The organism is Spirillospora sp. NPDC052269 (genome assembly GCF_040679435.1).
Taxonomy (GTDB): domain Bacteria; phylum Actinomycetota; class Actinomycetes; order Streptosporangiales; family Streptosporangiaceae; genus Spirillospora.
This window is the reverse complement of sequence record NZ_JBFAUU010000001.1, coordinates 55,726-113,396: the sequence shown is the minus strand read 5'-3', so window position 1 is coordinate 113,396 and position 57,671 is coordinate 55,726. Positions and strand designations below refer to the sequence as shown.

The following is a 57,671-nucleotide window of genomic DNA, read 5'->3' as shown; positions in this document are numbered from 1 at the left end:
TGCCCTCGGCGACGACCGCGCCGTGCTCGACGAACGCGACGTGGTCGGCGTGGTCGAGGACGAGCGGGCTGGTGGTGGCGATCACGGTGGTCCGCCCGGCCCGGACGCGGCCGAGGCGTTCGGCGATCGCGGCCTCGGTGTGCGCGTCCACGGCGCTGGTCGGCTCGACCAGGACGAGCACGTCGGGATCGGCGGCGAGCGCCCGGACGAGCCGCAGCCGCTGCCGCTGCCCGCCGGAGAACTCCCGTCCGGCCTCGGCGACGTGGCCGTCGAGGCCGGTCGCGTCCACCACGTCCTCGGCCGCGGCCGCCTCGACCGCCGCTTCGAGGTCGGACGAACCATCCGGCTGGGCGAGGGTCTCGCGGAGAGGGCCGGAGAAGAGGCGGTCCTCGTTGACGGCGACCAGGACGCGTGACCGGACGTCCGCGATCTCGGCGAGCGGAACACCGCCATAGGTGACGTCGCCCTCGGCGTAGCGGCCGAGGCGGCCCGCCATGGCGGCGGCGTCGCGCGGGTCGGCGGCGGCGACGGCGGTCACCCGGCCCGGGCGGACGACCAGCCCGGACGCGGCGTCCACCAGCTCCGCCGGACCGTCCACGCTCCGGGTGCCGGTGTGCGTGATCTCCGGCTCGACGTCCAGCAGGCGGCAGACGCGTCCGGCGGCGACCCGTCCCTTGGTGAACTTCTGGGCCATCTCGCCGAGCGTCCGCAGCGGCACGATCAGGAAGACCGCGTACCCGTAGAACGCGACGAGCTGGCCGACCGTGATCCTCCCGTCGGCGGCGAAGTGCGCGCCGAGCCAGGTGACCAGCGCCACGAGCAGGCCGGGCAGCAGCACCTCGGCGCCGCTGATCCGCGACTCGGCCCAGGCGACCCGGACCCCGGCCCGCCGGACGTCCTGGGACCGGCCCGCGTACCGGCCCGCGAACAGCCCCTCGCCGCCGACGCCGCGCAGCACCCGCAGGCCAGCGACCAGGTCCGTCGCCGTCGAGTTCAGCTCGCTGACCAGCTCGCGGTGCGCGTCCTCGCGGCGCTCGTAGGGGCGCAGCAGGGGCGCGGCGAGCGCCAGGATCACCGGGACGCCGATCAGGACGACCAGCCCGAGCGGCCAGGACGTCACCAGCAGCAGCACCGCGACCACGACGATCGCGACGACCGAGCCGGTGCCGCGGCCGATGATGTCCAGCACGTCGCCGATCCGGGCGACGTCGGAGATGCCGACACTGACCACCTCGCCCGCGGTGAGCCGCTTCGGCAGCGTCGCGCCGAGCCGGGTCGTCTGCCGGGTGACCAGCTGGATCGTCCGGTAGGCGGCCGACAGCCAGTTGAACACGGCCATCCGGTGCCGGGTGACGCTCGACACCGTCTGCACGACGCCGAGCGCCAGCAGCACGCCCGCCCAGCGCAGCAGCGCGCCGGTGTCCCCGCCGGCCACACCGGCGTCGATGGCGCGTCCGATCGCGGCGGGCATGAACGCCTGGGACAGGAAGAACACCGTCCCCAGAGCCGCCACGCTGAGCACGCTGCGGCGCTGGACGCGCACCAGCCAGAGCAGGTAGCGCGTCGGGGATCGGTGGTCGGGAATGCCCGGATCGGGTACGGGTAGGTCCTTCACTCTGCGAAGGTATGCGGCGACACGGCGGCCCCTCGACTCATTTTTTCGCCGTCGACCGCCCCGCCGGACACTTTTCCCACCCGCCGCCCCACAGCCCTCCAGGGCTCGTTCGGGCCCGTTCGAGGGATGTCCGAAAGGAGCGTCAGGGGCGCGTCCGAGGTGCGCCGGAGTCCGCCGACCGGCTAGCCTCCCTCGGGTCGTGAGCCCTTCCCGCAGTCCCGTCCCGTCCCCGTCAGGCCAGCCCGAGACCGTCGAGCTGCTGGCCGTCCTCGGCGACCCCGCGGACGTGCAGATGGTCGAGAAGATGCTGACCGAGGCCGGGCTGGACGTGGCGCTGACCGTCGCCGCCTCGCTGGACGAGGCCGCGCGCCGGGTGACCCGCCGCACCCAGTGCGTCCTGGTCGACCTGTCCGGCCCCGAGAGCGACCGCCTGACCGGCCTGCGCCGGATGCTGGCGGTGTCCGGGACGGCCGCGGTGATCGTGCTGACCGGCGTGGACGACGTGGCCCTGGGCATCCGGGCGGTCGCCGCCGGAGCCGAGGACTACCTGGTCAAACGGGAGATCGACGGCCCGCTGCTGGCCCGCGCCGTCCGGTACGGGATCGAGCGGCGGCGCGCGGACGAGAGCGAGCGGCGCCTCGTCGAGGCCCGGCTGATGGCCGCCGAGAACGCCCGGCTGGAGCGCGGCCTGCTGCCCGTCCCGCTGATCGACGACCCGTCCCTGACGCACCACACCCGCTACCGGCCCGGACGGTCCCGGGCGCTGCTCGGCGGGGACTTCTACGACACCGTGCAGACCGAGGGCGGCGCCGTCCACCTCATGATCGCGGATGTTTCCGGGCACGGCCCGGACGAGGCGGCGCTCGGCGTCCAGCTGCGGATGGCGTGGCGGACGCTCGTCCTGTCCGGGCACACCGGCGAGCAGCTGCTCGGCACGCTGGACACCGTCCTCGGGCACGAGCGGCGCAGCGACGAGACGTTCACGACGCTGGCCATGGTCACGGTCGCCCCGTCCCGCCGGACGGCCCGCATGTACCTGGCCGGGCACCCGGCGCCGCTGCTGTTCACCGGCGCCGGCCGGGACACCCGGGTCGCCGCGCTGCCCGATTACGCGCACGGCCCCGCGCTCGGCCTGGTACCCGACGCGGACTGGCCGATGACCGAGGTCGAGCTCGGCGAGGCGTGGAGCCTGATGCTCTACACCGACGGCCTGATCGAGGGCTACACCGGGGACGGCTCGTCCGACCGGCTCGGCACCGACGGCCTGGTGGAGCTGGCGGGCAGGGCGTCCGGGCGCGGGCTGGTCGGCCGCGCGCTGCTGGACGACCTCGTCTCGGGCGTCGAACGCCTCAACGGCGACGCCCTCACCGACGACCTCGCCGTCCTCCTCCTCTCCCACCGCTGACGCCCACTCTCGGCGTGTGACCCACGTCACCTGCGGTTTTATCTACTACAGCACGTAGAGCATGATGTACTACGACTCGTAGTTCCCTTTCGTGGTGTGAAGTCCGACACTCCGCGTTGTCACCGAACGGTCACGAACCCCAGGTGGGACGCGCCCCATAGCCACCGGCTATCGAAACGAGTGCCACCATGACTTGGCCCTCTTTCCCCAGGCAGCCGTACGGTTCTGAGCTGTGGCTATAGCGAGTACTGCGATCTACAGATCGACCGTCGGCAAAAAGGCCGTCATGGCGGTGACGGGAGCGATCCTGGTCGGCTTCCTGATCGCGCACATGATCGGGAACCTCAAGATCTTCCTTGGGGCGGGCGATTTCAACCACTACGCGGAGTGGCTCCGCACGATGGGCGAGCCCGCCGTCCCCCGGCGCACCGTGCTGACGATCCTGGAGATCGTGCTGGGCGTGTCCATCCTGCTGCACATGTGGTCGGCCGTCTCCCTGGCGCGGCGCGCCAGCGCGGCCCGCCCGGTGAAGTACCAGGGCAAGAAGAAGTCCCACGCGCAGGGCTATGCCACGCACACCATGCGGTACGGCGGCATCATCATCCTGCTGTACGTCATCTGGCACCTGCTGGACCTGACGTTCTACGCCGTCAACCCCAAGGGCTCGGACGCCACCCCGTACGAGCGGATCGTCGCCGACTTCGACGCGTCCCGCTGGTACATCACCGTCTGGTACGTCGTCGCCGTGCTGCTCGTCGGCCTGCACCTGCGCCACGGCATCTGGAGCGCCTTCCAGACCCTCGGCCTGCGCTCGCCGCGGAACAACACCGCCCTGCGCGGCCTCGCCGGCGGCATCGCCGCCGTCGTCACGCTCGGCTTCATCGCCGTGCCGATCTCCGTCACCTTCGGATGGGTGAGCTGACCATGACCGACACCTTCTACGAGGCCGGCGACCCGGTCGTCGACACCCAGGCCCCCCAGGGCCCGGTCGAGAACCGCTGGACCACCCGCAAGTTCGAGGCCAAGCTGGTCAACCCGGCCAACAAGCGCAAGAAGAAGGTCATCGTCATCGGGACGGGCCTGGCGGGCGGCTCCGCCGGCGCGACCCTCGGCGAGGCCGGCTACCACGTCATCCAGTTCTGCTTCCAGGACTCGCCCCGCCGCGCCCACTCCATCGCCGCGCAGGGCGGCATCAACGCCGCCAAGAACTACCGCAACGACGGCGACTCGGTGCACCGCCTCTTCTACGACACCGTGAAGGGCGGCGACTTCCGCTCCCGCGAGTCGAACGTGCACCGCCTCGCCGAGATCTCCACCCAGATCATCGACCAGTGCGTCGCGCAGGGCGTCCCGTTCGCCCGCGAGTACGGCGGCCTGCTCGACAACCGCTCCTTCGGCGGCACCCAGGTCTCCCGCACCTTCTACGCCCGCGGCCAGACGGGCCAGCAGCTCCTGCTCGGCGCCTACCAGGCCCTCATGCGCCAGGTCGACGCCGGCAACGTCGAGCTGCACGCGCGGCACGAGATGCTCGACCTGATCATGCAGGACGGCCGCGCCCGCGGCGTCGTCGTCCGCGACCTGATCAACGGCGAGATCAAGCACTACACCGCCGACGCGGTCGTGCTGGCGTCCGGCGGCTACGGGAACGTCTTCTTCCTGTCCACCAACGCCATGGGCTCCAACGTCACCGCGTCCTGGCGCGCGCACAAGCACGGGGCCTACTTCGCCAACCCCTGCTACACGCAGATCCACCCGACCTGCATCCCCTACTCCGGCGAGCACCAGTCCAAGCTGACGCTGATGTCGGAGTCGCTGCGCAACGACGGCCGCGTCTGGGTGCCGAAGAGGGGCGGCGACGACCGCGCCCCCGGCGCCATCCCCGAGGACGAGCGCGACTACTACCTCGAGCGCATCTACCCGTCCTTCGGCAACCTGGTGCCGCGCGACATCGCCTCCCGCGCCGCCAAGAACGTCTGCGACGAGGGACGCGGCGTCGGCCCCGGCGGCCAGGGCGTCTACCTGGACTTCGCCGACGCGATCGAGCGGCTCGGCCGCAAGACCGTCGAGGCCAAGTACGGCAACCTCTTCGAGATGTACGAGCGCATCACGGGCGAGAACCCCTACGACGTCCCGATGCGCATCTACCCCGCCGTGCACTACACGATGGGCGGCCTGTGGGTCGACTACGACCTGCAGTCCAACATCCCCGGCCTGTTCGTCGTCGGCGAGGCCAACTTCTCCGACCACGGCGCCAACCGCCTCGGCGCGTCCGCCCTCATGCAGGGCCTCGCCGACGGCTACTTCGTCCTCCCGACCGGCCTCGGCGACTACCTCGCCCGCAACACCGGCCTGGACGAGGTCTCCGAGGCGTCCGTCTCCGAGGCCGAGGAGCGGGTCTCCTCGCAGGTCGAGAAGCTGCTCTCGATCAACGGCACCCGCACCGTCGACTCCTTCCACCGCGAGCTCGGCCACATCATGTGGGAGCACTGCGGCATGGAGCGCTCCGACGAGGGCCTGCGCAAGGCCCTGGAGCTGATCCCGGCGCTCCGCAAGGAGTTCTGGGAGAACGTCAAGGTCACCGGCAAGGGCGAGGAGCTCAACAAGGAGCTGGAGAAGGCCGGCCGGGTGGCCGACTTCCTCGAGCTCGGCGAGCTCATGGTGATCGACGCGCTGCACCGCACCGAGTCCTGCGGCGGCCACTTCCGCGCCGAGTCCCAGGACGAGGACGGCGAGGCCAAGCGCGACGACGAGAAGTTCTCCTACGTGGCGGCCTGGGAGTGGGGCGGGAGCGAGACCAAGCCCGTCCTGCACAAGGAAGCCCTCGAGTTCGAATACGTTCACCCGACGCAGAGGTCGTACAAGTAATGAAGCTCACGCTGCGCATCTGGCGCCAGAAGGGCCCCCAGGACCAGGGCCGGATGGTCGAGTACGCGCTCGACGACATCTCCCCGGACGCCTCGTTCCTGGAGATGCTCGACGTCCTCAACGAGCGGCTGATCACCGAGGGCGAGGAGCCCGTCGCGTTCGACCACGACTGCCGCGAGGGCATCTGCGGCATGTGCTCGCTGGTGATCAACGGCACCCCGCACGGTCCCGAGCGGATGACCACCACCTGCCAGCTCCACATGCGCAAGTTCAAGGACGGCGAGGTCATCGACGTCGAGCCGTGGCGGGCGCGCGCCTTCCCGGTCGTCAAGGACCTGGTGGTGGACCGGTCGTCGTTCGACCGCATGATCCAGTCCGGCGGCTACATCTCCGCCCCGACCGGCACCGCGCCCGAGGCCCACTCCGTCCCCGTCCCCAAGGCGGACGCCGACCACGCGTTCGAGGCCGCCGAGTGCATCGGCTGCGGCGCCTGCGTCGCGGCCTGCCCGAACGGCTCGGCCGCGCTGTTCCTCGGCGCCAAGGTCACGCACCTGGGCCTCATGCCCCAGGGCCAGCCCGAGCGCTGGGACCGCGTGGTCTCCATGCTCGACACCCACGACGACGAGGGCTTCGGCGGCTGCACCAACACCGGTGAGTGCACCGTCGCCTGCCCCAAGGGCATCTCCCTCGACGTGATCTCGCAGCTGAACCGCGACTACCTCAAGGCCACGGTGGGCGGCCGGAAGAAGTAGTCACGTAACGCAAGGTTTCCACTACGATGCGATAGCTCGACATACCCGCCGGTTCACCCCGGCCGGGCTCCATTGCGGCAGGTTGCCTATCACGTCGAGCGGAACGCCTTTCGGCGATCAGCGCCTCGGACTTCGGTCCGAGGCGCTCTTCGTTTTTTTCAGGGGCCTTAGCGCAGGGTCAGACCGAAATGATCATGCCTCTCGGCACTCGTCTCGATTCCCTTTAGCCATAGATGCTGGTTATGGGTCGGGGGTGGGTCGATCTTGGTAGCGGGGTCGGTGGGCATGTGTGCAGGGTCACACGCTGCGGTGATTGTTATGTGTGTCACAGTCGCGCGACCGTGGCGTAGGGTCACAGCCCCCGAAGGCGCGAGATCGGGGGAACCCACCCAGCGGGGAACGACCAGACCCCCGACCCGAGCTCAGGAGAGCGATCGATGAGCACAGTGGAGGCGCCGGGCAAGACGCGCGCCCAGATCAAGGAGCGCACGCTCCGCACGGACGACTGGCGCGTCTATCCGATCACCACACTGGTGATCTTCACGGCCTGGGTGGTGTACGCGACCGTCCGCGCGTTCTGGGGGGCCGCGTTCTACGTCCCCCAGTACCACTACCTGACGCCGTTCTACTCGCCCTGCCTCAACGACATCTGCAGCAACGTCACCGTGAACGGGCACACCGGGGACGCCGCGGAGTTCGGCACGTTCCTGCCGGCCTCGACGCGCGGCTGGATCCCGTTCGCCGCGCTCTCGCTGCCGTTCCTGCTGCTGTTCCGGCTGACCTGCTACTACTACCGCAAGGCGTACTACCGGTCGTTCTGGGCGTCCCCGCCCGCGTGCGGGGTCAGCGAGCCGCACGGCAAGTACAGCGGCGAGCGGCGCTTCCCGCTGATCGGCCAGAACCTGCACCGCTACTTCTGGATGGCCGCGTTCCTGATCTCCCTGATCAACACCTGGGACGCGATCCGCGCCTTCCACGGCAAGGACGGCGGGTTCGGCATCGGGCTCGGCACGCTGATCCTGGTCGCCAACGTCGTCCTGCTCTGGATCTACACCCTGTCGTGCCACTCCTGCCGGCACATCGTCGGCGGACGGTTGAAGCACTTCTCCAAGCACCCCGTCCGGTACTGGATGTGGGGGCAGGTCTCGAAGATCAACAAGAGCCACGGCACGTACGCCCTGATCACGCTCGGATCGCTGGTCGTGGCGGATCTCTATGTGGCGCTGGTCTCCAGCGGAACCATCTCCGACCTGCGAATCTTCAACTGAGGTAACCCCTGATGACCGAAATCGAGAGGCACGCCTGCGACGTCGTCGTGATCGGCGCGGGCGGGGCGGGGCTGCGCGCGGCGATCGAGGCGCGGCTCCAGGGCAAGAAGGTCGCCGTCATCTCCAAGTCGCTGTTCGGCAAGGCGCACACGGTGATGGCCGAGGGCGGCGCGGCGGCCGCGATGGGCAACGCGAACCCGAACGACAACTGGCAGGTGCACTACCGCGACACCATGCGCGGCGGGAAGTTCCTGAACAACTGGCGGATGGCCGAGCTGCACGCCAAGGAGGCCCCCGACCGGGTGTGGGAGCTCGAGGCGTGGGGCGCGCTGTTCGACCGCACCAAGGACGGCAAGATCTCGCAGCGCAACTTCGGCGGGCACGAGTACCCCCGGCTCGCGCACGTCGGCGACCGCACCGGCCTGGAGATGATCCGGACGCTGCAGCAGAAGGTCGTCGCGATGCAGCAGGACGACCACCGCGAGCACGGCGACTACGAGGCGCGGATCAAGGTCTGGGCCGAGACCACCGTGACCCGCCTGCTGAAGGACGGCGACGGACGGATCTGCGGCGTGTTCGCCTACGTCCGCGAGACCGGGACGTTCGTGGTGTTCGAGACCCCGGCGGTCGTGATGGCCACCGGCGGCATCGGCAAGGCGTTCAAGGTGACGTCCAACTCATGGGAGTACACCGGCGACGGGCACGCGCTCGCGCTGCTCGCCGGGGCGTCGCTGCTGAACATGGAGTTCGTCCAGTTCCACCCGACCGGGATGGTCTGGCCGCCGTCGGTCAAGGGCCTGCTGGTCACCGAGTCGGTGCGCGGTGACCGGGGCGTGCTGCGCAACTCCGACGGCAAGCGGTTCATGTTCGACTACATCCCCGAGGTCTTCCGCGACAAGTACGCGACGACCGAGGAGGAGGGCGACCGCTGGTACGACGACCCGGACAACAACCGCCGTCCGCCGGAGCTGCTGCCGCGTGACGAGGTCGCGCGGGCGATCAACTCCGAGGTGAAGGCGGGACGCGGGTCGCCGCACGGCGGCGTGTTCCTCACCGTCGTCGACCGGATGCCCGGCGGCGCGGAGGAGATCCGGCGGCGGCTGCCGTCGATGTACCACCAGTTCAAGGAGCTGGCGGACGTCGACATCACGGCCGAGCCGATGGAGGTCGGGCCGACCTGCCACTACGTCATGGGCGGCATCGAGGTCGACCCGGACACGGGCGCGGCGCTGGTTCCCGGCCTGTTCGCGGCGGGCGAGTGCTCGGGCGGCATGCACGGATCGAACCGGCTCGGCGGCAACTCGCTGTCGGACCTGCTGGTCTTCGGACGGCGCGCCGGGCTCGGGGCCGTCGAGTACGTGGACGGGCTGGCGGCCCGTCCGGAGGTCCCGGACGCGGAGGTCGCGGCGGCGTCGGCGGAGGCGCTCGCCCCGTTCGGCCGTCCGGACGGCGAGAACCCGTACGCGGTCCACGCCGAGCTGCAGATGACGATGAACGACCTGGTCGGCATCATCCGCACCGAGTCGGAGCTGGCGGAGGCGCTGGAGACGCTCGACAAGCTGCGCGCGCGTGTCGCGAAGGTCGGCGTCGCGCCGGTCGGGGTCGGCGCGGGCGACGGACGCGGCTACCACCCGGGCTGGCACCTGGCCCTGGACCTGCGGAACATGCTGCTGGTCTCGGAGGCGGTCGCGCGGGCGGCGCTCGAACGGCAGGAGAGCCGCGGCGGCCACACCCGGGACGACTACCCGGTCATGTCGGCGGACTGGCGCAAGGTCAACCTGGTGTGCCGGCTGTCCGGCGACGCGTCCGACCCGGTGAGCGGCGCGCACGTGGACCTGCGCCGCCAGCCGATGGAGCCGATGCGGGCCGACCTGATCGGCCTGTTCGAGACCGACGAGCTGAAGAAGTACCTCACCGCGGCCGAGCTGCCGGGCGGCGGCTCGGAGGCGGCCGCGGCCGAGGGCTCGAAGGCGGGCTCGGAGGCGGCGGGCGAGGCGGACGAGGAGGGCGAGCAGTGAGCTACCAGGCCAAGTTCCGGGTGTGGCGCGGCGACGAGGGCCGCGGCGAGCTGACCGACTACACGGTGGAGGTGAACGAGGGCGAGGTCGTCCTCGACATCATCCACCGGCTGCAGGCGACGCAGGCCCCCGACCTCGCCGTCCGGTGGAACTGCAAGGCGGGCAAGTGCGGCTCGTGCTCGGCGGAGGTCAACGGCATGCCGCGGCTGCTGTGCATGACCCGGATGTCCACCTTCGAGCCGGACGAGGTCATCACGGTCACGCCCGTCCGCACCTTCCCGGTCATCCGGGACCTGGTGACGGACGTGTCGTTCAACTACGAGAAGGCGCGGCAGATCCCGGCGTTCGACCCCGGCGACACCAAGCCGGGCGAGTTCCGGATGCAGCAGGTGGACGTCGAGCGCTCGCAGGAGTTCCGCAAGTGCATCGAGTGCTTCCTGTGCAACAACGTCTGCCACGTGATCCGTGACCACGAGGAGAACAAGCCGGAGTTCGCCGGCCCGCGGTTCCTGATGCGGATCGCCGAGCTGGAGATGCACCCGGCGGACGAGGCGGACCGCCGGAACATCGCCCAGGACGACCACGGCCTCGGCTTCTGCAACATCACCAAGTGCTGCACCGAGGTCTGCCCCGAGGGCATCAAGATCACCGACAACGCGCTGATCCCGATGAAGGAGCGCGTCGTCGGCCGCCGCTACGACCCGGTCGTCTGGCTCGGCTCGAAGCTCGGCATCGTGAAGAAGGGCCAGGACACGCCGTCCGCGTGACCTCGTCATGAAACGGCCGCCGGTGAACCCACCGGCGGCCGTTCTCTGTCGTCGTCCCGTGGGCGATCGATGCGCCCCTTTAGCGATCGGTGCGCCCCTTGGGCGATCGGTGGGCTCTTGGGAGAGCAACGCGTCCTTGGGAGGACGTCGCGTCCTTGGGAGAGCGTCGCGTTCGGCGGACGGTGCGCTGCCCAGGGGGCCGTCACGCGATTGTCACCGTTCGGCTAGGGGCGTCCGGCGGACGGGGGCGGCGATGCCGGCGGGCGGCGTGCCCCCGTCACCGCCGCCCGTCGCCACCGCCGTTCCCCGTGAACGCCGTCGGCCACCGTGACAACTGGGCCACCGTGCCGCGCTCCACCCTCGCTCGAACAAAGCGCGGATAATAGGTAGAAGTACACAGAACGGGCTCTTGATTTGTTCTACCGTCGCGGGTCCCCGGTGGACGTCGCGCGACTTAGCGTGGAGGCATGAGCGTCTTGGAACCGGGCTCCTTCCTCGCCGAACTCACCCCCGCCGAACGGACCGACCTCGAGTCCCGCGGGGGTGTGCGGATCTTCGAGCGCGGGGAGATGCTCTTCCACGAGGGCGAGGCCGGCACGTGGGTCGCGGTGCTGCTGGCCGGACGGGTCAAGGCGTTCTCCACGCATGAGCAGGGCGGCGAGGCGGTGCTCGGCGTCCGGGGGCCGGGCGCACTGCTCGGCGAGGTCGCGGCGATCGACGACCTGCCGCGGTCGGCGTCGGTGAAGACGCTCGAGCCCGCGCGGGCGCTGGCGCTCACCACCGCGGACTTCCGCGCCCACCTGGCCGCGAACCCGCGCGTCTCGTTCATCATCATGAAGATGCTGTGCCAGCGGTGGCGCGAGGCGGACCGCGGCCGGGTCGAGTTCGGCATGTTCGACGCCACCGGACGCGTCGCGCAGCGGCTGGTCGAGCTGGCCGAACGCTTCGGCGTCCCGTACACGGGCGTGAACGGCGCGAGCGTCCAGATCACGCTGAGCCTGACGCAGGAGGAGCTGGCCGGGTGGGTCGGCGCGTCCCGCGAGGCGGTCAGCAAGGCGCTGCGCACCCTGCGGCGCCACGGATGGATCGAGACGGGACGGCGCAGCGTCATCGTCCACGACATCCAGGCCCTCCGCCGCCACGCCCGCTGACCACCGCCTCCAGGGACGAGGGCCGACGGGTTTCGGGGCGAACTCGGGTTCGGACGTGGCCGGAAATGCAGGACGCCGCGTCCGGGGGAGCGAACGCGGCGGCCTGGTCCGGGGGGCTTGGGTCAGGAGGCGATGGGGTTGCCCGGGACCTTGGCCGACTTGAGCGACGGCAGGACCTTGGTGGTCGTGATGCCGCGGTCCTTGGCGAACGCGTCGGTGACCTGGCCGAACATGTAGTTCTTGACCCGGATCACGACGTCGAGGTTCGCGTGGTTGGCGCCGCTCGGGCTCGGCAGTCCGACCAGCATGTTCATCGCGCCGGTGAGGAGGCCGCAGTCGGTGGCGGCGGGCACCGAGAACGCGGCGTCGGTGATCTTCGCGGGGATCACCCAGGCGCCGTTCACGTTCTTCAGCGACAGGTTCGACAGGTTCGGGGTGAGCGAGATCGGGGCGGCGTCGGTGCCGATGTAGCAGTTGTCACCGAACAGGGCGCCCTTGGTGTACTCGGTCTTCACCTTCAGCGGGATGCTGTCCGGCAGGACGTACTTGCCGAGCGTGATCTGCCCGGCCTGCTGGACGCGAACCTGCAGACCGTCCAGTCCGAGCGGCGCGGACTCCTTGGGCACCGCGATCGGGTCGCTCTTGAACCCGCCGGTGGGGGTGCGGAGTTGCAGCTTCCACTCGTGCAGGCCGACCGCGACCGGGATGGTGATCGGCGCGGTGATCTTCTGGGTGAGGCCGCCGAGCTTCATCTCGCCGCCGGTCATGACGATCGCGACGCAGTTCCACAGCCAGGACTGCGCGCCCTGCGGGATCGCGGGGCAGTCCTTGAAGTCCGCGCTGCTGGGCGTGTAGGCGGGGGCCGTGTCGGCGTGGGCCGCGACGGCCGGTCCGGCCGCGAGCGCGGCGCCGAGCGCGGCCGCCGTGGCGGTCCGGGAGAACAGACGCTTCATACATGCTCCGTGCGGGTGGTGCGACAAGCCTGGGGTGGTGTGTCCATGCGGCCGCGCCGCACGGACAGCGGCAGCATAAGTGGCCCCTTACCTGCGGCGATACGCCAGGCACGAAAGTTTCTCGGGTTGCGCCTGTGACGGAAGTGACAAGAAATGCCCGCCGACTCCATGCCGACCACTCACCCCACTCCCCAACGTGATCAAGCACCGGACAACCGTCCCGATGGGTCGGACGGCGGGTCGCGGGCGGGCTGGCCCTACCCTGTGAGCGTGCAGTTGCAGCAGCTCGCCTACTTCGTCGCGGTCGCGGAGGTCAGGCACTTCACGCAGGCGGCCGAGCTGCTGCGCGTCGCCCAGCCGTCGCTGTCCAAGCAGATCCGCGCGCTGGAGACCGAGCTCGGCGCGTCCCTGTTCAGCCGGGCGCGGGGCAACATCACCCTGACGCCGGCGGGCGAGGCGCTGCTGCCGCTGGCCAAGCGGATCCTCGCCGACGTGGACACCGCCCGGCTCGAGGTGCAGGAGCTCGCCGGGCTGCGCCGCGGGCGGGTCCGGCTCGGCGCGACGCCGTCGCTGTGCGCGGGCCTGCTCGGGGACGTGCTGCGCCGCTTCCACGACGCCTATCCCGGCATCGAGCTGCTGGTCGAGGAGGGCGGCTCGCGCGACCTCGTGCGGGACCTGACGCGGGGCTCGCTCGACCTCGCGCTGGTCATCCTGCCGTTGCACGGAGACCCGCCGCTGTCCACGACACCGATCCTGCGCGAGGACCTCGTGGTCGCCTCCCCCGAGGCCGCGGGCCGTCCGGCCGAGGCTGGCGGCCGTCCGGCCGAGGCGGGCGTGGGCCGTGCGGCCGAGGCGGGGGTGGGCGGACGGCTCACCGACCGCGGCTGCCAGCTGCCGCGCCGCCCCTACCTGCACATCTCCGACCTGCGGGACCGTCCGCTGGTGATGTTCCGGTCGGGCTACGACCTGCGCGAGGCCACGATCGGCGCGTGCCGCGCGGCGGGGTTCGAGCCGCGCTTCGCCGTCGAGGGCGGCGAGATGGACGCGGTGCTCCGGTTCGTCGAGGCCGGGCTGGGCATCGCCGTCGTGCCGAGCATGGTCCTGGCCGGACGGCCGGGACTGCGCGGCACTCCTCTGATCATCACCGACGAGGACGACCCGTCCCGCGGCGGACGCCGGATCCACCCCGGCCACGGCCTGCGCCGCACGATCGCGCTGGCGCACCGCAAGGACGTCGACCTCACGCACGCGGCCCGCGCCTTCCAGGAGACCCTGGAGAACTTCCTGGTCGAGGCGGGGCTCGCCGGCAGCCTCCCACCCGGCGTCGAAACACTGCTCACCCCCTGATTGACGCCCGGCCGCCCGGCTCGTCCCAGGACACGTCCATGTCGCCCGCGTCGGCACCGGCGGACGCGGTAGTGCGCCGTGGACGCGGTAATGCGCCGTGGGCGCGGTGGACGCGGTAGTGCGCGGTGGAGGCGGGGCGGGGAGGGTGGGGCGGGGGCTTGGTGGGGTGGTTGGGGTTGGTTGAGGGGGAGTGAGTGGTTTCGGGGAGTTGGCGTGAACCGGGGAGGTTGGTTGGAAGTCATTAAGAGGTAGGCGTTCGCTTGCGGTCAGGAGCGTGTGATGTCCTTTGGGCCTCCCCCTTATCCGGGGCCTCGCTATGCGGGGGCTCCGGTTCGTCCGCCGCGTCCGCAGACGGTTCAGATCGCGTTCTCTCTGATGCTGGCCGGGGCCGGCATGCAGGTGCTGGGGTTCGTCATCACGGTGGTGCACGTCAGGGCTCTGCGGGCCGGGTTCCGAACGCGACTCGCGGAGGACGGCTCGGCTCCGGGCAATTCGACCCTGGACGGGTTGATCGCAGGGGGGATCGTTCTCGCGGGGGTGTTCACGCTGTTCGGGGTCGGATTGTGGATCTGGATGGCGTTCATGAACCGGGCGGGCCGCAACTGGGCGCGCACCACGGGGACGGTGTTCTTCGGCATCTACACGCTGAGCGCACCGTCCGACCTCACCATGCTGACGTCCGATTCCGGGCGGACCAGCGAGTACAGCGTCGGAAGCAGTTCGCCGGCGGACTTCGCGGTCAGCATCGTGACCTGGGCGGTCGGGCTGGCCGTCATCCTGCTCTTGTGGAACAAGGCTTCCGACCCGTATTTCCGGCCGGCCTACGGGCCGCCGCCGATGCCCTACGGTCAGGGGCCGTTCGGGTACCGCTCGCATGCCGAGCAACCGGGTCCGGCCGTCCGGCCTCATGGCGGGTCGGCTCCCGGTGATCAGCCTCCGGCTTTTGAGGGGCGGCCGCCGTATCCCTTGCAGGCGCCGCCGCCATCGCAGCCTGCGCCGCCGCCGGTAGGGCAGGACGGCGAGGCGCCGCCGCCCGCGCCTCCGAACTGGCAGAGCCCGAACTGAACCATCCCTGACAACATTGGGCCCGACTGACGAACTTTGCCCTGTTTAGCCCCATAATTTTTGGCGGGACGACCCCGCGACCTCACCAGTGCTGATCTGAGACGGAACCGAATGAGCAACAGAGACCCTGAACGCGAGCATCCCCGCGAGGGCCTCCCCAAGGACACCGAGCCGTCCGTTCCCGAAGCCGGGGCCAAGGCGGGCCATGACACCGCCTCCGGACGTCCCCGCGAGGACGTCGACTCGGCCTCTTCGAGTGGCGGCGAGCCCTCGCCCACCCCTTCGTCGGCCAAGGGGTCGTCGGACGAAGGTTCGGGTGCCTCGGCTTCCTCCGCCGAAGGTTCGCCAGCCGAGGGGCCGGAAGCGGCGGGTCCGTCCGCCGAGGGGGCGGACGCCGAAGGGGCGTCGCCGCGGGCGTCCACCTCCGCTGAGGGGGGTGACTCGACTGGTCCGGGGGCGGGTGCTGCTGAGATTCCGGGGCTGGGGCCGGCGGGGGACAAGGCCGGGCGGCCGGGCGGGAAGAAGGCTCGGCGGCGGGCGCTGCGGTGGGTCGCGGGCGGGATGGCCGGGGTCGTGCTGGTCGCCGGGGGCGTGGCGGCCTGGCTGTACCAGGATCTGCGGGGGAACATCCGGCAGGAGCACGTCAAGGGACGGCTCGGTGAGAACCGTCCGGCGAAGCTCAACAAGTCGCTGAACATCCTGCTCATCGGGTCGGACACGCGCGAGGGCGAGAACGGGAAGTACGGGTCGGCGGCGGAGATCTCGGGCGCGCGGTCGGACACCACGATCCTGCTGCACCTGTCGCCGAACCGGGACCAGGCCGTGGGGATCAGCTTCCCGCGCGACTCGATGGTGAAGATGCCCACGTGCAAGCGGGAGAAGGGCGCGGACGTCCCGGCGCACTTCGGGATGATCAACGAGGCGTTCGCGTACGCCGGGCCGACCTGCACGTGGAAGACGCTCGAGTCGCTGACCGGGATCCATATCGACCACTTCGTCCAGGTGGACTTCGTCGGGTTCAAGAAGATGGTGGACGCGCTCGGCGGCGTGGAGATCTGCCTCGACAAGCCGGTGGACGACCCGCGCGCCGAGCTGCACCTCAAGGCGGGACGGCAGGTCGTGAAGGGCGACGACGCGCTCGGCTACGTCCGCGCCCGCTACTCGCTCGGGGACGGGTCCGACCTCGAGCGGATCCAGCGGCAGCAGAAGTTCATGGCGTCGGTGGTGGGCAAGGCGACCGCGTCGTCCATGCTGACCGATCCGGCCAAGACCTTCCGATTCCTCCAGGCCGCGACGAAGTCGGTCACCACCGACGACGAGCTCGACCTCGGCGGGATGAAGAAGATCGCGGACGGGCTGAAGGACATGAGCGCCGGACAGGTCCGGTTCGTCACGGTCCCGGTTCAGCCGTACGCGCCCGACCCCAACCGCGTCCAGTGGGACCAGGCGCAGGCCAAGAGCCTGTTCCAGGCCGTCCAGAACGACGACGACCTGCCCGCCGCGCCGCCGACGCCCGAGACGTCCGGTCAGCCGACGAACCCCGTGAAGCCGACCGGCTCCGGCAAGCCGTCCGCCGCGGGCAAGCCGTCCGGAGCGAGCGCGCCGTCCGGGAAGCCGAAGCCGGCCGGCAAGCCCAGCGTGACGGTGGTCGACGCCGGCGCGAACCCGCAGGACGTCACGCGCATCGTCCGGCAGCTGACCCGGCGCGGTTTCGACGTCCAGAAGAAGGTAGAGAAGGCCGCGCCCACGCAGCAGACCAGCCTGACCTTCGCGCCCGCCTCGGAGGACCAGGTCACGCGTCTCGCCAGGATCGCGCCGACGGCCATCCTCACCCCGGACGCGAACACTCCCCCGGGAACGATCCGCCTGGCCCTCGGCAAGGACGGGCTCCAGCTCCTGCCGCCGAAGGCCCTCGACACCATCACCGGCGGCGTGAGCTCCGGCCAGAACATCTGCGCACAGAACTAGCGGGAGGCCGACACCACGCGCAGGCTCCGTGCGGAGCCTGCGCGGGCGGCGGGCCCAGAAGTCAGTACAGGGTGGGCTGCTCGGTTCGGCGGCGGACGAAACCGGCGAGCAGGACACCCAGCAGGACGCCGAGGATCTGCGCGGCGGTTCCCAGGCCGACGTCGCTCAGCCGGGAGCCGTTCAGCGTCCACAGGACGGCGTTCAGCAGCCAGGTCACGAGCGGCACCCCGGCCATCGCGACGATCCAGCCGCGGCCGGACTCACCCCGGTAGAGGACCCCGGCCGCGACGACCACCAGCAGGTTCATCAGCAGGGTCGGGACGGACTGGTAGCGGATGCGCTCGGCGAGCTGGTCATGGTGCGCCGCCACCGCGACGACGGCGGTCAGCAGCGAGCCGACGATCCACACGGCGAGCGCGGCTCCCCACGCCTTGGCCAGTTCCACGCGTCCTCCCTCAGAGCATCCGGACGGCGGCGACGATGCGGTTCACGGTCGCCTGGTCGAGCGCGCCGCGCTGCCAGGAGATCCGGACGACCGCGGGCAGCCGGTCGCCGTCCACCATCGCCAGGTCCACCGCCTCCACCGGCACGGTCCGGCCGGGCGCCTCGGTGATCTTGTAGGTGTAGTCGGCGCGGCGTCCGGAGCGGGCCCCGTACACCTTCGCCGGGCGCTCGGTCGTGATGCGGTACCCGTCGGAGAGCTGCACGCCGCTCTGCGCCAGGGCCATCGCGAGTCCGGCGTCCGTGGCGCTGCCGAGGCGTTCGAGCACCGCCAGCCGGACGCGCGTGTCCGGGCTCTGCGCCGAGAACGCCGCCTGCTTGTCGGGCACGCGCCGCCAGCCGGACGGGTAGGCGAGCGCGACGCGCTCGGTCCGGACGGCCGTGTACCCGGCGGGCTTGCCCGGGGCGTGCCCACCGGAGCATCCGGCGAGCAGCGCCAGGGCCAGCGGCAGGACGGCGCCCGCCGACAGTCCGAGCTTCACCTTCGTCACGCCCTCGTCCTCCCTCAACCGCCGGCGACCGTGCATTCCGGCCACGGCACGTATTGGCGGACACCGTTGCGCGGGGCGCCCAGGTACTGAGCTCCCAGCACATTCTGCAGGTTCTTCTGGTAGGTCGCCTCGAACCCGAAGCTCCGCCCGAGGTTGATCTCCAGCCCGAACTTGTAGGCGTCCTGGATGTTGTTGTAGTTGATCGCGCTGACCTTGGACTGGTCGTAGAGCAGCTTGTCGAACGCGTCCCCGGCCGGACCCGGGTCCTGGGTCACCGCGTACGGGCTCATCGCGCGCGGCACGGCCGTACCGAGCCCCGAGAGGAAGTTGCTCGCGTTGTTGGACAGCCAGTTCTCGGCGACCGAGCGGTTGCCGTCGTTGACGTCCAGCACGGTGGTGGTCGTCCTGACCCGCTTCTCCCCCTGCTTGATCTCGCCGGACCCGCTGTTGCCGCCGCCGGTCTTGCCGCCCGTGCCGTCCTTGTCCGACAGCTGGTACTCGTAGGTGTTGATGAACTCGATCCGGCTGAGCTTGCCGTTCTTGTCGCGGGTGATGCGGACCGCGCCGGTGACGCCGCCCTTCAACTCCTCGCCCTTGCTGAGCACCTGCGCCGAACCGGTGCCCTCGCCCGTCCACTGGTAGGTGTACTGGCGTTCGCCGTTGTCCTTGTTGTTGGACACGATCACCTCGGGCGAGATCTTGCCCTCGAGGGAGATGTTGCCGGTGTTCACCTCGGACTTCCCGCCGCCCGCCGCGACCGACTTGAACGCGCCGCTCGCACCGCCCTCCAGGCCGACCTTGCCGAAGGTGATGTTCGGGTCCCGGACGTCGCCGTCGCCGGTGATCAGGTTGCCCAGCCAGATTCCGGCGCCGGTGGCGGCCGGGTCCTGGCTGTGCGAGATGGCCTGCTGATCGGCCCACTGCTTCATGATGGCGTCCTGGAACTTCTTCTCCTCGCCGGCGTTCTTGAACGTCCAGGTGTCGCCGTAGCCGAACTTGAGGCCGCCGCCGATCTTCACCTCGCGCTTGCCCTTGCCGTCCAGGCCGCCGATCTTGCCCGTGTCCCACTCGGCGCCGAGTTTCTTGGGCGTCGCGTCGGCGCCGATCGAGGCGGTGTCGGTGAGGGTCAGCCGGACGGTGCCGTCGGAGAACTCCTGCCGGAGGAACCCCCACTCCTCGCCCATCTTGAAGAAGGCGATCTTGACGACGTACCCGCCCTTCTCCTCGGCCTGCTTGGCGAGGCACTTGTCCGGCCGGTAGTCGGCGTCCTTCTTGGCCGTCTCGGGCGGCTGGCAGTCGCCGCCGAACATCCGGCAGATCGCCGCGGCGGTCGCCGGCCCGGCCACGTTCCCCGTCAGGGTGGCGAAGAGGACGACGATCACCGCGGCCACGCCGACCAACGCCGCGTACTCGAGCCCGCCGGCTCCTCTGTCGGGGGCCCGGCCCCGTCGCGCTTCTCTCGCTCCCACGGGTCGGACGCTACGAACCGCGGCAGGCCCCTCACCAGGGTCTACGGCCCCTGAGGGGACCCCATTCGGAACTCCCGATCACCCGTCGGGGGCCCAACCTGGGCCCCCCGGGGCCCAGATCCCGGACGCCCCGGTCACCGTGTGCGCGAGCTGAGGACGCTGCCCGGTCGCCGCACGTTCGCGCGGCCCTTTCACAGTGCGTACGTGAGTCCGAGGACGCCGACGACGAGGAACACCAGGCCCGCCGCGACGCACAGCGTCCAGGTGCCCGCGCCGCTGCGCCACCACCCCGCGACGATGACGTCCGACGGGTTCGCCGGGTCGTAGCGGACCTCCACGGTCGTGCCCTCGCGCGCGGACGGGGCCCGGTCCCCGTACCGTGCGGCGGCCTCGATCCGGTGGCCCGACGCGTCCTGGAAACGGACGACCGGGTGGTACGACGCGTCCTCGCCCACCCCGTCCTGCCGGACCCCGACGACCTCGGCCACCGCCGGGACGAACGTCCGCAGGTCCCGGACCACCGCCCGCAGCTCGCGTCCGCCCCAGCCGGTCAACGCCAGCCCGAGCAGCGCGAACACCCCGCAGACGAGCACCGGAACCGCCGAGATCGACATGCGCCACAAGGTACACACGCCACCCGTCGCCCGTCACCGCCGCCCGTCGCGACGGGCGGGGCACGTCCGTCCCCCTGGGGGAGGACGCGTCAGGTGGTCGTGGCGAAGGCGGGTGCGAGCAGGACGGCGGCGACCGCGCCGACGACCATGTAGGGCCCGAACGGGAACTCGCCCTTGCGGGTGCGGCGGACGGCCATCAGCGCGATCGCGACCAGCCCGCCGCTCAGGTAGGTCAGCAGCAGGCCCAGCACCCAGGCGTTCTGCCCGAACCAGCCGAGGCACAGCCCGAGCAGCCCGGACAGCTTCACGTCCCCCAGCCCGAGCCCGGTCGGCACGACCACCACCTGGACCCCGTAGATCATCAGCAGCACGATCATGCCGAGCAGCGCGCTCCCGAAGCGCGCGAACCCGTCGTCGGTGAACGGGACGGCCACCGCGAGCAGCACGGCGGCGATCCCGTAGGACGGCAGGGTGAACCGGTCCGGAAGCCGCTTCACCTCGACGTCGATGAAGCACAGCAGCGTCCCCACCGCCACCAGGTAGAGCAGGGCGGGCAGGTACGGCTCCCAGCCGACCCGCCATCCGAGCAGCCCGAACCCGGCCGCGGTCACGCCCCCCATCGCGACGCGGCGGCGCCGGGGGACCTCGCCCACGTAGGGCGCGGCGAGCGGCGCCGCCAGGGACCCCACCAGCAGCCCCAGGGCGGTCAGCGCCAGGATGGCCATCACTTCCCCCTGTTCCGCACCGAATCAATGAGCGTCATCAAACTCTGCGCGCCCGGAAAGCACATGAGCCCTCAGGCCCAACGCCCCTTTCGACGCGGCGGGGGCGAATTCGGATCCAGGGCCCTTTCTTCTCGGCGAAAATGTGCCTGCGACCGCGTCCGGCGGGCTCATCTGCGGCAACGCGCCGGGCCCGACGGCCCAGTCCGGGGCGGGTGGGCCCCGGAAACCGCGTTCCGGTATGGGTCCGCGGGCCCTTGGGGTGACCGGATCCGGAACATAACGTGCCGACATGCGCGCGGTTCTGAACGGTTGGCTGCTGGCGTTCCTCGTGGCCGCCATCGCCCTCCTGGCACGCTTCACGTTCGCTCCCGACGAGGGGGCGGATCCGGTGAACGCCCAGGTCACCCGGATCCATCTCCCCTGGCTGCTGTTCAGCATCGCGATGACCTACGTGATCACATCGGTCGCGCGGCGCCGCTGCCGCGGGCTCGTCGTGATCGCCGTGGCGATGCCCGTCCCCGCCGTGGCGATGCTCGTGGGGATGGCGGTCCAGGTCCTCCCCGGCCAGTCGGCACTGGGGACGATCCTCCAGCTCATCGAGGCGCTCCTCGGCGGAGCCGTCGGGATCGTGGTCGCGAGCGTCATCGGCAACGCCGCCCGCCAGAGCACCAGAGAAGCGGAGCGGGTCTGGGGCGGCGTCGGCGGACTGAGCGACCCCCACGGCGTCCTGGCCCCGAACGCCCTCATCGGCAGGCCGCCGTCCGCCGAGCAGCCGCCACAATTTCCCGCCCCGGCGCCGGCACGAGCTCCAGCACCGGCCCAAGCGTCGGCTCCAGCACCGGTTCCAGCTCCAGCTCCAGCTCCAGCTCCAGCTCCAGCTCCAGCTCCAGCTCCCAGAGCATCGCGCACTGAGCGCAGCTCGTTCCCCACTCCGGGCCCGCCGCTCATCGCCTCCGAAACTCCGAGCGCCGTTCTTCCCGAGGATCGCCTGGTCGCCTCGGGCAAGGCTCCCGAGAATTCGCATGGGGCGACGGAGCCCGGACGACCTGAGCCGGGGCGGGACACGGACGTTCACTTCTCGCCGCGACGCAGGCCGCCGCATTCCTTCGGCTCGGCCGGTTCCTGACAGCGAACGAATTGGGACCACGGGCCCTGTCCCCCGATACCGACGGGTTCGTACCGTGCACGGGAATCCTTCCGATCACTCATGACGGGGAACACCGTGCTGTGGAACACCGTGCTACTGCGTTTCAGGTCCGGTGGCCGGCAGGGAGACGCCGGCATCGCCTCCTCGACCCTCATCATGGGCATGGCGATCGTCCTCGCGGCGGGCTTCCTTTTGGTCGGACGGATCGCGCAGGCCGGTGACATGATGACCCGCGCGCAGACCGGCGCGGACGCCGCCGCCCTCGGCGTGCTGGCCCCGCTCCGCGACCAGCAGGTCCAGATGCTCCTCCAGGGGCAGGATCCGAGCGGGGCCGGGTACTGGGAGGTCACCCAGCCGCCGAGCATCCCCGCGGCGAGGTACGCCAAGGAGAACAACACCGCGGTGGAGAAGGCGGGGCTCTCCGGCATGGTCGGAGACAACTCCACGGTCAAGGTCCGCAACCTGAGGTGCCAGCTCAAGCGGGACAGCGAGCTGACCCAGCAGGATCGTGACGACCTCCGCAACCACCGCAATCTGTGCACCGACACCCGGGGCAAGAGCGGCATCGGACGGTACGGGACCGCCACGGCGTCCGCCAAGATCATCCAGCCGCACTGCATCTACACCTACGCCTCGGGCGGCGCGAGCGACACCGGCGTCGGCCCGGTGGAAAGCATCGAGTGCAAGGGGAACGGCCACTTCGCTCACGCCTACCCGGGCGGCAACTTCGACGACGTCCGCCGGGTCTTCAAGATCCGGCTCGTGGACCAGGCCGACGGGATCGGGTACACCGGCGAACCCCAGATGGGCGGCCCCGCCGGCGGCCAGGGCGTGGCGATCAACCAGTGCGCCAAGGACAAGAGCGTCGACATCGACTCCAAGCCGTTCGGCGACCGGGTCGTGGCCTGGGCACTCTGCTGGCAGGGCACTCCGTACTCGTGGGGTGGCGGTACCTACAGCGGTCCGTCGTTCGGCATCTGCTGCTCCCCCGGTGGGTACAGCGGCGCGCGTACTCTCGGCTTCGACTGCAGTGGTCTCACCCTGTACGCCATCTACCAGGCGTCCAAGGGACGCATCGCGTTGGGGCACTTCACGGGTGACCAGATGAGCGACGGCCGTGGCGTCAAGGCCGACCTCAATGCGCTTCAGCGCGGAGATCTGATCTTCTTCGGATCGGGTGTTCCACATCATGTGGCCATCTATTTCGGCGGTGGGCAGATAGTGGAGGCACCACGCACCGGCGAGGTCGTGAAGATATCCCCGCTCGCGGGACGTGACTACACCTCCGCCCGACGTTTCTCCGGCTGACATGACCGGGCCGGGTTCGGCGGCGGGCGTGGCGGCCGAGGGACGGGCTCGGGCCCGGACGCTGGTCGTGGTACCCGCGTGGAACGAGGAGGCGTCGATCGGCGGGGTCCTCGCGAAGCTCGCCGATCACTGCCCGGACGCGGACGTGCTGGTCGTGGACGACGGGTCGGCGGACGCCACGGCGGACCAGGCCCGCACGCACGGCGTCCCGGTGCTGCGGCTGCCGTTCAACCTCGGCGTCGGCGGCGCGATGCGCGCCGGGTACCGGTACGCGGCCCGGCGCGGGTACCAGGTGGTGGTCCAGGTGGACGCCGACGGGCAGCACGACGTCGCGTACCTCCCCGGGCTGGTCGCGGCGCTGGACCATGCCGACGTGGTGATCGGGGCGCGATTCGCGGGGACGGGCGAGTACCGGGCCGGACGCGGGCCGAGGCGCTGGGCGATGGCGCTGCTCGCGGTCACGCTGTCGCGCCTGACGGGGACCCGGCTGACCGACGTGACCAGCGGTTTCCGGGCGGCCGGGCCGCGCGCCGTCGCGTTGTTCGCCGACCACTATCCGGCCGAGTACCTCGGGGACACCGTGGAGTCGCTGGTGATCGCGGCCCGGTCGGGCTGCGTGGTCCGGCAGGTGCCGGTCGCGATGCGGCCGCGCACGGGCGGACGCGCCAGCCAGTCCACGCCGAAGGCCGCCGCGTACCTGCTGCGCGCGGTCGTGGCGCTCGGCATGGCGCTACTGCGCCGGGCCGATCCGCGTCCGCGTTCCACCACCGCTGCGGCCACGCTCGCACCACCCGTCCCGAACGCGCTCGTGCGGCCCGTCCCGAAAGCGGTCGTGCCGCCCGGCCCGGACACGCTCGTGCCGCCCGGCCCGAAAGCGGTCGTGCCGTCCGGCCCGGACGCGGTCGTGCCGTCCGGCCGGGATGCGCTCGTGCGGCCTGGCCGGGATGCGCTCGGGCCGCCCGGCCCGGAGGCCGGCCCTCCTGTGGACGCGGTGTCCCCGGCGAAGGTGGCGCGGGTGCCGCGGGCGGCTGTGCCGGACGACCGGCAGCCGGTGTCGTGACCGTCTACCAGCTCGGGATCGCGGGCGCGGCGATCTCGCTGGCCGTGATCTTCGAGATGCTGCGGCGGCGCAGGCTGCGGGAGAAGTACGCGGTCATCTGGGTCGCGGTGGCGGTGGGGATCGCGGTGATCGCGGTGTTCCCGGCGACGCTGACCTGGGCGGCGCGGATCACCGGCGTCCAGGTGCCCGCGAACCTGCTGTTCTTCGTCGGCTGCCTGGTGCTGCTGACGGTGAACGTGCAGCTCAGCAGCGAGGTGTCCCGGCTGGAGGAGCGGGTGCGGACGCTCGCCGAGGAACTGGCCCTGACCAGAATGGACGGCGAGGAGGCGGTGCCGTCCGGCGAGGCCGCCGGGCGGAGAGCGTCTGGGGGCTAGCGCCTTGCCCGGACCGCGACGGCCTCGTTACGGTCACTCGCATGACGTCGGTCGAGGCGGAACCGCCGCGGATTCCGGGGGAACGGCTCGGGCCGTACCGGATCGCGCGGGTGCTGGGTCGGGGCGGGATGGGCACGGTCTACCTCGCCGAGGCGCCGGACGGACGGCGTGTGGCGATCAAGGTGCTGCATCCAAGCGCGGCCAGGGCGGCGGACTTCCGGGAGCGGTTCCGGCGCGAGGTCACGGCGGCGCTCCAGGTGCGCCCGTTCTGCACCGCCCCGGTGCTCGACGCCAGCTTCGACGGCGAACCGCTGTACGTGGTCACCGAGTACGTCCAGGGCCCGACGCTGGAGGACGTCATCCTCAGGCACGGCCCGAGGCGGGGGTCGGACCTGGAGGGCCTCGCCGCCGGGGTGGCGACGGCGCTCGCCGCGATCCACGGCGCGGGCGTGGTGCACCGCGACCTCAAGCCCGCCAACATCCTGCTGTCGCCGTTCGGGCCCCGGGTGATCGACTTCGGCATCGCGCGGACGCTCGGCGTGGACCTGCCGATGACGCAGGCGAACCTGACGATGGGCACGCCGTCGTTCATGGCCCCGGAGGGCCTGGCCGGCGAGCCGATCACCACGGCCGCCGACGTGTTCTCGTGGGGCTGCGTGATCGCGTTCGCGGGCACCGGACGGCTGCCGTTCGACGGCGGGACGGTGGCCGAGATGCTGTACCGGACCGTCCACGGGACGCCGGACCTGGACGGCCTCGCCCCGCCCCGCCTTCGTGACCTGGTGGAACGCGCGACGCGGCGGGATCCGGCGCGGCGTCCGACGGCGACGGAGCTGCTGGAGGAGCTGATCGGCGTCCCGGACCCGGAACGCGCGGCCGCGCACCTCCCGGGCCGTCCGCCGGCCGAGCCTGATCCCGGCCGTCCGGCCGAGCCTGATCCCGGCCGTCCGGCCGAGGCGCGTCCCGGCGATCCGAACGAGGCGCGTCCAGGCCGTCCGAACGAGACGCCACCGTCCCGCGACGGCGCCACTCGTCTGCTGGGCTCGGAGCCCGAAGGGGCCCCGGCCGCGCGGCCGGCGCCGCGGCGGAAGGGACGCGGGGCCCTGCTCGGGGTGACGGCGCTCGCCGTCGGCGCCGCGATCGCGGGCGGCGCGTGGGCGCTCTGGCCGTCGGGGGCCAAGCCCCTGGTGGACCAGGGCTTCGCCGGATCGCCGAGCGCGGCCTGGCCCGCCGCGAGCGGCAACGGTTTCAGCCGCTCCTACAAAGACGGCGGCCTGGTCGTCCGGGTCTTCACCCCCAGCTCCTGGCACTCGTTCGGCGCGCCCCTGGCCTCGCCCCGGCCGCACCTGGTCGTGGACGCCTCGGTGCGGGTCCGGTCCGCGGCCCCGGACGACGAAGCGGGGGTCTTCTGCCGGACCGGCGGCCAGACGCAGTACGAGGTGCTGCTCGCACGATCCGGGCAGGTCAGGGTGCGCAAAGGTGACGGCGTCACCGCGTGGCAGCTCGCGAGATCGTCCGCCCCGGCCGGGACGCCGGGCGGCACGGTGAACCTGCGCGCCAAGTGCGACGTGCGTCCGGACGGCGTGCGGGTGACGGCCCGGGTGGACGGCAAGGAGGTCGTCAGCGCGTCGGACCGGACGACACCGCCTCCGGGTTTCACGACCGGGATCCTCGCGGGACGCGAACGGCGTCCGCCGGGCTCCTCCGCGACCGACGCGACCTTCCGCCGGTTCCAGGCCACAGCCGACGGCTGACTCGGGCCCGGGCCCGGGGTCCCAGGGCACCCGTCCGACCTGGGGGTCGCGTGATCCGTTGGGTCCGCGGGCCCTGTCAGGGCCTGCCCGCCTCGGTTAGCGTCCGGACATGCCCTCCGAACCCACCGCGGTCGAGGCCGCCCCGACGACTCCGTCCGGCACAACCGAACCGACGACTCCGCCGGACACGACCGAACCCACGGCTTCGTCGGGCACGACCGAACCCACGGCTTCGTCGGACGCGGCCGTCGTGCGGCAGCGTCGTGTGCCGGGTCCGGCGGCGGTCGCGGCGGCCGTCTGGGTGGTGGGGCTTCCACTGGCGCTCTGGCTGCCGTCCCGGCTCGACGTCGACCCGTTCGTGCAGCGATCGGCCGACCTGCCGCTCGCGATGTTGTTCGGCGGCACCCTCGTGCTGGCGGTGGTCGGGATGCGCTGGCGGCGCGACTGGCTGTTCGGCGCCGCCGCGGGCGGCTACGCGGTCTATGCGGCGCTGGTGGCGCGCTGCGCGCTGTCCGGGACGCCGTTCGGGTACGGCGACTTCTTCTCGGCGGGAGGCCGGGTCTCGGTCATGGGCGACGCGGGCCGGATCGCCGCGATGGCGACCCGGTACACGGTCCGCTGGAAGTCCTCCGACGGCATCGTCGGCACGGTCCCGTCCGAGTATCCGCCGCTCTATCCCTATGTCATCGGCAAGGCCTCGTGGCTCCTGGACGTTCCGGCATGGAAGCTGGTCGGAGCGGCGCAGGCGGTGACGCTGTCCCTGGCGCTGCTGGTCGGATTCGTCCTGTGGGCACGGGTGGTCCCCGCGGGCGCGGCGCTGTTCATCGGCCCGCTGTGGCTGGCGACGACCGCCGAGCCGCACAAGGCGTACGAGTACCTCACCCTGTCCCTGCTGATCCCCCTGGTGCTGAACACGATCGCCCGCCCCCCGCGCGGGAGGCTGCACTGGACGTGGGCCGGTCTCGGGTTCTCCGTGCTGTTCCTGACGTACTACGGGTATGCGGTGTTCGTGGCCCTCGGCGTCCTCGCGATCGGATGGCAGGCCTGGCGCACCGAGGGCGCGCGTCGCGAGTACCTGCTCTACCTGGGCCGGGTCGTCGCCGTCACGGCCGTCCTGACCTCGTGGTTCCTCCTCCCCTACCTGTGGGCCATGGTGACCGGCGGGCAGCAGGTCGGCGACATGTACTCCAGCGAACGCGTCTCGACACGCCCGCTGGGGTTCACGGGGAACTCGATGCTCGGTCCCCTCCAGCTCGTGGGGCTGCTGGCCCTGCTCTGGTACGCGCGGACGCGCCGGTGGGCGTGGTCGCTCCTGGCCCTCGTCTGCGGCGCCTACGCCTACCAGGCGGTCAGCATGATCCGCTGGGTCACGACCGCGCACAACGGGCTCTTGTACTACGTCAGGACCCCGGTCGCCGCGTGCCTGATCGCGGGGGCCGTCCTCGGGCTGAGGGAGGCCGTGCCCGCGCTCGCCGAACGGCGCGGGCGGCTGCTCTCGGCGAGCGCGCCGGTCCTGGTGGCGGCGCTCACGTTCATCTTCGCGGGCTACGGGTTCTGGAACGCGAACATGCCGGTCAACCAGTGGACGGCCCGCCTCAGCTACGGAGCGGAGCCCGACTACACCACCACCAGGCTGAGCAACTGGGACGCGGCGCGCTCCCACGCGCTCTACCTCCCGGACGGCAGCCGGCCGAAGCACGCCGCCGACGTCGCGGCGCTCATGCCGGTCATGAAGGGCGACGGCCAGATCCGCTACCTCCCGATCAACGCGATCAAGGAGGCGGTGCGGAAGGTGCGGCCGCACGACCGGACGCCCTCGGTGCTGACCTACGACGAGCAGCTGTTCGTGTTCCTGCCCTGGAACGGCTACATCGGGGTGGACAGGGTCGCGTCCTATGGCCCGGCTCGCTGGCCCGTCCGGTTCGCCGAACTCCAGAACCTGTCGCACGTCCAGGACCCGTCGGCGTTCGCGGCGTCCTCCGCGCGGACGAAGTTCGGCGCGATCGACGTGTTCGTCCTCCAGAAGGACGGCGCCGGGCTCGTCTGGCGCGGGATCCAGGCCCCGCCCCCGTACGACCTGCGGTTCTCGTATGCGCAGTTCAGGGACTTCGCGACCGTGGACGTGGGGAACGACACCGTGGTCGCGGTCCGGCGGCCCTGATGGGACCTTTTCCCCTGGGACGAGCCCATGACGCTGACCGCTGAGCACCCCGTTCCCCGAAGCCTCCGTGTCCCGCGCCCGTCGCGGCTCTTCTGGCTCCTCGCCGCCGGGTACGCCCTCCACGTCGTGGCGCGCCTGGCGATGTCCTGGGGCCGGAGCACGCCGATGTACATCCCGGACGAGACCGGCTATCTGGTGGCCGGCCGGTGGCTGGCGGGCGGCCCCGGTATGGACCTCACCGGCCAGACCCTCTACCAGGCCGGATACTCGCTGCTCTTCGCTCCGGTGTACCTGGTCGTCCATGATCCGGCCACGGTGTACCGGGCGGTGCTCGGCGTCAACGCGCTCATCGGCGCGCTCGCGTTCCCCTTGGGACGGGCGCTGCTGCTGCGGTGTGGCCTGGCGGCCCGCGAGGCGCTCGTCCTCGCCTGTGCCGCCGCGTTCCTGCCCGTGGCGACGTTGTACAGCGGGACCGTGATGACGGACGCGGTCCTGCCCGTCCTCGTCCTGGGCTGGCTGCTGGCGCTGGACCGGTTCGTCCGTGACGGACGCGCGCGCTGGGGTGCGGTCGCGGGCCTGCTGGCCGCCTTCATGTACTCGATGCACATGCGGGGCATGATCGTCCTCGCCGTGCACTGCCTCGCCCTGGCGTCCCTTCCGGTGCTCCGCCGGACGCCTCGCTGCGCACTCGCGCGGCGGTGGCGCGGGGAGTCCGGATGGCGACCGGCTCCGGGGAGGACCGCCATGCTCTGGGCGGCCGGCGCGGCCGCCGTGGGCACGGCCGCGGCCTGGGCGTTGAACGCGCGGGTGAGCGCCGCGTTCTACCCGGGAGGGCCGAGCGACCACCAGGCGATGGCGGTCGACCGGCTGACGAGTCCGGCGGGCCTCCTGCACTCGGTCTCCGCCGGAGGCGGGCAGCTGTGGGCCATGTCGGCGGGGTCGTGGGGGCTGGCCGCGGTCGGAGTGGTCACCGCGCTCGTCGCGGTGCGGCGGGGAAGGCCCGCCGACCGGCTCATGGCGGTCGTCCTGCTGGGCGCCACCGCCGGCGTCGCGGTGACCTCGGCCGCCGCGCTCTTCGACGAGCACCGCGTGGGGAACTTCGCCTACGGACGGTACGTCGCCTGTTTCGCGCTCCCCTTCACCCTGATCGGGCTGGCGTCGCTCCGGCGAACTCGCCGGGCTCTCACGGCGGCGGTCGCCATGTGCGCGTTCGGGGGCTGGCTCGTCCTTCACATGGGCGGGCGCCTCCACACCTACGTCTTCAAGCTCAACGACTTCCCGGACATCACCCTCCTCGGCGGAAGCTCCTCCGCTCTGCACCCGATCACGATCTCGGTCGTCGCCGCCGCGGTCCTGGCCCTGCTCTGCGCGCTGTTCCGATGGGGGACGGCCCGGTTCGCCGCCACACTCGCCGTCCTGAACCTGGCCGTCGCCGCCGTCCCGGGGACGGTGTGGCGACTCGGGGAGAGCCACGCCATGTCGACGCCACTCCCCCCGGTCGCGTCCGGCGGGGTCGTCGTCGCCCGGACCGTCCCCGGCGTGGAGCACCCGGCCCCGGACGTCGTCAAGCCGATCCCCGAGATCATCTACTCGCTGGTCGCGGAACGCGTCCGGTGGACCCGGCTGAAGCGGTTCGACCCGTCCGCCGGTGTGGGGCCCGGCGTCTGCATGGCGATCGTCGCGTGGCCCGCCGGGGTGACGGCCGCCGACACCTGGCCGCAACACCCTCCGGCCTGGCGGTACCGGCGTTCGGTCTACCTCGGGTCCCTGTGGTGGGTCACCTGGTACGACCCGTCCTGCGTCGACCGGAAGGACGGCCGATGAGGGCGCGCCGCACGCTCGGCTGCGTCGCCCTCGTCGGCACGCTGACCGCCGCCTGCTCCCTCGCTCCGGCCGCGCCCCCGCCCGGCCCGCTCCGTGTCGGCGTCGCCCTCACCCCGGACGGCCTCGGCGACCTGGCGCTGAACGACTCGGCCCTGTCCGGCCTGGACCGGGCCCGCAAGGACGCCGAGATCGAGCCGGTCACCGCACCCGCGCGCGCAGGAGAGACCGACGCCGACCGCACGTCCCGAATCCGCGACCTCGCCGAACGCGGCCTGCCCATGGTCGTCGCGCTGGGCTCGGCCTACACCGCTCCGGTCGAGAAGGTCGCGGCGTCCTACCCTCGTACGCGTTTCCTCGTGGTGGACCCGTCGGGCTGCAGGGTCTCCGGCGCGAACGTGATGGGCGCGTGCTTCCATCCGGAGCAGGCGGCCTACCTCGTCGGGGCCGCGGCCGCGCTCCGGTCGCGGACCGGCGTGCTGGGCTTCGTCGGCGGACACGACGCCTGGACGGCCCGCTTCCAGCGCGGCTACGAGGCGGGGGCGAGCAAGGCCAGGCCGGGCGTCCGGCTACTCCCCGGCCGGAACGCGGGGAACGCCGACGAGGGCCGCGCAGCCGCGAAGGCGGAGACCGACGCCGGGGCGGACGTCGTGTTCCAGGCGGCGGGCGGAGCGGGCGAGGCCGTGACCCAGGCCGTGGCCTCGGCGGGACGGTACGTCATCGGCGGCGTCACCGACCAGTACGCCCAACCCCGTCTGGCCGCGTACCGGGACCACATCCTCAGCTCCGCCCTCGTCCGGGTGGACCTGGCCGTCGCCTCGTTCGTCCAGGACGCCTACCCCGGGACCGCCTTCCGCCACAAGGTCACCGACTACGACCTCGGTAGGGACGGCGCCGACTACAGCACCAGCGGAGGGCGGTTGGAGGACCTCCGGCCCCCCTTGGAGAAGCTCAGGTACTTCCTGATAGACCACCCCGGCCGTCTGTGACCGGGCTGAGCGCGGAAAGGGGCCCACGGCCCGCCCGCGCTCAGCTTCGCGTCACTGGATGTGGATGCCGCGGGCGACGGCTCCGACGGTGTCACCGGAGGGGATGGAGACGTCGACGGTGTTCACGTCGGCCGGTGGCTTGAACAGGTTCCAGGCGGTCACGCTCTCACCGGGACGCAGCGAGTTCTTCATGCTGACGACGAACAGCGAGCACTCGCACTGCCCGTACGAGGTGTCCAGGGTCCAGTAGCGCATCTTGGACGCCGGATCCTCCAGCATCACCCCGCGGGTCGAGGGGCCGCGCCACGCCGCGGTCGTCCCGTACAGGAACGAGCTGCGGTCGAAGTTGACGCTGTTCAGGACGGAGGTTCCGGCGTTCTTGATCGTCCAGACCAGGACGGCCAGGCCGTCGCCGCTGCGGTAGATCCCGTTGATGTCGTACCGTAGCCCCTTGGAGTTGGCGATCTCACCGCTGCCGACCACGGTGGACGGCTCGAAGCTGGCCGGCTTCCCCCCGCCGGGCGCGGTGGTCTCCGGCTCCGGCGGCTTGGGGAAGGCGACGGTGACGCGCCGGTTGCGGCGGCGCCCCTCCTCGCTCCCGTTGTTCGCGATCGGCTGGGTGGAGCCGTGCCCGGCCGGCTGGAAGGTGATGCCCTGCCGGGTCACCAGCCCCTTCAGCCGATCGGCGACGGTCTGGGCGCGGTGCTCCGACAGCGGCTGGTTGATCGCGTCGTTGCCGGTGTTGTCGGCGTGCCCGTCCACCTTGACCGTCGTCCCCTTGGACGCGTCGATCTGCTGGGCGACCTTCCGCAGCAGCGCGTCGGCCCGCGGTGTCAGGTCGGCCTTGTTCACCGCGAACAGCACGTCGGACTGAAGGTTGATCGCCCGCTGGTCCCCCTTGTCGTCCACCCCCTGCTCCAGCCCGGTGGAGGTGACCACGACGTCCGGGACGCGGGGGTCGCCCGTCGGCGGCGTCGAGGCGTCGAGCGTCTGCCCGGGCACCGGCTGGACGGGGCCCGTCCCGATCGGGACGTCGAGGATCGGGGCCGCGCCCGGCGAGGTGACGGTCACCCGCTGCACGTCGGCCGGAGGCGCGGGGAACACCGCGAACATCTCCTTGGTGGCCCCCGGCGCGATCTGGCCGGGCGCCTCCGAGCAGAGGCAGTTGTAGCCCTTGCGCAGGGGCATGTACATCTTCTCGTTCTTGGCGTCCAGCAGGCCGAGGCCGCTCAGCGACAGGATGTCCCCCGCGTCCGGGCCGACGAGCTGGTCACCGAGCGCGCCCGAGATGTGGATGGGACTGTCGCCCTTGTTGACCACGGCGAAGCGGCCGGTCACCGTCGTCGGGGTCGTCCGGCTCAGGGACTCCAGTTCGAACTGCGCCTTGCCCGCGGCCAGGGAGAGCGGAACCGCGCGTATCGCCCCGGCGGCCGGTTGCGACGGCGACGCCGAGGGCGTGCGCCCCGGCCCCGGAGAGGTCTTCGTCTTCTTATCGTCACCGCATCCGGACAGGACCAGCGCCCCGAGCACGACGGTGACACCCACCGTCACCCAAGGCGACCTCCCCTGAATCAATGGCGGCATAAGTATCCTCCTTTTCGCCATTATCAAGAAATGGAAAACAGCATGGGGAGAGCCGTGGAAACGGCTCTCCCCATGCTGTCGATCTCGCCTCTGTGAAGACTCCCGGGACACCTGCCCGCCGACGGTCTCGGCCGGATCAGCTGCCGGTTCCGCCACCGCTGGTGAACATGTTCTTGACGGCGTCGCTGACCTGGGTCTTCACGTTCGAGTTGAACGCGGTCCAGAGAACCGCGATGATGGCCGCGCCGACCAGGATCAGCGCGCCGTACTCCAGCGCGCTCGCACCCCGCTCGCGGTCCTGCGCCTTCTCCACGCGCCCCTGAATGAAAGTCTGAAGGGTGACGAAGAGGGGAATGAGGGTGTTGTTCACCGGGCTGATCATCTTGTTCATCGCCGTTCTCCTTGCCGCTGTCCCGTTCCGCTCTGGCAATCCATACATTACGGATGGCGGCCAGATCTCCCCAGGGTCCTGCGACCCAACGGGAGGCCCGAAAAACCCCGTCCCGGGGGAGGGACCCAGGGCCCAACGAACGAGCGGTCCGGACGTGCGATTTCATGATCACCGGTGGCCGTCCACCGTTCCGATCCAGTGCGCGATCGCGGCGGCCCGGGAGGAGACGCCGAGCTTGGCGTAGATGCGGTTCACGTGGTTCTTGACGGTCTTCTCGGCCAGGAAGAGCTCTCTGGCGATCTCGCCGTTGGAGCGTCCCTGGACGATCAGCCGCATGACGTCGATCTCCCGGGCGGACAGGCCGAACCTCGCGGTCCGGTCCGGCTCGGCGGGCTGCGGCGCGGGGGCGGGCGCCGGCGCCGGTACGGGCGGGGGCGGCGCCTCCGCCGGGATGGTCTCGCGAACCGCGCCGACGAGGGCGGAGACCGCGACGTCCGACAGCGGGTTGGCGCCCTCCAGGGCCTGCCGGGCGGCCGTGGCGAGCTCCTCGGGCGAGAACCGTCCGTGGACCAGGTATCCGGCCGCGCCCCTGCTGATGGCCGCGCGGACGGTCGCGGCGTCGTCGGTGTAGGTCACCATGATGACCCGCGCGTTCCGGCTGAGCGTCCCGACGGCCTCGACCCCGCCCATGAGCGGCATCTGCACGTCGAGAAAGATCAGGTCGGGCCGGAGCCGCTCGGCGAGCTCCAGCGCCGTGCGGCCGTCACCGGCCTCCGCGACCACCTCGATCCCGGCGGCCTCCAGCAGGGAGACCAGCCCAGAGCGGACCACCACGTTGTCGTCCACGACCATGCCCCGCGGCGATGCCATCAACTCACCTCAGCCACTCGCTCTGTGCTCCTGTCACCTTGCCGCCCGGGGACGCGCAGTGTCAGCGTCGTCCCGCAACCGGGCTTGGAATCCAGCGTCACCTCGGCCCCGACGCGCTCGGCGCGCTCGGTCAGGCCGACCAGTCCGTAGTGCCCGTCCCGCGCCAGGTCCGGCAGTTCGCGGACCTCGAAACCGCGGCCGTGGTCGCGGACGCTCAGCACCAGGTCCGCGTCGACGCCGAACAGGCGGACCTCCACCAGTTCGGCGTCCGCGTGCCGTTCGACGTTCGTCAGCGCCTCGCCGAGGATCGCCACGACCTCGTGGCGCGCGACGGGCGGCAGGTCCAGCCCGCCGTCGAGGTCCAGCTCCGCCCGGGTCCCGGTCTGCTCCGACCAGCGTTCGGCGAGCTCGGCGATGACCTCGCCGAGTGGACGGACCAGCGCCTCCACGCGGAGTTCGGTCAGCAGGTCGCGGGCCTCGCGGGAGGCGATCTCGGCGGCCTCGGCGATCCGCCGCGCCTCGAGGGCCGCGCGCTCGACGTCCCGTTCGACCCACAGCGGCAGCGCCGACGCCGACAGCGCGATGCCGCGCAGCGTCTTGGCGAGGGAGTCGTGCATCTCGCGGGCGAGCCGGGCGCGCTCGTCGGCGGCGGCCGCGTGCACCTCGGCGTCGCGGCGGGCGGTCTCCTGCTCGGCGTACTCGTCCAGCAGCCGGCGCAGGGCGACCCCGGCGAACCCCGCGAGCGGGTAGTAGAAGGGCTGGCCGAGGACGGTCTGGAACGAGCTCGCCACCGACCCCGTGGTCGTGAGCGCGTACACCAGGTAGTAGAAGAGGATCTGGAGCGCCGCGACCGCGAGCATCCCCTGCCAGCGGTACAGCAGGCCCGCCACGGCCGCGGTGACGACCGTGCAGAGGAAGAACGGCCCGGCGACGCTGCCGCTGACCGCCAGGGCCCCGAACGACACGGCCATGTCCAGCGCGAACAGCAGCGGATGGGCCACGATCCTCGGCGCGAGGATCTGCCAGGCCCGGCCGGTGATCCACGACAGCCCCACGATGGAGACCATCAGCAGGAACGGCGCCGGCCTGAGGCTGTCGGGCGAGATCAGCGCCAGGGTGACCGCCGCGATCAGCATCCGGATGTGCATGAGCATCCGGAAGGCGTCCCCGACCCGCTCCGTGAGGGGGCCGGCGACCTCGGGACGGCTCTCGGCGCGGCCGAAGAGGGAGCCCCCCGCGTCCCCGCGCTCAGTTGCCGAAGACGCCACCCAGTCCCCCGAAATGCATTCCGTAGGCCATGGCCCCGACCACGACCATCATCAGGCCGGGCATCGAGAGGCCCATGGTCACCGCGGTGATCTTCGGATTGGCTTTCTGCGCCTTCCGTCTGGCCCACTGGGCCGACTCGCGGCGCATGTCGTTGCTGATGTCGACGAGCGCCTGCCCCAGCGGTGCGCCGAGTTCCTCGGCCTGGAGCAGCGCGGTGACGAACGACCCGACCGACTCGGACTTGTTGCGGTCGCGCAGATCCTGGAACGCCTCGCGCCGGGGGGTGCCGAGCTCCATCTGGCGCAGGGCGACCAGGAACTCCTCCGAGAGCGCGCCGGGCATGCTGTGGCACACCCGGCTCAGGGCCACCCGGAAGCTGAGGCCGGCGCTCACGGTGACCGCCAGCACGTCCAGGAAGTCCGGCATGGAACGCTGGATCTCCTCCTGCCGCGCGACGCGCTTGGCGTGCAGCGCCAGGTCGGGCTGCATGACGCCCAGGAGCAGCAGCAAGGCGATCATGGTCTGCCCCTGGAGGAGCAGCAGCAGGGACAGGACGCCGAAGAGGATGACGTAGCCGGCCAGCCTGCGGGCGTAGGTCTCGACCGTCATGCCGCCGGGACGCCCCGCCTGGTCGATGCGCTTGCGGATCTTCACGCGCCAGGGGCCGAGCAGGTCCATCACCGGGCCCACGAAGGGCCCGCCCACCCGCTCGGCGATCCGGTCGAAGATGAACGCCTCGTCCTTCGTCCGCGCCGTGGCGTCCGGGACGGCGCTCCCGCTGACCCGTTCGCCCGAGGTGAGGAGCGCGCCGGCCCAGACGGCCAGCAGCACGAGGAGCGCGGCGGAGACGGCCAGGAGATAGGGAACGGTCATCGCTTCCTCACACGTCGATCCGGGTGATGCGGCGGACGATGATGATGCTGGTGGTGAACAGCGCCACGGCGATGCCGAGGATGATCTGGCCGACGAGGTGGTGGCTCATCGTCCGCAGGGCCCCGGGCTGGATGACGTTGATCATGGCGATGGCGACCAGGCTCAGCCCGATGATGCTGACGTTGGTCACCGTCGCCTCGCCCATGATGGTGAGGACCTCGCGCCGGATCTCCTTGCGGTCCTCCAGCGTGGAGGAGATCGTGCGCAGCGCGGTGACCAGGGAACCGCCGGCCCGGGCGGACACCATCAGCGTGCTGATCAGGACGCCCAGCTCCCGGGACGGCAGGCGCTCGCCGAGGTCCTGCAGCGCCTCCTCCAGCGGCTGGCCCAGCCGGAGGGCGTCGGCGGTGCGCTTGAGCTCGTCCCCCGCCGGGTCCGCCAGCTCGTCGGCGGCGATCTCGATGGCGGTGGTCATGACCAGCCCCGCGTTGGTGGCGTTCGACAGGACCCGCGCCAGTTCGGGCAGCTGCGCGATGAACTCCTCCTTGCGCCGCTCCTCCCGCCGGCGGAGATAGGAGAAGAACATCACTCCGACGCCGACCGCGGCGGCGACCCCGTACACCGCGCCGATCCACTCGCCGATGAGGACGATCGCGAGCGCGCCGACCGACGCGATGAGCAGGACGAAGACCGACAGCCTGATCCGCAGGCCGGAGTTGTGCAGCCGCCGGCCCAGGGTCTTCCCCCAGGAGGTGCGGAGCAGCAGCCCGTCCAGGCGGACGAGCGGCCCGTTCGGCGCGATGTCGATCCCGAGCTCGGCCCGGGACACCAGGCGGCGGCGCTGCCCCCAGCCGGTGAGCAGGTCACCGACACCCCAGGTCGCCAGGGCGAGGGTCAGCGCCAGGATCGCGAGGATCACCGGCAGCGGCAGGTTCATCGGGTACCGCCTTCGTTCGGTCGGTCGTGCAGCACACGTCCCCCGCGTGATCCGTTGAGGTGCTCCGAGCCGGGCGGCGACACGCCGAACTCGTTGACGTTCGCCGCGCCACCGCCGGAGAGCGGGGCGAAGGCGGGAGGGATGGACTCGCCGGCGTGGAACAGGCGGGTGGCCAGCGCGGGCGGCATCGGCAGGGCCCGGAACACACCGCGCACGACGCGGTCCGCGCCGATCGGCTCGGACTCGAACCGCATCACCGGCCGGAGGACGATCCGCTCCCGCACGGACTTGTCGACGACGGCGACCTCGACGATCCGGCGCGAGCCGTCCGGCCCGCGGCTGAGCTGGACGACGCCGTCGATCGCGCTGCTGATCTGGTCGCGGACCGCCTCGAAGGGCAGCTTGACGTCGCTCATGCTCGCGAGGGTCTGGAGCCGGTTGACGGTGTCGTCGGTCGAGTTGGCGTGGACGGTCACCAGCGAGCCGTCGTGTCCGGTGTTCATCGCCTGGAGCATGTCCAGCGTCTCGCCGCCGCGGACCTCGCCGACGATGATCCGGTCCGGCCGCATGCGCAGCGCGTTGCGGACCAGGTCGCGGATCGTGATCGCGCCCTTGCCCTCGATGTTGGACGGCCGCGACTCCAGCGGGATGACGTGCGCCTGCTTGAGCTGGAGTTCGGCGGAGTCCTCGATGGTGATGATGCGCTCGCTCTCCGGCACGAACGCCGACAGCGCGTTCAGCATCGTGGTCTTGCCGGTGCCGGTGCCGCCCGCGATGACCAGGTTCAGCCGGGCCCGGACGAACGAGGCGAGCAGCATCCCGGTCGCCGGGTCCATCGCCCGCATCCCGACGAGCTCCTCGACCGTGTAGGCGCGCGGGAACCGCCGGATGGTGAGGATCGGCCCGGACAGCGACAGCGGCGGGATGATCACGTTGACCCGCTCGCCGGTGGGCAGGCGGGCGTCCACCATCGGGCTCGACTCGTCCACCCGGCGGTTCACCTGGGCGACGATGCGGTCGATGGTCTGGTACAGCTGCTCCTCGCTGGCGAACCCGCCGTCCAGCCGGTACACGCGGCCCGCGCGCTCGACGAACACGGCGTCCGGGCCGTTCACCATGATCTCGGTGACGTTGGGGTCGGAGAGCAGCGGTTCGAGCACGCCGAGGCCGAGCGCCTCGTCCACGATCCGGCGGATCAGGTTGGCGCGTTCCCCCGGCGAGAGCACCGGGCCCTCGCGGGTGAGCAGCAGGCCGGTGACCTTCTCCAGCCGGGACCGGCGCTGCGCCATGCTCAGCCGCGCCAGTTCGTCGAGGTTGATCTCCTCCAGCAGCCGCGCGCGCCAGTGCGAGACGCTGGACTTGCCGCTCCGGTCGTTGGCCGAGCGGTCCTCTTCGAGTCGGTCCTTGAGCGCCATGGCTATCCAAGTGGGAGCGTGTAGGTGCGGGTGACGGTGAAGTCGAGGGGGATGCCCTTCCAGAGCAGCGGCAGCTTCGCCCTGACGCGGCAGTACACCGCGTCGGTTCCGTCGACCGTGGTCGCCCCGCCCTCGACCTGGTAGTCGTTGATCCAGCCGGGCTTGGAATCCAGTGCGTAGCTCCGGCACTCGCCGGGCGAGTAGTCCTGGCTGGCCTCGCGGGCGCCGGTGCGGGCGATGTTCTCCACGCGCTCGACCGTCGTCGACGACACCCACAGCTGGTAGGCGAAGAAGATCACGAACAACGCCAGGGGCAGGGCCGCGGCGAACTCGAAGGCCGTGGCCCCCCGGTCGTCCTGCGGCCCTCGTGGCCGTGCGCGCAGTGCACCCATGCCGCCGCCCTCATCCGTCCTCATGAACGATCTTGGATTTGGTGGTGATCCCCCAGGAGCTGCCCAACCCCGGCAGGAGGATGGGGACGTCGATCGTGACCACGGCGTAGTCCCCGTTGACATCGACCGACAGGTGCTTCCTGTCCTTCCACTTGCCCTTGACCCGCGCGACGGCCCGGCTGCGGACCTCCTCCCGGTTGGCCTTTCCCTGGGGGGTCGGGCTCTTGTCGTAGCCGATCACGGCGACGGCCCGCGACGCGGAGTTCGCGGCGTTCGAGGAGTACATGGAGGTCAGCCCGATCAGGACCACCTGCCAGCAGAGCAGCATGATCAGCACGATCATCGGGAAGAGCGCGGAGAACTCGAAGGCGATGGCGCCCTTGTCCTTCGCGACCCCCTTCCCTCTGGCCCTGCCCTTGCCGTCCCGGTCGTCGACGCGGACGAGACCGAGCTCTCCGGCGAGCCTGCCGACGGCCTTGCGGAAGTCGTTGTTCTTGACCGCCGAGGGCGCGCCGGTGTTGGCGGCCTCCTCCAGCGCGCGGAACACGGCCGGGATCAGGCTCTCCCGCAGCCGGGCCGCGCCGATCATCTTCTTCGCCAGGTCGGGCTGGATCTCGTTCTTGCGGTCGACCCTGGTCAGCAGGACCGTGGCGTCCTCCTGCTTGCGGATCGTCAGGCGGGCGAACAGGTCGGTGAGCCGCCGCGCCGACCGCATCGCCGGGACGTCCGGCGTCGCGACCACGACGAGTTCGTCCGCCAGTTCGACGGCCATCGCGTTCGCGTCGGAGACGTGCGTTCCGCCGTCCACGATGACGACCTCGTACCGGGAGCGGACCAGCGTGAGGATCTGCCGGATGGCGCGGGCGGACACCTCCTCGGCGTCCTCGCCGTTGCCCGGCGCGAGCAGCAGGTGCGGCCCGGACTTGTGGACGTACAGCGCCTCGGACACCACGCCGGCGTCCAGGTCGCCCGCGGCGGCCAGGTCGGAGATGGTGTGCCGGTGCTGGATGTCCAGGTAGCCGGGGATGTCGCCGTTCTGGAGGTCCATGTCGATCAGGCAGACCGACCGCCCGGACGACGCGACGGCGATGGCGAGATGGATCGCGACCGTCGTGGTGCCGACGCCGCCCTTCGCCCCGCACAGCGTGACGAGCGTGCCCTGCCGCCCGGACACCATCGGCTGCGGGGAGCTGAAGTGCCGCCGCATCGTCCGGGACCACTCGCCCGCCTGCGTGACCCGGTTCTGCAGCTCCGACAGCGTCGGGTCGCGCTGGATCACGCCGCGCGCGCCCGCCGCCATCGCGGCCGAGAACGTCTCGGTGCTGGCCTCGTCCACGACCAGGATCACCGCGAGCTGCGGATACCGGCCGACCAGGTCGCGGACCAGGTCGAGCGCGGGCAGCGGGCCGAGGCCCTCGTGGATCATCACCACGTCGAGCGCGGGCACCGACGCGACCGTGCCCTGGACGTGGCCGGACAGCGTCTCGACCGCGACGATCTCGAGGTCGGGCAGCTCGCGGAACTGACCGGCGAGCGCCAGCGCGACGTCCCGGTCCTCGACGCCGAGGAGTACCTGGATGCTCATGTCACCTCGCCGGGATGGTGTCGCACACCGGCGGCATCGAGACGCCGTCCGGGGTCTCGCCGGAGCCGCCGATCAGCGCGAGCCGGATCTTGGTGGCGTAGCTCTCCTCCCGGGCCAGCTTCAGGCTGTCCTGCGCGCTGAGCGCGAACGTGATGGGGAGCTCCTTGTCGGTGGCGGTGCTGTTCTTCTCGTTCCGGACATTGGTGACCTGGTCGATCTGGACGACCAGGGCCGACTTGACGATGCGCGCGGCGCACGACTGCTGGCTGTTGCTGCCCTGGTTCTTCTGGTATGTCGCGTAGATGTCGACGCGCATGCCCTTGCGGACCCGGCCCGCGACGCCGGTCTCGGCGTCGATCGTGATGGAGATCTCGCGCTGTCCCAGCTGGAGCGTCGGCCCGGGGGCGAGCATCCCGGTCTGGAGGAAGGCCCCGGCGGGCAGGTCCGCCGAGGCGACCTTGCCGTCGAGCTGGGAGAGGTCGGTGATCATCGTGTCCGGCGACCACTTCTTCGGCACCCAGACGTGGTCGAGGTTGTCCGGGGAGACCCGGGTGAACGCCGCGACCGGCGTCTTGAGCCGCAGCACCTCGGTCTTCCTGCCGACCTCGGCCCGTACCGAGCCCACGTAGCTCAGGGTCCCGGTGAAGACCACCACCGCGCCCAGCGCGGCCAGGATCATCAGCAGGACTCCGCGTCGCTGGCGGGGGTTCATGGTTCTCCGTTTCCGGTGTCAGGATGGGGGGTCATCGGTTCACCGCTCCAGGCGCGGCATGCCGAACACGACGGTGTCGCTGCGGTCGTCGTGCTCGACCGGCCGGTCGCGCGGCGGGAACACGATCTCGCCGGTCGCCCGCGGACGCCGGGGCGGTTCCCGGTCCGGCGAGGCGCCGTCCCCGGGCCGTCCTTCCGAGGCCACCGGGGAGTCGGTGGCCTCCTCGGCCGGCGGCCGCCGGTACTCGGGCCGGGTGACGTCCGCCTCCAGTACGGGCGGCGGGACGGCCCGGCGGTCCGGACGCGTCGCGGGCGAGAGGTCGTCCTCGTCGTCGTCCTCGAGGTGCGGGCCCACCTGGGCGGCGGCGGGATGCTGCTGGACGTTCAGGTCCGGCCGCCAGGTCTGCTCCGGCGGAGCCGCCTGCGGGCCGGACGGCCACTCCGGACTGGACGGCCACTGCGGACCAGACGGCCACTGCGAATCCGGCAGCGGCTGCGAATCCGGCAGCGGCTGCGCCGGAGGCACAGGCGCAGGCAACGGCGCAGGTACTGGCGCAGGCGGCTGCCGTTGACTCAGACCGTTCGCCGGCGCAGTCGGTTGCGGTGCGACCGGAGGCTGCAGCTGTTCCGGGGGTTGGGGCTGTTCCGGAGACTGCGGCTGTCCGGGAGGTCGGGGCGGGGCCGGGGGCTGCGCGGAGAGGTTCGCCACCGGCTTGGACAGGGCCGGCGCCGACGCGGCCTCCCCGGACGGCTGGACGCTGCGGCAGAACGGGCAGCGGGGCAGCGCGATCGGCTCGCCGCACCAGGCGCACGGGACGCCCGGGGCCGACTGGAGCGCGGACTGGAGCACCGACTGGAGCGCCTGCGGGTGACCGCTGATGGCCACGAACTCCACGTACTTCTTCGCCCCCCAGTACCGCTGGCTGAGCGGCTGGGCCGGGGCGTCGACGAGCGAGGCCGTGGAGAGCGCGGGGCTCAGCGAACGGTGCACCCAGTCCGCGTCGCCGCCGGACGACTTGACGGTCAGCAGCAGCACCGGATCGACCGGCCGCCGCTGGATCTCCGGGACGGGCTGGGCCGAGGTGACGCGGTGCACCTCCGCGTTCGGCGACATGAGCACGGAGAACCCGCCGTTCGGCAGGTACGAGGCGACGTGCTTGCCGAGCCCGATGTTCAGGTGCTCGAAGTGCGCGACGCTGTTCACCCAGGCCCCCGCGAGGGTGGTCTCGGCGAGCATCGGCGCGAGGCTGACGAGGGCGCCGGGCAGGACGTGCGGAGCGACGAAGGCGAGCTGGTCGGCGACCAGGCTGAGGGCGAGCGGCGGCAGCCGGAGCGGCAGCCCGGCGATCCGGTCGGTCATGAGCGCGCCGCGGGCGAGCGTGATCAGGCGTTCCACGCGTTCCGGCGCCCACGCGGGATAGACGACCAGAACGGCCGGACGGCGTGACAGCGCGTCCCGGACGACGTCGATGAACCGCGCCTCGTCGTCCGGCCCCGCCGACGGCTCGAGCCGCGGCGCGGCGAAGGCGCCGAGCATTCCGGTGCTCGGAAGATCTCCCACCAGCAGGACAGCGCTCACCGGGACCCCGGTTCACTCACGGGCCCGGACACGGCGCCCGTGCCACCGTTCGCGCGGGGCCGCGGTCGTGCCGTCTCCAGACCGTCCTCATTTTCGAGCGCCCTGACAATAGCCATCGAACCCGTCACTCCTCAAGCCGCATTCTCATCAGCGCCCCGAAACTTCTCCATGCCCAGCGACTTCCGACGCAGCCCCCGTCACTCCGGTTCCTATTACCCGCGATCCCGCCCCCGGCCGCCCGTGGCGGGTAACGGATCCAGAACGGTCCGCCGCTTGATCATCTTGATTCGGAGTCAGAAGTACAAGACGCGACCGAAACCTGTCGACCCCGTACACAAGAATTCATGCTGCCGTCCGAAGCCGGTCATGAATTGGGCTTCCGGGCCCTTGCGAAATCCGGGTGCCGGTGATCTCACCGCCCCCCGTGCCGGGCGTCGTCCCACGTCAGGGCGGGGCGACACCGTCCCCGCCCCGTCCGGCCGGCCGCCGGACGGACCCGCGCCGCCCGTCCCGGACTTGGGTCCTCGTTGGGCCCTCAGGCCCTCTACCTGGGGGAACGCCGGACCCTACATTCGACCGACGTCCGCCCCTGCCAGGCATGGAAGGGGGCCGTGATGCGGCTCCGAACGTCCCCCGGAGACCGGGGTGCCACCGCGCTCGCCTATGCGGCCCTGCTGCTCATCGGAGCGGCGATGCTCGGCACGATCTGGGTCCTGGTGTCGGGACAGGTCCGCAGCCAGATCACGATCGCGGTCTGCCAGATGTTCAACGGCAAGAACTGCACGCCGCCACCTTTTGACTACAAGCCGTCAACCGGCGCCTGCATTCTCAGCTCGAACTCCAAGAAGGTCGGCATGTCCGTCACCGTGTTCTCGGTGAAGGTGGGCCAGAACTTCCAGGCCGTGAAGATCCGGACCGCGGACGGCAAGGTCAGGGTCATGATCGTGCCGATCGACTACAAGCTGGGCGCGGAGGCGAAGATCGGCGCGGGCGCCACCTTCGGCAAGAACACCTACGGGCTGAACCTCGGCGCCAAGGTCGAGGGGGCCGTGAACCTCAAGTACGGCGACACCTGGGTGTTCAACAACGACCACGACGCCTCGGACTTCCTCGACACGATGAAGGGCGACCTGCTCCGCAAGACGGGCGAGTCGGTCAGCCCCCTCCTGTGGGCCTGGGACAAGGTCTCGGACTGGAAGCCGCACTACCGCGACCCGGACGTCAACCAGTTCGAGGTCGGCGTGGAGGGGGCGCTGAAGGGGTCGGCGGCGTTCGGGAACCTGGAGACCGGAGACGACGGCAAGAAGTCGGTCACCGACATCGGCACCGGCGCGGAGATCGAGGGCAGGGCCGGGGACGGCATCATCGTCACCAACGACAACAGCGGCCCGAAGGACAAGGGCTTCCCGACGACGTCCTACACCTTCCAGGTCAAGGGCAGCATCAAGGGCGCGGCCAAGGTGGTCGGGTACGGGGTGGGGGGCGAGGCCGCCTACACCGGGCAGACGAAGGTGACCTTCGACAACCAGGGGCGCCTCAAGAGCATCACCTGGGTCACCACCCAGGAGACGAACCTCTCCGAGAACATCAAGAACCCCGGCAAGAAGACGGCGAGCCCCAAGAACACCGACAAGCAGATCTCGACGACGACCACCACGGTCAACTTCGACGACTCGAACCGGGCGATCGGGCAGCAGTGGCTGCACGACAACGCGTTCCTGATGCCGTTCCAGACCATCCGGAACGCCGCCGACAAGAACGGCGGGTTCGTGGCCCAGGACCCCGGCCCGAACGCCAGCGCCATGGACCGGCTGCTCTACGACAAGGGCATCGTGAACCGCAACGTCTACGACGGCATCTCGGAGGACTACAAGCTCGGCCTCGAGGGCGGCGATGTCATCACGTTCGGGATCGAGGGCGGGTACGAGGGCGAGAAGCAGAAGCTGGCGGACGCGCAGTACCTTGGTCCGCCTGAGAACGGCCGGCGGACGTTCCAGACCTGGCCCGAATGTGCCCCGAGGTGAGAGGCGGCCACATGCTGCGAACACGGTCAGTCGGCGTCGTGACGGCGGTGGTCGCGCTGGTCTCCGGATGCGGCTCGTCCGGACCGGCGAAGGGAACGACACCGAAGGACTACGTCCGGGGCGACGCGCACGTCCTGTCCGTCGCGTACCCGAAGGAGTGGCAGGCGGGCCCTGACAAGCGCGTCGCGCTGTCCCGGCAGGCGCCGGACCAGTCGGCGTTCCTGGAGGTGGTGAAGGACCTCTCCGCCACCGCCGACGCCGGGCAGCTCGCCACGCTCGCCGAGATGGGCCCGCAGCTCCAGACGAAGGGCTACCGGCGGACGTCCCAGAAGAAGGTCGACCTCGCCGGGGCCAAGGGCGCCGAGCGGGTCGACTTCACCTTCGACGGCTTCAGGGGCGCGGCGAACCTCCCCGGGCAGGGCGTGTACGTCGCCGTGCTCGGCGGTGGCGGGCACGCGCACCTCGTCCGGATCACCTTCCAGCGCGGGAGGCTGTCCGACGGGACCCTGTCGGACATCGTCGCCTCGATCAAGGTGGGCGCGTGACCGGCCCGCTCAAGGTGGTCGGCGGCTGGTTCGCCGCCGTCGTGATCTGGCTGGTCGGGGTCGCCGTGGTGGCGAACCTGGCCACCGGCGCGCAGGACGGACGGACCCTCTCGGCGTTCGACCGGCTCACCCGGCTCGACCTGCCGTGGGTCGTGATCAGCCTGCTCATGGTCATCGCGACCGGGATCGTCTACCGCGACATGACCCGGACCGGCCGCTGGCTCGCCGTGATCCTGCCGGTGCCCGTCCTCGCCACCGTCCTCAGCGCGGTGGGGGCCGCCGCCGTGGGCGGGATGTCCGCGGTCGCCGTGATCCTCTACGTCGTGGAAGGCGCGGCGGGCGCGGGCCTCGGCCTGCTCGGCGCGCGGCTGATCGGCAGCCGCGCGGAACAGCAGGGCGGATACCTGTAATGCCGCAGGCGGTACTCCCGTGGTTCTTCACGGTGCTGCTCTGGCTGTTCGGCGTGGGCTTCGTGTACGGCGGCGTCCGGAACGTCCGCGAGTCACGGGAGTTCCTCGCGTCCGGCCTCGTCGTCCCGGGCGTCGTCGTCGGGGTGTCCGTGGAGGGAACCGGCGATCTGCGGAGGCAGTACGCCAAGCTCCGCTTCACCACCCTGGACGGGACACCGGTCGAGGCGACGAGCGAGACGTCGAGCGGCCCGTACGAGCTGCACCGGATGCAGGGCCGGACCGTCCCCGTCCGCTACGACCCGCACGACCCGCGCCGCGCCCGCGTCGACACCGGCTCGGGACGGGGCGCGGGCGGCTCGGTGGGCCTCGCCGTCGTCGGCGTCGTCCTGTTCCTCGGCGGAACCGCGATCGCCATCGCCAACCTCCTCTGACCCCGGACCGGAGACGGCGGGCACTCTAGAGTCGTTCCAACGGTCAGGAACACCTCCAGGAGACGGCGATGACGCACCCATCCGACCCCGGTCAGTCCCAGCCGCCGGGCCACCCCTACGGCCCTCCGCCGCCACCCCCGTCCAGCCCTCAGCAGCCCCCGCCGTCCCACCAGCAGCCCGGCCCCGTCCCCGGCCCCCGCCAGCCCTCCCCCGACCAGTCCCGCATGACCGGCCCGCAGCAGGCCTGGGCACCGCCGCCCCGCAGCAAGGGCGTGCTCGCCGGGCTGCTCGACACGAACTTCGACACCCTGGTCACGCCGAAGCTGATCAGGTTCTGGTACATCCTGGCCATCCTGCTGATCAGCGTGCAGTGCCTGGCGTTCCTGATGCTGGGGCTGAGGATCGCGACGTGGGACGACTTCTGGGCATGGGGCGTGATCATGGCGATCGCGTCGCCGTTCGTCTGGCTCTTCGAGCTGCTGATGGTGCGGATCCTGATGGAGGCCGTGATGGTCCGGTTCAAGAGCGTGGAATACCTGCACGTCATCAAGGACAAGGTCTGAGGCGTCCCGGCGGGCGCTGGGACGACGGGCACTGAGGGCGAGGGCAGGCGGCAGGTGGCCGAGATCGAGGAGCCGGGCGGCGCGCGTTCCCGGGAGGCGCGGGACACGGGGGCACGTCCGCGAGAGACGGCGAGCGGTGCGGAGGCGGCCGCGGAGACCCGGCGCGATCCCGGTGTGACGCGCCGGGACGTCCCGGAACCGCGGACACAGGTCTCACCGCGGGAGACGAGCCGTCCGGGCGACGGGCGTTCGGGCGGCAGAAGTCCGGACGGTCGTGTGGCGGGCGGTGGTGTGCCGCTGGTGCGTCTGCCGGACGAGTTGGCCGAGCGGTTCGCGGTGGTCGCGGAGTTGCCGGTGCAGGGCGCGGAGTCGGACCTGCTCCTGGTGCGGGACGGCGACGACCGCGAGCTGGTGATGAAAGTGTTCCGGCGCGGTTACCACGCGGACCGGGACGTCTGGGCGAAGCTGCCCTCCCTGGGGTCGCCGCATGTCGTGCGGATCCTGGAGACGGGAAGCGCGGCGGGACGCGACTACGAGGTCGCCGAGTACGCCGAGCACGGCAACCTCCGGACGCTCATGGAGGGCCCGCGCGACACGGCGTTCATCACCGAGGTCGTGCGTCAGCTCGCCGACGGAATCCGCGCGTTGCACGAAGCGGGCATCGTCCACCGGGATCTGAAACCGGAGAACATCCTGGTCACCGGCCGGGACCCGGTCCGGACGGCGATCACCGACTTCGGCCTGAGCCGTGTGCTGGAGCAGAGCGTGGTGTTCGCGTCGTCGTCGCGGACGCTGGCGTACGCGGCGCCGGAGTCGCTGTCGGGGCAGGTGTCCCCGGCGCGGGACTGGTGGTCGCTGGGGATGGTCGTCCGGGAGATGGCGACCGGGCGGCCGCCGTTCGCCGGGCTCAGCGAGACGGTGGTCGTCGACCATCTGGCGACGCGTCCGATGCCCGTGGACGACGTGGCGGACCCGCGGCTGCGGCTCCTGGTGCGGGGGCTGCTGGCGCGCGATCCGCGGCAGCGGTGGTCGTCCGCGCAGGTCGGCGCGTGGCTGGCGGGCGAGTCGCCGGACGTGGCGGAGGAGCGGAACGCCTCGCCGTCCGGACCTGGGCTGCCGTTCGGCGGGCGCCGGTTCACCGACCGTCGCGAGCTGGCGTCCGCGCTGGTGGAGCGCTGGGACCACGCCGCCGTGTACCTGTTCGGGCGCGGCGAGGCCGGGGAGGCGTGGCGGGCGCTGCGCGACTGGCTCGCGGACGTCCCCGACGACAGCCGCATCGAGCTGGTCGACCGGTACCTGACCTCGGCCGACCTGACGGCGGACGCGAAGCTGCTGCATCTCGTCCGCTGGCTCGATCCGCAGCTGCCGCCGCACTACCTCGGCCGCCGCGTCACCCCGGACGACCTGCCCGGTCTGGCCGCGCTCGCGAGCGAGCCGGGGCACCCGGACCACCGGACGGCGTGCCTGCTCGGCAAGGGCCTGTGGGACGGACGCCTCCTGGACGTCCTCGCGGGCTTCGAGGGCGCGCACGAGCTGGCGCGCGTCGACGTCCAGTGGCGGGCGCACGTGGCGGCGTGGAACGACCTGTCCCGATGGCTGCGCTCGCAGGACGCCCTGCCGTTGCCGGCCAAGGCACGGCTGCCCGAGACCGGCGCGACGGAGACACCGGTCGCGGGCGAGGTGCCCCCGGATGAGCCGCCCGTCGTCCTGCTGACACTGCTGGCGCTGGCGGCGCGTCCGGCGGAGACGGCGGACGCCCTGGGCCGGGCCGTCGCGAAGGGGCACGGCGAGGACGTCCCGTGGTTCGCGTGGCTCGTGGACGGCGCGGCCGACGACGATCCGCTGCGCCTGCTCGCGGTCGTCCGGACGCAGCCGGAGGCCGCCGCCGAGGCCGGGACCCGGCGGCGGGACCGCCGGGCCGAGGAGATCAAGGCGGAGGAGCTCCGCCACCACCGGGACGAGCACGAGCGGCGGCGCCTGGAGAAGAGGAACGCGGCCGTCACGCGCGCGGTCGGATGGTCGCTGCCGATCCTGCTGTTCTGGCTGGCCGGAAGCGGACTCATCGCCCAGCTGGCGGGGAGCGGCACGAAGACCGGCCCGGGCGGATGGTTCGTGATGCTCGGCTTCGTGGCCGTCCTCGCGTGGGCGCTGCAGTGCGCGGCCGAGGTGTTCGTCGCGCGCGCGCAAGGCGGCGAGTACCTGCCGCACGGTCCGTGGGGGCTGCTGTCGAGCGCGCTGTCGGCGAGCGGGCGCGGCATGAACAAGGTGGGGCAGGCCATGCGCGGGACGCCGGGCAGGCGCGGCCTCGTCCCGTTCGCGCTCGTGTTCGGGATCATGTCCGCCCTGCTGCTGATCGCGCTGGCCGCCGTGACCCCGGCGGGCGGCCTGCTGTGGATGCTGGCGATGCCCGCCGCGGCCGTCGCGCACGCGATCGCCGCGGGCGTCCGGCTGCACCGCTGGCGCACCATCCGGAACTCCGACGGAGGGACATCATGAGCAGCGGCGTCGAGGCCGACATCGTCCTGGACGCGGCGGTCGTCCTCACCCTGGGGATGAACCGCGCGCTGGGCCGCGCGTCCGGGCTGGCCGGACGCGGCGCGGAGGCGCTCGCGGCGCGCGCCGCCGGACGGGCCGAGGAGCGCGGACGCCGCCTCGCCGAGGTGCGGGACCTGGAACGCGCGCTCCGCGAGGTCGTCGAACGGAACGCGCGCATCCAGGCGCTCCGCGAGCTGGGCGCCGAGAACCTGCCCGCGCCGCTCGCGCCGAGCGGGGACGACGCGTCCGACGCCCTGACCGCGTGGTGCGCGCGCGCCGACACCCTCCTGGACGAGGCGGAGGCGACCCTCTCACGGAAGATCGCCGCGGACATCGGCACGCAGGTCTTCACCGCCGAGCCCCTGACCACCGACACGTCCGGCGCCCCGGCGCCCGCCCCCGCGCCGAAGCCCGCTCGCATCGACGAGGCGCTCGAACGCGTCCTCGCGCGCCTGCTGCCCGACACGTCCGACCAGGACCGCCGGGACGTCGTCGAGGCAGCGAGGCTGCTCGCCGGGTCCGGCACGGCGGCGGACGCCGAGACCGTCCTCAGCGAGGTGCGGCTCCGCGTCCAGAAGGCGAACGAGAACGCCCGCGCGCGCCGCGAGGAGGCGAAGGCGGAGCAGGCGCGCGAGGACGCGCGCGAGCAGGCCGAGGCCGAGCGGCGGTACGTCCTGACCGAGGTCACCAAGGCGTTCGAGGACCTCGGATACGAGGTCCACCAGAGCTTCGAGACGGTCACCGCCGACAACGGCTCGCTCGTGCTGTCGAAGGGCGGCTGGACCGACCACAGCGTCCGGATGCGGCTGGACGGCGACGCGAGGCTGCGCGCGAAGATGATGCGCGCGACGCCCGTCCTGAGCGAGAACGACCGGCGCGTGGACATCGAGCGCGAGCAGGAGTGGTGCGACGCGTTCGAGGCGGCGCGCGAGCGCCTGGAGGACGCGGGGATCGGCTCGGACGTGACCTGGCGGCTCGCCCCGGGGGTGGAGCGGCTCCCCGTCCGGGCCGAGGCGCGGCAGACTGGGACGAGGGCCGCCCAGGCCAGGGCGCGGGAACGGCGTCCTGGAGAATGAACCGGACCGGAGGACCGGCCCGGCGGACGGCCCTGCACCAGAGCCCCGACGACGACTAGCGGAAGAAGCGCGCGTGAGTATCGAGTCCCCCACCCTCGGCGGTCGGCTGCCCGGATGGCCGCCGTTCATCCGCGAGCTGGACGCGACGCTGGCCGTCCACTCCCAGTACGTGCTGTCGGGGAACCTGTACGACAGCTTCCTCGCCCCGGGCGACGGCGCCTCCCCGGCGCGGCTGCTGCCGCTGCGCGACCTGCTGTGGGAGTCGATGCGGTCGAGCGGCTACTCGTTCATGGTCGTCTACGACGCCGTGGACGGCGTCCAGATCCACCCCCCGACAGCGGCGGACGAGGCGCAGCGGCTGCTCGGCAAGGTCAAGCCGGACGACAAGCCGTCCCTGGAGGCGCTGACCCGGCACCTGGCGGCCGTCGCGCGTCCGGCCGAGGACGTCCGGGCGGCGTTCGTGATCGACTCGGCGTCCCGGATCGCGCGGACCCCGACCGACCTGGAGCCCGCCGAGCGCGACTTCTTCCGGTTCTGCGCCAAGCTCTCCCGGACGGCGCGTCCGGTGCGGGTCGCGGGCGGCCAGCGGCCGAAGCCGCTGTACAACCCGGTGCTGTGGCTGGTGGACCGGCCCGGCGACCTGCCGCCGTGGCTGACCGCCGAGAACGAGAACGTGCGCGAGATCACCATCCCGCGCCCGCACCTCGGCGACCGGCAGGAGACCGCGCGGCTGCTGGCCCGCGCCTTCGGGGTGTCCGACGTCGGCGCGGACGAGGCGGCGGCGCAGGCGTGCGACGCGTTCGCCGAGCAGGCGGACGGGCTGACCCTGCAGTCGATGATCGAGGTGACCCGGCTGGCCAAGGAGCGGAACGTCTCGCTCACCGACCTGCCGGACGCCGTCCGCACCTACAAGCTCGGCGTGCTCGACAACCCGTGGAGCCGCGGCCACCTGCGCCGCCGCGTCCTGGAGGGCGAGAAGCGCGTCCCGGAGCGGGTGATCGGGCAGCCGCAGGCGGTCACCAAGACCCTGGACATCCTGAAGCGGGCGGTGCTCGGGCTGTCCGGCGCGCAGGCGACCCGGTCCGGGTCGCGGCCGCGCGGCGTGCTGTTCTTCGCCGGGCCGACCGGCGTCGGCAAGACCGAGCTGGCCAAGTCGATCACCGAGCTGGTGTTCGGGGACGAGTCGGCCTACCTGCGGTTCGACATGAGCGAGTTCTCCGGCGAGGGCTCCGGGGACCGGCTGATCGGCTCGCCGCCCGGCTACGTCGGGCACGAGGCGGGCGGCGAGCTGACCAACGCCGTCCGGGAGGACCCGTTCCGGGTGATCCTGTTCGACGAGATCGAGAAGGCGCACCCGCGGATCCTGGACAAGTTCCTGCAGATCCTGGAGGACGGGCGGCTCACCGACGGCCGCGGCAACACCGTCCACTTCTCCGAGGCGATCCTGATCTTCACCTCGAACCTCGGGATGTTCGTCCCGGTGCACGACCCCACCGGGAGCGGCACGTCCGGACGGGTCCGCAACGTGATCCCCGGCATGCCGTACGAGGACGTCGAGCAGCGTATGAAGGGCGCGGTCGCCGACCACTTCACCGAGGTGCTGAACCGGCCGGAGCTGCTCAACCGGTTCGGCGACAACATCGTGGTGTTCGACTTCATCGGCGCGGAGGCCGCGGACCGGATCTTCGACCTCCAGTTCGCCAACATCTGCCGCCGGGTGACCGACGAGCACCGGCTCGTCCTGTCGGTGAAGGGCGAGCCGCTCGGCACGCTGCGCGAGTGGTGCACCGCCGAACTGGACAAGGGCGGACGCGGCATCGGCATGGCGCTCGAGTCGTACTTCGTGAACCCCCTGGCCCGCGCCCTGTTCGACCGCGACCTCACCCCGGACGAGAAGATCACGGTCACCGCCGTCCGCCGCGAGGGCAGCATCGTCCACGTGGACATCGCATGAGCCGCCGGGCACGCGCGCAGGAGCACCACCGGACGGGCGCGCGTGGGAATCATCGCGTGACGGACCGGGAACGGGGCCCGGTGTGACCGATCTCCTGCTGGCGAAGGCGCACCACCCGGTGACGACGCTCGGTCCGGGGACGCGGGCGGGCATCTGGACGCAGGGCTGCACGCTGAACTGCCACGGCTGCCTGTCCCGCGACACCTGGGACGCCGATCCGGCGAAGGCCGTCCCGGTGGAGGCGCTGCTGGGCTGGCTGCGGTCGCTGCCCGCGCCGCTGGACGGCATCACGATCTCGGGCGGTGAACCGTTCCAGCAGCCGGAGGCCGTGCTGGAACTGGTCTCCGGGGTCCGCGCCTGGCAGGCGGAGCCCGGCCGTGAGAGCATTCCGTTGGACATACTCATCTACAGCGGATATGTCTACACACGGCTCTCGCGCTCCCCCGCGGCCCGCGAGATCCTGAACAGGTGCGACGCCGTCATCACGGGGCCGTACGTCGACCGGCTGAATCCGGAGGGGCGACACTCCCCCGAGAGGTCCCTACTCTGGAGGGGGTCGGCCAACCAACGCGTCGTGCCGCTGTCCGGGCTCGGACGGCAGCGCTACGCCGAGGCGGCCGGGATGGAAACGAACCGGGACGACACGCCCCGCATGCAGGTGTCCGTGGACGAGGGGCCGGAGGGAAGGCGGGTGTACTACATCGGGATCCCGCGACGAGGTGACCTCGATCACCTCACATCGACGCTGGAACAGGCCGGAGTGCGCGCGGGGGATGTGTCATGGAGACCATGAACTGCCCATACTGCAATGAATCCGTACAGCCTGGCGATCTGCTCTGCCTGAGCTGCGGTGCGAACCTGGCCCGTCCGGGCGCCCAGCAGCCGCACCAGCACCAGCACCAGCCCGCTGGCGCCCCCGGCTACGGCGACCAGGCTCCGCCCCGAAACCAGCCGCCTCCCGGCCAGCACGGCCAACCCGGCGGCGGCCAGCCCGGCGGTCCCCCGCCGTACGGCCAGCAAGGCGGCTTCGGCCAGCCCCCGCAGCAGGGCGGGCAACCCCCGTACCAGCAGCAGGGCGGCCAGCCCGACTACGGCCAGCAGCCGGACTACGGGCAGCCCCAGCAGCCGCAGCAGCAGCAGTCGGACCCGTGGGGCCCGCCCCAGCAGGCGGCCGACCCGTGGGGTCCTCCGCAGCAGCCGCAGGGCGGTTTCGGCCAGTCCCCGCAGCAGGGCGGCGGGCAGTCCGACTACGGCCAGCCCGCCCAGCACGGCGGACAGCCCGACTACGGTCGCGGTGGCCAGCCCGACTACGGTCAGCCTCCCCAGCAGGGCGGTCAGCCGGACTATGGCCAGCCCCAGCAGCACGGCGGGCAGCCTGACTACGGCCAACCGCAGCACGGCGGACAGCCGGATTACGGTCAACCGCCCCAGCAGGGCGGCCAGCCGGACTACGGCCAGCCTCCCCAGCACGGTGGCCAGTCCGGTTTCGGCCAGCCTCCGCAGCACGGTGGCCAGCCCGACTACGGCCAACCGCAGCACGGCGGACAGCCGGATTACGGCCAGCCGCCCCAGCAGGGCGGCCAGCCGGACTACGGCCAGCCCCCGCAGCAGCAGGACCCGTGGGGCTCGCCCCCGCCGCCCGCTCAGCAGGACCCGTGGGGAGCGCCGCAGCCCGGCTACGGCCAGCCGAACGGCCCCGGCGGGCAGCCGATGCATCCGCACGGCCGCGAGCAGACGCTCCTGCCGCCGGAGGGCCAGGGCGGACGCCGCTCCGACGCCACCGGGATGATGTGCCCGTACTGCGAGGCGGTGCTGAGCAACCCGTCCGCCTCACAGTGCGACTCGTGCCTGCGCCCGCTGCCGGGCCAGGGCGCGCCGACGCTGCGGGTGCAGTTCCCGACCGGTGAGCTGAAGCTCGCCGCCGGGCAGAGCCTGGTGCTCGGCCGGGACGCGGGCCAGTCCCCCGTCGCGTCGACGTTCACGCCCTACGACAACGTCTCGCGACGGCACTCGACGGTCTGGATCGACCAGCAGGGCACCGCGTGGGTCCGCGACGAGGGCTCCACGAACGGCACCTTCGTCAACGGCGAGCGCCTCCCCCCGCGGGTGGACGCCCCGCTCCGCGACGGCGACCAGCTCCGCCTCGCCGCCGACGTGGCGGGCACCATCATGCTCGGCTGAGCCCGCACGGCCGACACGTTCGGCCGACACGGCTCGGCAGGCACGGCTCGGTGGGCATGGTCCCGCCGACATGCCGAGAACGACCGCCGACGGCGGCCCGGATCCGTCCGGGCCGCCGTTGCCGTTTCGTGATCATCTTCCGGCCAACCCCCCTCTGAGCGGGGACGTCCTGTTTTATGCGCGCCACGCACCGCGCGCGTACACAGGAGAACGAGGCCTATGCGCATCACCACTCTCGCGCTGGGCACGGCCACGGTCACGGCCCTCACCCTGACCGTCCCGGCCGCCGCCCGCGCCGCACCCCCTCCCATTCCCACGCAGATCACCGCCCTGCGGGTCGGCACGGACGCCACCCGGCACCTCACCCTCTCCGGCCGCCTCACCACCAAGGCCGGGACGACGGTGGGCGCGGGCCGCAAGGTGGTCATCGAGACCGCCGACGACACGCACCGGCGCTGGTTCACCTACGCGACACCGTTGGTCACCAAGGCGGATGGAACGTTCCATACCGACGCCCGGAAGACCGGCGCCCACTACACGCACGGCTACTACCGCGTCCGCTTCGCGGGAGGGCCCGCCTTCGCCGCGACGCTCTCCGGGGACGTCCGCGACCGCCGGATCGCCACCCGCGTCACCGGCTGGAAGGTCTCCACGACCCACCCCCGCCGCGGCTCGACGTTCACCGTGCGCGGCTACCTCCAGGAGAAGCCCGGCACGGCCTGGAAGGGCCTCAAGGGCCGGCGCGTCTCGATCGAATACTGCCTCAAGGGCGGCGACTGCCTGAACGATCTGTCGCTCTGGCACGGGCTCTCCAACTACAAATCGGGCGCGAAGGGCTCCTTCACGACCCGAATCCACGTCGGCGCGAAGGCCAAGCCGATCTATATCGCCTACACGTTCTACGGCGATTCGACCCACTACGTGACCTGGCTGGTCAAGCCGGTCCTGATTTCCCCCCGATGAAAGTGACGAACATGCGCAAGTCCCTGTTGATCGCAAGCACGGCCGCCGCCGCGGCCACCCTGGTGGCCGCCCCGGCCACCGCGAACGCCGACACCGTCACCAAGACCCCCACCAAGGTCACCTTCGGCATGTCCACCACGTGGGACGCCAAGCTGAGCATCTCGGGCAAGGTCACGGCGACGAACGGCGAGACCTTCCCCGCCGGGAAGTGGCTGGTCGCCGAGTGCTACTCGACGCAGCAGCACAAGTGGCTGACGGTCAAGCCGCTCGCGGGCCAGAAGCCCCTGATCACGCAGGTGGGCGGGGCCTTCTCGAGCAACCTGACCGTCTACTGCTCGCACGGCGCCTACCGCGTCCGCTTCCCCGGCGACCCGACGTTCGCGCCGTCCACCAGCCCGAACGTCCAGGACAAGCGCATCAACTCCCTGGCCTACGGCTGGAAGGTCACGCCGCACACCGTCCGCAAGAACGGCTACGTGTACGTCAGTGGAACCCTCAAGCACGACCCGACGCCGGGCCACTACGTGCCGTTCAAGGGCCAGCGCGTCTACCTGTACGTGAAGCTCAAGGGCCAGAAGAACTTCTCCTGGTTCGCGCGCCCCAAGACCGACTCCAAGGGACACTTCAGCGGGCGCATCCGTCTTCCCAAGGACGCTTACTTCATTTACCAGTACTTCGGCGACAACAACCACTACTACGACGCGCCGGTCAAGGCGACCTTCGTGCACGTCCGATAACTAGGTGGACGTCCATGGATGTCCGATAACCAGATAGTGCGCGTTCTGTAGCGAGACGGCGGCGGTCCGGAGTTTCCGGGCCGCTGTTGTCTTTTCGTGACCTGAGGAGCGCAACCTGAAGGCGAGTTCGTGCATCATCCCAAGTGCGCGTTTGCCGCAAATTTCATAACTCGGCGTCCCACGAACGGCACGGCCCGTTCAGGTGCGTCGCAGGACGGCCGGGAGGTCGCTTGAAGCGGGGAATCCGTGCGGTCGAGGCGATTTTCGCCCTGGGGGCGCTCGGTGTGATGTCGTCGCTGGTGGCGGCGTTCCCTGAGGACCACGGCACGCACACCGGGGCGCACGGCAAGATCGCGGACCGGGCGGGGCGGGCGTTCGCCGACGGGGTCCGTCCACCGAGCGGCAAGGGAACGGCCTCCGCCACGCCCACGGGCGCGGCGGGCGGGCACTGGTCCGGATCCGGCGGGCGGTTCATGCAGCTCGTCGCGCACGAGGACGACGACTCGCTGTTCTACTACCCGGACATGATCCGGTCCGCGGCCTCGGACTCGACCACCGTGTACCTGACCAGCGGCGAGGCCACCGGACGCCAGTTCCACAACCGGTGCGTGTACGGGCAGCACCGGGAGGACGGCGCGCGGGCGGCGTGGGCGCGCAACGCCGGGCTGCCGGACCGGTGGACGCGGGCGCCGCTGCGCCTGCCGGGCGGCCAGGCGGTCGAGCTGGACACGCTGAACGGCGCGTCCAACATCCGGCTCGTCTTCTTCAAGCTGCACGAGGCCGGGGACAAGCCGGCGATGAAGCGCACCTCGTCGCTGGAGCAGCTGTCCCACGGGGCCGGCGCGGCGACGACGCTGGGCTCGGAGTCCACCGACGGGCCGGGCTGCGACCCCCGCTACGTGCGCCAGCGATACACCAGGCAGCAGCTCGAGAACGGGCTGACCTGGCTCATGCAGCGCTTCGGCCCGAGCGTCGTGCTGGCGCAGGACCCGAAGTCGCCGCCGGTCCAGGGCCGGTTCACGCACGTCGTGACGACGATGGGCGACCACACCGACCAC

General features: G+C 71.5%; 50 protein-coding genes (2 of these 50 only partly in view). 32 read left to right on the top strand and 18 right to left on the bottom strand.

Annotated elements, in window-relative coordinates:
- A protein-coding gene (locus AB0L06_RS00505; RefSeq protein WP_500228741.1) for an ABC transporter transmembrane domain-containing protein crosses the window boundary here: on the bottom strand, positions 1 to 1,615 show its 5' portion. The gene continues 65 nt to the left of window position 1, outside the view; the window shows 1,615 of its 1,680 coding nt (coding positions 1–1,615); the start codon lies at positions 1,613 to 1,615; its stop codon lies off the left edge, out of view.
- 199 nt (positions 1,616 to 1,814) lie between these two features.
- Here AB0L06_RS00505 and AB0L06_RS00500 point away from each other — a divergent pair, with 199 nt between their 5' ends.
- From AB0L06_RS00500 to AB0L06_RS00465, 8 genes are all read left to right on the top strand, one after another.
- A complete protein-coding gene (locus tag AB0L06_RS00500) occupies positions 1,815 to 3,020 on the top strand; it encodes a PP2C family protein-serine/threonine phosphatase (RefSeq protein ID WP_500228740.1) in 1,206 nt (401 codons plus the stop codon).
- 232 nt (positions 3,021 to 3,252) lie between these two features.
- Positions 3,253 to 3,942 (top strand): succinate dehydrogenase cytochrome b subunit, encoded by a 690-nt coding sequence (locus AB0L06_RS00495; protein ID WP_500228739.1) that lies wholly within the window; start codon positions 3,253 to 3,255, stop codon positions 3,940 to 3,942.
- 2 nt (positions 3,943 to 3,944) lie between these two features.
- Positions 3,945 to 5,885, top strand: coding sequence for a fumarate reductase/succinate dehydrogenase flavoprotein subunit (locus tag AB0L06_RS00490; protein ID WP_500228738.1), 1,941 nt, complete (start codon positions 3,945 to 3,947; stop codon positions 5,883 to 5,885).
- Positions 5,885 to 6,637 carry a succinate dehydrogenase/fumarate reductase iron-sulfur subunit gene (locus AB0L06_RS00485; RefSeq protein ID WP_500228737.1) on the top strand — a complete coding sequence of 251 codons (753 nt, stop codon included), beginning with the start codon at positions 5,885 to 5,887 and terminating at the stop codon, positions 6,635 to 6,637. Before AB0L06_RS00490 ends, AB0L06_RS00485 begins: the two co-directional genes overlap by 1 nt.
- A gap of 437 nt (positions 6,638 to 7,074) precedes the next feature.
- The gene (sdhC, locus tag AB0L06_RS00480; RefSeq protein ID WP_500228736.1) at positions 7,075 to 7,905 is read left to right on the top strand and encodes a succinate dehydrogenase subunit SdhC; all 831 of its coding nucleotides are present in this window, start codon (positions 7,075 to 7,077) and stop codon (positions 7,903 to 7,905) included.
- Positions 7,906 to 7,916: 11 nt separating this feature from the next.
- Positions 7,917 to 9,923, top strand: coding sequence for a fumarate reductase/succinate dehydrogenase flavoprotein subunit (locus tag AB0L06_RS00475; RefSeq protein ID WP_500228735.1), 2,007 nt, complete (start codon positions 7,917 to 7,919; stop codon positions 9,921 to 9,923).
- The gene (locus tag AB0L06_RS00470; protein ID WP_500228734.1) at positions 9,920 to 10,690 is read left to right on the top strand and encodes a succinate dehydrogenase/fumarate reductase iron-sulfur subunit; all 771 of its coding nucleotides are present in this window, start codon (positions 9,920 to 9,922) and stop codon (positions 10,688 to 10,690) included. The genes AB0L06_RS00475 and AB0L06_RS00470 overlap by 4 nt, the downstream gene beginning before the upstream one ends.
- Positions 10,691 to 11,157: 467 nt before the next feature.
- A complete protein-coding gene (locus AB0L06_RS00465; protein WP_500228733.1) occupies positions 11,158 to 11,841 on the top strand; it encodes a Crp/Fnr family transcriptional regulator in 684 nt (227 codons plus the stop codon).
- A 122-nt stretch (positions 11,842 to 11,963) separates the two neighbouring features.
- On the opposite strand, the gene AB0L06_RS00460 is transcribed toward AB0L06_RS00465, so the two are convergent.
- A complete protein-coding gene (locus AB0L06_RS00460; protein ID WP_500228732.1) occupies positions 11,964 to 12,794 on the bottom strand; it encodes a hypothetical protein in 831 nt (276 codons plus the stop codon).
- 270 nt (positions 12,795 to 13,064) lie between these two features.
- Between AB0L06_RS00460 and AB0L06_RS00455 the strand changes: the two genes are divergently transcribed.
- The 3 genes from AB0L06_RS00455 to AB0L06_RS00445 all read left to right on the top strand — a co-directional run bounded on the left by AB0L06_RS00455 (position 13,065) and on the right by AB0L06_RS00445 (position 17,174).
- The gene (locus tag AB0L06_RS00455) at positions 13,065 to 14,141 is read left to right on the top strand and encodes a LysR family transcriptional regulator (protein ID WP_500228731.1); all 1,077 of its coding nucleotides are present in this window, start codon (positions 13,065 to 13,067) and stop codon (positions 14,139 to 14,141) included.
- A gap of 375 nt (positions 14,142 to 14,516) precedes the next feature.
- A complete protein-coding gene (locus AB0L06_RS00450) occupies positions 14,517 to 15,206 on the top strand; it encodes a hypothetical protein (RefSeq protein ID WP_500228730.1) in 690 nt (229 codons plus the stop codon).
- Between the two features lie 111 nt (positions 15,207 to 15,317).
- On the top strand, positions 15,318 to 17,174 hold the full coding sequence (locus AB0L06_RS00445; protein WP_500228729.1) for an LCP family protein: 1,857 nt from the start codon (positions 15,318 to 15,320) through the stop codon (positions 17,172 to 17,174).
- A gap of 61 nt (positions 17,175 to 17,235) precedes the next feature.
- Here AB0L06_RS00445 and AB0L06_RS00440 read toward each other — a convergent pair whose 3' ends face one another.
- From AB0L06_RS00440 to AB0L06_RS00420, 5 genes are all read right to left on the bottom strand, one after another.
- Positions 17,236 to 17,619 (bottom strand): hypothetical protein, encoded by a 384-nt coding sequence (locus tag AB0L06_RS00440; protein WP_500228728.1) that lies wholly within the window; start codon positions 17,617 to 17,619, stop codon positions 17,236 to 17,238.
- A 10-nt stretch (positions 17,620 to 17,629) separates the two neighbouring features.
- Entirely contained in the window at positions 17,630 to 18,166 is a 537-nt protein-coding gene (locus AB0L06_RS00435; protein WP_500228727.1) for a hypothetical protein, read from the bottom strand.
- Between the two features lie 14 nt (positions 18,167 to 18,180).
- Positions 18,181 to 19,635, bottom strand: a complete 1,455-nt coding sequence (locus tag AB0L06_RS00430; RefSeq protein WP_500228726.1) for a hypothetical protein — start codon at positions 19,633 to 19,635, stop codon at positions 18,181 to 18,183.
- A gap of 191 nt (positions 19,636 to 19,826) precedes the next feature.
- Entirely contained in the window at positions 19,827 to 20,249 is a 423-nt protein-coding gene (locus AB0L06_RS00425) for a DUF3592 domain-containing protein (protein WP_500228725.1), read from the bottom strand.
- An 89-nt stretch (positions 20,250 to 20,338) separates the two neighbouring features.
- Positions 20,339 to 20,974, bottom strand: coding sequence for a prepilin peptidase (locus tag AB0L06_RS00420; RefSeq protein WP_500228724.1), 636 nt, complete (start codon positions 20,972 to 20,974; stop codon positions 20,339 to 20,341).
- Between the two features lie 289 nt (positions 20,975 to 21,263).
- Here AB0L06_RS00420 and AB0L06_RS00415 point away from each other — a divergent pair, with 289 nt between their 5' ends.
- From AB0L06_RS00415 to AB0L06_RS00380, 8 genes are all read left to right on the top strand, one after another.
- Entirely contained in the window at positions 21,264 to 22,100 is an 837-nt protein-coding gene (locus AB0L06_RS00415) for a hypothetical protein (RefSeq protein ID WP_500228723.1), read from the top strand.
- A gap of 81 nt (positions 22,101 to 22,181) precedes the next feature.
- Complete coding sequence (locus AB0L06_RS00410) at positions 22,182 to 23,429, top strand: C40 family peptidase (protein ID WP_500228722.1); 1,248 nt, start codon at positions 22,182 to 22,184, stop codon at positions 23,427 to 23,429.
- Position 23,430: 1 nt separating this feature from the next.
- Positions 23,431 to 24,489, top strand: a complete 1,059-nt coding sequence (locus AB0L06_RS00405) for a glycosyltransferase family 2 protein (RefSeq protein WP_500228721.1) — start codon at positions 23,431 to 23,433, stop codon at positions 24,487 to 24,489.
- Positions 24,486 to 24,863, top strand: a complete 378-nt coding sequence (locus tag AB0L06_RS00400; RefSeq protein WP_500228720.1) for a DUF2304 domain-containing protein — start codon at positions 24,486 to 24,488, stop codon at positions 24,861 to 24,863. Before AB0L06_RS00405 ends, AB0L06_RS00400 begins: the two co-directional genes overlap by 4 nt.
- A 41-nt stretch (positions 24,864 to 24,904) precedes the next feature.
- A complete protein-coding gene (locus AB0L06_RS00395; protein WP_500228719.1) occupies positions 24,905 to 26,617 on the top strand; it encodes a serine/threonine-protein kinase in 1,713 nt (570 codons plus the stop codon).
- 109 nt (positions 26,618 to 26,726) lie between these two features.
- A complete protein-coding gene (locus tag AB0L06_RS00390) occupies positions 26,727 to 28,778 on the top strand; it encodes an arabinofuranosyltransferase (RefSeq protein ID WP_500228718.1) in 2,052 nt (683 codons plus the stop codon).
- Between the two features lie 27 nt (positions 28,779 to 28,805).
- Positions 28,806 to 30,602, top strand: a complete 1,797-nt coding sequence (locus AB0L06_RS00385) for a glycosyltransferase family protein (protein WP_500228717.1) — start codon at positions 28,806 to 28,808, stop codon at positions 30,600 to 30,602.
- Positions 30,599 to 31,588 (top strand): BMP family lipoprotein, encoded by a 990-nt coding sequence (locus tag AB0L06_RS00380; RefSeq protein WP_500228716.1) that lies wholly within the window; start codon positions 30,599 to 30,601, stop codon positions 31,586 to 31,588. Before AB0L06_RS00385 ends, AB0L06_RS00380 begins: the two co-directional genes overlap by 4 nt.
- Positions 31,589 to 31,639: 51 nt before the next feature.
- Here the strand turns inward: AB0L06_RS00380 and AB0L06_RS00375 are convergent, their stop codons facing one another.
- From AB0L06_RS00375 to AB0L06_RS00325, 11 genes are all read right to left on the bottom strand, one after another.
- Positions 31,640 to 33,139, bottom strand: a complete 1,500-nt coding sequence (locus tag AB0L06_RS00375; RefSeq protein WP_500228715.1) for an OmpA family protein — start codon at positions 33,137 to 33,139, stop codon at positions 31,640 to 31,642.
- Between the two features lie 169 nt (positions 33,140 to 33,308).
- The gene (locus tag AB0L06_RS00370) at positions 33,309 to 33,563 is read right to left on the bottom strand and encodes a Flp family type IVb pilin (protein WP_500228714.1); all 255 of its coding nucleotides are present in this window, start codon (positions 33,561 to 33,563) and stop codon (positions 33,309 to 33,311) included.
- A 168-nt stretch (positions 33,564 to 33,731) separates the two neighbouring features.
- Positions 33,732 to 34,433, bottom strand: coding sequence for a response regulator (locus AB0L06_RS00365; protein WP_500228713.1), 702 nt, complete (start codon positions 34,431 to 34,433; stop codon positions 33,732 to 33,734).
- Entirely contained in the window at positions 34,433 to 35,701 is a 1,269-nt protein-coding gene (locus AB0L06_RS00360; protein WP_500228712.1) for a sensor histidine kinase, read from the bottom strand. The genes AB0L06_RS00365 and AB0L06_RS00360 overlap by 1 nt, the downstream gene beginning before the upstream one ends.
- Positions 35,682 to 36,575 carry a type II secretion system F family protein gene (locus tag AB0L06_RS00355; RefSeq protein WP_500228711.1) on the bottom strand — a complete coding sequence of 298 codons (894 nt, stop codon included), beginning with the start codon at positions 36,573 to 36,575 and terminating at the stop codon, positions 35,682 to 35,684. Before AB0L06_RS00355 ends, AB0L06_RS00360 begins: the two co-directional genes overlap by 20 nt.
- 7 nt (positions 36,576 to 36,582) lie before the next feature.
- Positions 36,583 to 37,512, bottom strand: a complete 930-nt coding sequence (locus tag AB0L06_RS00350) for a type II secretion system F family protein (protein WP_500228710.1) — start codon at positions 37,510 to 37,512, stop codon at positions 36,583 to 36,585.
- Positions 37,509 to 38,927 carry a TadA family conjugal transfer-associated ATPase gene (locus AB0L06_RS00345; RefSeq protein WP_500228709.1) on the bottom strand — a complete coding sequence of 473 codons (1,419 nt, stop codon included), beginning with the start codon at positions 38,925 to 38,927 and terminating at the stop codon, positions 37,509 to 37,511. The genes AB0L06_RS00350 and AB0L06_RS00345 overlap by 4 nt, the downstream gene beginning before the upstream one ends.
- Positions 38,928 to 38,929: 2 nt before the next feature.
- The gene (locus tag AB0L06_RS00340; protein WP_500228708.1) at positions 38,930 to 39,343 is read right to left on the bottom strand and encodes a TadE/TadG family type IV pilus assembly protein; all 414 of its coding nucleotides are present in this window, start codon (positions 39,341 to 39,343) and stop codon (positions 38,930 to 38,932) included.
- Positions 39,330 to 40,904 carry a CpaE/TadZ family protein gene (locus AB0L06_RS00335; RefSeq protein ID WP_500228707.1) on the bottom strand — a complete coding sequence of 525 codons (1,575 nt, stop codon included), beginning with the start codon at positions 40,902 to 40,904 and terminating at the stop codon, positions 39,330 to 39,332. Before AB0L06_RS00335 ends, AB0L06_RS00340 begins: the two co-directional genes overlap by 14 nt.
- A 1-nt stretch (position 40,905) precedes the next feature.
- The gene (gene cpaB, locus AB0L06_RS00330; RefSeq protein WP_500228706.1) at positions 40,906 to 41,616 is read right to left on the bottom strand and encodes a Flp pilus assembly protein CpaB; all 711 of its coding nucleotides are present in this window, start codon (positions 41,614 to 41,616) and stop codon (positions 40,906 to 40,908) included.
- Positions 41,617 to 41,655: 39 nt separating this feature from the next.
- The gene (locus tag AB0L06_RS00325; RefSeq protein ID WP_500228705.1) at positions 41,656 to 43,194 is read right to left on the bottom strand and encodes a hypothetical protein; all 1,539 of its coding nucleotides are present in this window, start codon (positions 43,192 to 43,194) and stop codon (positions 41,656 to 41,658) included.
- A gap of 614 nt (positions 43,195 to 43,808) precedes the next feature.
- Here AB0L06_RS00325 and AB0L06_RS00320 point away from each other — a divergent pair.
- The 13 genes from AB0L06_RS00320 to AB0L06_RS00260 form a co-directional block, all read left to right on the top strand.
- The gene (locus AB0L06_RS00320; protein WP_500228704.1) at positions 43,809 to 45,218 is read left to right on the top strand and encodes a hypothetical protein; all 1,410 of its coding nucleotides are present in this window, start codon (positions 43,809 to 43,811) and stop codon (positions 45,216 to 45,218) included.
- An 11-nt stretch (positions 45,219 to 45,229) separates the two neighbouring features.
- A complete protein-coding gene (locus AB0L06_RS00315) occupies positions 45,230 to 45,763 on the top strand; it encodes a hypothetical protein (protein ID WP_500228703.1) in 534 nt (177 codons plus the stop codon).
- Entirely contained in the window at positions 45,760 to 46,173 is a 414-nt protein-coding gene (locus AB0L06_RS00310) for a hypothetical protein (RefSeq protein WP_500228702.1), read from the top strand. The genes AB0L06_RS00315 and AB0L06_RS00310 overlap by 4 nt, the downstream gene beginning before the upstream one ends.
- Complete coding sequence (locus AB0L06_RS00305) at positions 46,173 to 46,604, top strand: DUF3592 domain-containing protein (RefSeq protein ID WP_500228701.1); 432 nt, start codon at positions 46,173 to 46,175, stop codon at positions 46,602 to 46,604. The genes AB0L06_RS00310 and AB0L06_RS00305 overlap by 1 nt, the downstream gene beginning before the upstream one ends.
- Positions 46,605 to 46,672: 68 nt before the next feature.
- Positions 46,673 to 47,167, top strand: coding sequence for a DUF4282 domain-containing protein (locus AB0L06_RS00300; RefSeq protein ID WP_500228700.1), 495 nt, complete (start codon positions 46,673 to 46,675; stop codon positions 47,165 to 47,167).
- A 291-nt stretch (positions 47,168 to 47,458) separates the two neighbouring features.
- Entirely contained in the window at positions 47,459 to 49,663 is a 2,205-nt protein-coding gene (locus AB0L06_RS00295) for a protein kinase domain-containing protein (protein WP_500228699.1), read from the top strand.
- Positions 49,660 to 50,778 carry a response regulator receiver protein gene (locus AB0L06_RS00290; protein WP_500228698.1) on the top strand — a complete coding sequence of 373 codons (1,119 nt, stop codon included), beginning with the start codon at positions 49,660 to 49,662 and terminating at the stop codon, positions 50,776 to 50,778. The genes AB0L06_RS00295 and AB0L06_RS00290 overlap by 4 nt, the downstream gene beginning before the upstream one ends.
- Before the next feature lie 73 nt (positions 50,779 to 50,851).
- Positions 50,852 to 52,732 (top strand): AAA family ATPase, encoded by a 1,881-nt coding sequence (locus tag AB0L06_RS00285; protein WP_500228697.1) that lies wholly within the window; start codon positions 50,852 to 50,854, stop codon positions 52,730 to 52,732.
- An 82-nt stretch (positions 52,733 to 52,814) separates the two neighbouring features.
- Positions 52,815 to 53,525: a 4Fe-4S single cluster domain-containing protein gene (locus tag AB0L06_RS00280; protein ID WP_500228696.1), complete on the top strand. Its 711-nt coding sequence runs from the start codon at positions 52,815 to 52,817 to the stop codon at positions 53,523 to 53,525.
- Positions 53,513 to 54,913, top strand: coding sequence for an FHA domain-containing protein (locus tag AB0L06_RS00275; protein ID WP_500228695.1), 1,401 nt, complete (start codon positions 53,513 to 53,515; stop codon positions 54,911 to 54,913). The genes AB0L06_RS00280 and AB0L06_RS00275 overlap by 13 nt, the downstream gene beginning before the upstream one ends.
- 219 nt (positions 54,914 to 55,132) lie before the next feature.
- Entirely contained in the window at positions 55,133 to 55,876 is a 744-nt protein-coding gene (locus tag AB0L06_RS00270) for a hypothetical protein (protein WP_500228694.1), read from the top strand.
- Between the two features lie 11 nt (positions 55,877 to 55,887).
- Positions 55,888 to 56,613 (top strand): hypothetical protein, encoded by a 726-nt coding sequence (locus AB0L06_RS00265; RefSeq protein ID WP_500228693.1) that lies wholly within the window; start codon positions 55,888 to 55,890, stop codon positions 56,611 to 56,613.
- Between the two features lie 230 nt (positions 56,614 to 56,843).
- On the top strand, positions 56,844 to 57,671 hold the 5' portion of the coding sequence (locus tag AB0L06_RS00260; RefSeq protein ID WP_500228692.1) for a PLL family lectin. 1,245 nt of this gene lie beyond the right edge of the window; 828 of the gene's 2,073 nt are visible here — the first part of the coding sequence; its start codon is at positions 56,844 to 56,846; its stop codon lies beyond the right edge, outside the window.

Coding starts and splice junctions, on each gene's coding strand:
- AB0L06_RS00465 (WP_500228733.1), top strand. CDS start 11,158: ATGAGCGTCTTGGAACCGGGCTCCTTCCTCGCCGAACTCACCCCCGCC.
- AB0L06_RS00380 (WP_500228716.1), top strand. CDS start 30,599: ATGAGGGCGCGCCGCACGCTCGGCTGCGTCGCCCTCGTCGGCACGCTG.
- AB0L06_RS00445 (WP_500228729.1), top strand. CDS start 15,318: ATGAGCAACAGAGACCCTGAACGCGAGCATCCCCGCGAGGGCCTCCCC.
- AB0L06_RS00395 (WP_500228719.1), top strand. CDS start 24,905: ATGACGTCGGTCGAGGCGGAACCGCCGCGGATTCCGGGGGAACGGCTC.
- AB0L06_RS00345 (WP_500228709.1), bottom strand. CDS start 38,927: ATGGCGCTCAAGGACCGACTCGAAGAGGACCGCTCGGCCAACGACCGG.
- AB0L06_RS00370 (WP_500228714.1), bottom strand. CDS start 33,563: ATGAACAAGATGATCAGCCCGGTGAACAACACCCTCATTCCCCTCTTC.
- AB0L06_RS00415 (WP_500228723.1), top strand. CDS start 21,264: ATGCGCGCGGTTCTGAACGGTTGGCTGCTGGCGTTCCTCGTGGCCGCC.
- AB0L06_RS00485 (WP_500228737.1), top strand. CDS start 5,885: ATGAAGCTCACGCTGCGCATCTGGCGCCAGAAGGGCCCCCAGGACCAG.
- AB0L06_RS00365 (WP_500228713.1), bottom strand. CDS start 34,433: ATGGCATCGCCGCGGGGCATGGTCGTGGACGACAACGTGGTGGTCCGC.
- AB0L06_RS00335 (WP_500228707.1), bottom strand. CDS start 40,904: ATGAGCATCCAGGTACTCCTCGGCGTCGAGGACCGGGACGTCGCGCTG.
- AB0L06_RS00275 (WP_500228695.1), top strand. CDS start 53,513: ATGGAGACCATGAACTGCCCATACTGCAATGAATCCGTACAGCCTGGC.
- AB0L06_RS00320 (WP_500228704.1), top strand. CDS start 43,809: ATGCGGCTCCGAACGTCCCCCGGAGACCGGGGTGCCACCGCGCTCGCC.
- AB0L06_RS00350 (WP_500228710.1), bottom strand. CDS start 37,512: ATGAACCTGCCGCTGCCGGTGATCCTCGCGATCCTGGCGCTGACCCTC.
- AB0L06_RS00265 (WP_500228693.1), top strand. CDS start 55,888: ATGCGCAAGTCCCTGTTGATCGCAAGCACGGCCGCCGCCGCGGCCACC.
- AB0L06_RS00475 (WP_500228735.1), top strand. CDS start 7,917: ATGACCGAAATCGAGAGGCACGCCTGCGACGTCGTCGTGATCGGCGCG.
- AB0L06_RS00385 (WP_500228717.1), top strand. CDS start 28,806: ATGACGCTGACCGCTGAGCACCCCGTTCCCCGAAGCCTCCGTGTCCCG.
- AB0L06_RS00410 (WP_500228722.1), top strand. CDS start 22,182: ATGACGGGGAACACCGTGCTGTGGAACACCGTGCTACTGCGTTTCAGG.
- AB0L06_RS00425 (WP_500228725.1), bottom strand. CDS start 20,249: ATGTCGATCTCGGCGGTTCCGGTGCTCGTCTGCGGGGTGTTCGCGCTG.
- sdhC (WP_500228736.1), top strand. CDS start 7,075: ATGAGCACAGTGGAGGCGCCGGGCAAGACGCGCGCCCAGATCAAGGAG.
- AB0L06_RS00300 (WP_500228700.1), top strand. CDS start 46,673: ATGACGCACCCATCCGACCCCGGTCAGTCCCAGCCGCCGGGCCACCCC.
- AB0L06_RS00305 (WP_500228701.1), top strand. CDS start 46,173: ATGCCGCAGGCGGTACTCCCGTGGTTCTTCACGGTGCTGCTCTGGCTG.
- AB0L06_RS00420 (WP_500228724.1), bottom strand. CDS start 20,974: ATGGCCATCCTGGCGCTGACCGCCCTGGGGCTGCTGGTGGGGTCCCTG.
- AB0L06_RS00355 (WP_500228711.1), bottom strand. CDS start 36,575: ATGACCGTTCCCTATCTCCTGGCCGTCTCCGCCGCGCTCCTCGTGCTG.
- AB0L06_RS00405 (WP_500228721.1), top strand. CDS start 23,431: ATGACCGGGCCGGGTTCGGCGGCGGGCGTGGCGGCCGAGGGACGGGCT.
- AB0L06_RS00390 (WP_500228718.1), top strand. CDS start 26,727: ATGCCCTCCGAACCCACCGCGGTCGAGGCCGCCCCGACGACTCCGTCC.
- AB0L06_RS00340 (WP_500228708.1), bottom strand. CDS start 39,343: ATGAGGACGGATGAGGGCGGCGGCATGGGTGCACTGCGCGCACGGCCA.
- AB0L06_RS00290 (WP_500228698.1), top strand. CDS start 49,660: ATGAGCAGCGGCGTCGAGGCCGACATCGTCCTGGACGCGGCGGTCGTC.
- AB0L06_RS00460 (WP_500228732.1), bottom strand. CDS start 12,794: ATGAAGCGTCTGTTCTCCCGGACCGCCACGGCGGCCGCGCTCGGCGCC.
- AB0L06_RS00490 (WP_500228738.1), top strand. CDS start 3,945: ATGACCGACACCTTCTACGAGGCCGGCGACCCGGTCGTCGACACCCAG.
- AB0L06_RS00315 (WP_500228703.1), top strand. CDS start 45,230: ATGCTGCGAACACGGTCAGTCGGCGTCGTGACGGCGGTGGTCGCGCTG.
- AB0L06_RS00270 (WP_500228694.1), top strand. CDS start 55,133: ATGCGCATCACCACTCTCGCGCTGGGCACGGCCACGGTCACGGCCCTC.
- cpaB (WP_500228706.1), bottom strand. CDS start 41,616: ATGAACCCCCGCCAGCGACGCGGAGTCCTGCTGATGATCCTGGCCGCG.
- AB0L06_RS00450 (WP_500228730.1), top strand. CDS start 14,517: ATGCTGGCCGGGGCCGGCATGCAGGTGCTGGGGTTCGTCATCACGGTG.